Here is a 57,671-nt window from a genome sequence, read left to right on the forward strand (position 1 = left end):
CTCGTCGGAGCCGGTATCGACCCATCTACCGTGCGTGACGTGGCATTGGCAAACCACCAGACCGCACGGGGATGCATGTGGGACTATGCAGGACATGCGCAGGGAGGCGTCGACCAGGCGACAGGCAACAAGCCGACTTTCGAGGAAAATATACTTGACCGAAAGTGGTACTCCCTTTCCTACGATCTGACCATCGCTGGACGCTTGGTCCTGGTCAACTCACGCGACCGCTTCACTTGCATGACGACAGTGAAGTCTGCGCACTCTCCAGTGCACACTGCCGTCACTCGCACTTCACACCCCCCCACCGGTCACCGAACTGTGCCGGAAGGCAATCGCTTTCACCAAACTGACGATCCCCAAGATGCCACCGCCGGCACCGTGAGTAACTATGACTTGTCGAGGTAGGCGACCTTCTGGGGAGCCAGGATGCCGTCAACGAGGTCGGCGAGAGGGCGGTGGTCGGCCAGCGGGAGGTCCATGGACACAACCTCTTCGGCGAGCTCACGGGCGTCGGCGATGACGTCGGCGTCGTCGAGGAGCGACAGGAAGTGCAGGGAGGATTTGCCGCCGGACTGCAGCGAGCCGAGCACGTCGCCCTCGCGGCGTTGCTGGAGGTCGATGCGGGCGAGTTCGAATCCGTCGTTGGATCCCGCGACGGCCTTGAGGCGTTCCATCGATTGCGACACCGGATTGGCCGTGGTCAGCAGCAGACACAGACCGGCGTGCTCTCCGCGGCCGACACGACCGCGGAGCTGATGCAGCTGCGACACACCGAACCGGTCGGCGTCGATGATGACCATCATGGTGGCGTTGGGAACATCGACGCCGACTTCGATGACGGTGGTGGAGACGACGATGTCGACGTCACCGGCGCCGAAGCGGTCCATCACGAAGTTCTTCTCGTCGGGCGGCATCCGCCCGTGCAGCATCTCGATGCTGTGCCCGCCGAGCGGCCCTGACGACAGTTCCTCGAACATGTCGAGCACCGAGGTGGTGCGCAGCGCCGGATCATCCTCGATCTTGCGCAGTTCCTCCTCGGGGCCGTCGTCGCCGATGCGTGAGCAGACAACGTACACCTGTCTGCCGGAGGCGATCTCCTCGGCGGCCCGCTCCCACACCCGGTCCACCCATTTGCTGCTGCCCATCGGCACGACGGTGGTGCTGATGGGTTGCCGACCGCGGGGCAGTTCCCGCAGCGTCGAGGTGTCGAGGTCACCGAACGCGGTCATCGCGACCGTACGCGGGATCGGGGTCGCCGTCATCACCAGAAAGTGCGGGTGCACACCATCTTTGCCGCGGCCCCGCAGTACATCACGCTGTTCCACACCGAACCGGTGCTGTTCGTCGACCACCACCATGCCGAGGTCGAAGAAGCTCACCTTCTCCTCGAGGAGAGCGTGGGTGCCGATGACGATGCCCGCCTCGCCGGTCACCACATCCAGGAGCGTCTGCCGCTTGCCCTTCGTCTTCATCGACCCGGTGAGTAGCGCGATCTTGGTGGCGCCTTCTGCGGCGGTCAGCTCCCCCGCCTCCGCGAGGTCGCCGAGCATCGACCGGATGGTCCGGTAATGCTGTGCGGCAAGCACTTCGGTCGGTGCCATGAGGACGCACTGATGGCCGTTGTCCACCACCCGGAGCATCGTGAGCAGCGAGACCAGAGTCTTACCCGAACCGACCTCGCCCTGCAGCAGCCTGCTCATCGGGGCGGTGCTCGCCAGGTCGTCGCCGATCTCGGCCACCACTTCCTTCTGCCCGTCGGTGAGTTCGAACGGAAGGCGTTGCAGCAGCTTGGCTTCCAGCCCATCGGACACCGGCGGGCAGGCCACGGACTGTTCGCGATGGCCGGCGATCCGTCGCTGTGCCAGCACCGTCTGGATCGCGAGGGCCTCGTCGAACTTCAGCCGTTCCCGCGCGGCGGTGATGTCGTCCTCAGTGTCGGGCAGATGGATCTTGCGCAGCGCCTCGTCGGCGGTGAGCAGGCCACGCGACCGGCGCCAGGCATCGTCGAGCACATCGGGTTGCGGCGGGAGCTGGGCGAGCACACGGCGGACCGCATTCCAGATGGTCCAGGTCTGAATCTCGCTGGAGGCCGGGTACATCGGGATGATCGGCCGGTCGAACGCGGCTGTCTCGTGACCTTCTTCGGCGAGTTCGGTGTCGGCCGTGTACATTTCGGCGGCCATCGCCGACCCGACGACCTTGCCGGCGTCCCCGTCCCCGTCGGGAATGACCGCCCACTGCGGATGCGAGAGCTGCACCTGCTCCCGGAAGTATTTCACCTTGCCCGCCAACATGACCCGCGCTCCGGGCTGCAGGGCGCGGCGGATGGCCCGCGGATTGAAGAACGTGGCCTCGACCCGTTGATGGCCGTCATCGACCACCACCTTGAGGAACTGGCCGTGCTTACGTTTCATCGAGATCATCTGCGAGGCGGTGATCGTGCCGACCACGGTGGTCCACTCACCGGCTTCGAGGCGTTCCCGCTGGTCGAGGTGGCCCTGCTGCATGTAGCGGCGCGGTGGATAGCGCAGCAACTCACCGACGGTGGTGATGTTGAGGGAGGCCAGACCGGCGGTGGTCTTCTTATCGAGAAGGACGCCCGGCGAGTCCTGCAACGACACCACTATTCGACTCCCACCTGGATCAGATCGCCCTGCTGCCCGGTCTGGTACACGAGCAGTTCGACACCAGGGTACGACCGCCGCAGGTGTTCGTCGATCACCGCGACGGTGTCGTCGGCGATCTGCGCACCTGCCAGGGCGGTCACCATCTCACCGCCGGTGGCCAGCATCAGATCGACGAGTGCCGTGGCGGCCTCGGACTGCTGGTTGGCCACGACCAGTACGTCGCTGCCGATGAGGCCGAGGATGTCACCCACCTCGCAGGTTCCGGCGAGCGTCATCATCTTGGTGTCGGCGATGGCCAGTGAACCCCAGCGAGCACCCGCGGCAGCCTCGGCCATCGCATAGGCATCGGCGTCCGGCGACTCGGACGGATCGTGAACAGCAAGCGCCGCAAGGCATTGCGTCATCGACAGCGTCGGCAGCGACACCACCGACCGCTGCGGGGACCGCAGTTCGGCCGTCACCGACACCAGGTCGGGCGAGGACATCGCACCGTTGGCCATCACCACCACATGCGCGCTGTCGGTGGCTCGGATCGCGTCGGCGAGCATGTCCGGGGTCAGGCCGTCGTCGGCACGCACCACCGACGCCCCCGCCTCGGCGAACAGTTCGGCGGCACCCTCACCGTGCACGACCGCCACCACCGCACGCTTGTGCCGGGGCGGTGGGCCGTCGTTGACGGTCTGCTTCTTGATCTCGTCGAGCGCGAAGCAGGAGATCCGGATGTCCGACAGGACGCCCCGGGCAATGCCTGCTTCCACGGCCAGACCGGGTTCGTTGGTGTGCACGTGAACCGAGAAGCGTTCTCCCGCATCGCCGGAGCTGTCTCCGACGATCACCACGGCGTCGCCGATCTCATCGAGCCGGGTCCGCAATGTCGCCACATGTTCACCGGCCGCGCCGTCAAGCAAGAACATCACCTCGTAGTCCATATCCGACGACGCGCACGCCTCGTCGGCGGAATGGCCCGGTTCCCCGCCGCCGGTGAGAATCCCGCGATATCGGCGACGCCGCTGCATCGCCCCGGTCAGCACGCCCACCAGCGCGTCGGTGAGCACTAGGAAACCGCGCGCACCGGCGTCCACCACTCCCGCGGACGCCAGCTCGGGCATCTGCTCGGGTGTCCGTTCAAGGGCCTCGGCCGTCTCGTCGGCGACGATCCGCGCCAGGTCGGCCGGCGAATCGCCGACGTGCTCGGCGGCCGTCTGCGCGGCCACCGCGATCACCGTCAGCACCGTGCCCTCACGAGGGTTGCTGACCGCCCGCATCGCCCCACGCGCGGCGAGCCGTAGCCCCGACGAGTACAGCTGGTTGAACGTCGAATCGGGATCGGCGATCAGCACGTCGGCCGCATCGGCGATACCGACCAGCACCTGCGACAGGATGATGCCCGAGTTCCCACGTGCCGACGACACCGCGCCGTCGGCCATCGCGCGGGTGACCACCGCCAGATTCGCGTCGTCGGGGGTCGTGCGCGCGGCGTCGGCGGCGGCCCGCATCGTGAACAGCATGTTGCTGCCTGTGTCCGAGTCCGGGATCGGGAAGACGTTGAGGTCGTTGATCTCCCCCCGCAGCTCGTCCAGTCCCGCGACGCACGCATCGGCCCAGTCGCGGACCACGTGCGGATTCACCGAGGCGACCGGGGGTCGGTCCGGGGTCGTCATCGGTGCACCTCTCCATCTGCCGGCCGTCGGTCACTGTCGCTGCCGACGGGTGGTCTGAGACTACCTGCGCATGCGCCGCACCCTGCCTGTTGGTGGCGGCGGCGCCGGACCGGTTACGTCGTCGATCTGTAGGCGCCCGGTGCGATCGTCCGCCGATCATGCCGTCGAGATGACTCCCGCGCAGCTCAGGCCCGAAATGTCGTAGGCGGATGCAATGCTCTGCGCAGAGTCGGGAGGCAAGCGGTTGCCCCATCCGACCACCGCCCTGAAAGGAGCGCGAGATGAAGTTCTCCGCAGCACTCGACGTCGACCTGGTGGCCTGCGAAGGCGACGACGAGGTGACGGTCCTGCTCGAGTTGCAGGCACCCGACGCCGCCACCACCGACCGGCCGGCGAGCGCCCTGCAGATCGTTCTCGATCGCAGCGGCTCCATGGGTGGGGCACCTCTCGAAGGGGCCAAGCGAGCGCTGGCCGGCACCGTCGCGCGCCTGGCTCCGTCGGATGTATTCGGCGTGGTGACCTTCGACGACTCGGCACAGGTCGTGGTGCCGGCGGCACCGCTGACCGACAAGCAGGCCGTGATCGACCGGATCATGGGCATCCGGGCCGGTGGTTGCACCGACCTGTCGTCGGGATATCTGCGCGGGCTCCGCGAGCTCAAACGCGCGTCGGTTCCGGCCGGTGGTGCGACGATGCTGGTGGTGTCCGACGGGCACGTCAACGCCGGCATCCGCGATGCCGGCGAGTTCGCCGGAATCGCGTCCAAGGCCGCAGCTGAGCGTGTGGTGACCTCGACACTCGGCTACGGCGAGGGGTACGACGAGACGCTGCTGTCGATTCTGGCGCGGGCGGGCAGCGGCAATCATGTGTTCGCCGCAGACCCCGACACCGCCGGCGCGGCCATCGCCGGTGAGGTGGACGGTCTGCTGTCCAAGGCCGCTCAGGCCGTCACGCTCACGGTCACCTGTGGACCGGAGGTGTCGGAGGTGTCCCTGTACAACGACATCCCCACGCACCAGCTCGATGACGGCAAGTTGATGGCCGAGTTGGGCGACCTGTACGCGGCCGAGGAGCGTCGACTGCTTCTGCGATTGCGGTTCTCGGATGTCGGCACATCCGGCCCGGCGCAGATCGCCACATTCGAACTGACCTACGTCGAGACGGCAACTCTCACCGAACACACCGTCACACTGCCGATTTCGGTGAACGTCGTACCCGGCGACGAGTTGTCCGGGCGGATCCGGGACCCGCGGGTGCAGTCCGAACGCCTCTTCCACGACGCCCAGGCCGGCGTTCTCAAGGCGTCTCAGGCGTTCGAGGAGGGCGACATGCTCACCGGACGCCGGTACCTGGCGATGACCTCACACATACTCGACGAGGCGGTCTCAGCGGCGCCTGCTGCCGAAGCCGACCGATACCGTTCGGAAATCGACAACGTCAAGCAGATGTTCGACGCGTCGATGGATTCGAGTTCGTCGCGAATGTCCAAGCGTACGCGCGACATGTACCACCAGAAGAACCGTAAGACCGGTCGTCGCGACCGCGACTACTGACCGGCCGCGCAGCGCCGACAGGGAGAGTCCGAGATCGGCATCCATCTCCGCCGTGCGCGTCTTCGGTACCAATTCATCTACACCGGAACATGTTCCGCACACCTCACCGCACAGGAGGACTCAGCGATGAGCACGAAAGCACCGCGTATCACCGACTTGGACGAGGACTTCGCAGGCGACCCGCTACGGCACCTGGCACGGTATTGCCTGCCCGACCACCTCGTGAACCTTCAGGGTCTGGCGTTTGTCGCCGGCTACAACGTCGACATCTCCAGCCGACTGCTCGACGACGGCGGTCTCACGTACCAGACTGTCGTTCACCGGGTTACAGCCGACGGCGAACTGCACGGCTCCGAGTACATCATCGGGATGGCCGAGTACCACGGTGCAGGTTGGACGATGATCCCGCAGGGCACCGGCACGCTGCCCGATGCCGCGGTGGGAGTCGAAGTGGCCGTCCGCCGGACGCCGATCACCACTCTCATTCGTCGCATCGGCTCCAACATCAACGACTGGGACTTCGCCGATTCCGGCGATCCACAGCAGGATCGGCGCATCCGTGCCGAACACGACGCGCGCCACGCCGGCGGTACCGTCGACCAGATCATCGAGGCGGAAACCGACCATCTCGTTCACGCCCGGCACTCCGACGAGTTCTATGACGTCCGCCTGGTGGCGGTTCTTTCCGGATTCGATGTCGAGGTGAAGAACCGTCTCGTCGGCGATGACCATGAGTGCACCCTGACGGCCCGCCGCGTCGATCAGGACGGCGACCCGGTCGGTCAGGCGATCGTCGTCGTGTCGGCCTACCGGAACGGCGAATGGACCATCGACCGGTCCCGGACCGGCATTCTCGAAGGAGATGCCGCACTGCGCCCGGCAGACACCGGTGAATTGGTGAACTTCCTCTTCGAGAGGATCAACGACTGGGACCTGGCCGACGAATTTATCGAGGAAGACATGACCGTCGACGACGTCACCGAACTGACCGAAACCCAACGAACGGCCATGCGCCGCAAGCTTGCACAGACCGCGAACCTGCCCGTCGACGATCTCCGGGATCTCATCCTCTCGTTGCCGGCTCGCCAGCCGGTCACCGACGAATATGAAGGCCCCTACTCAAGTTCGGCCCCGTACAGTTCACAGCGCGAGCATATCGCCGGCTGGCTTGAGGAATACTCCGGCCGTGGCTACTACAACCGCCAGAAGCCGACGACCAGTTCGAAGGCGTTCTACGGCCGGTTCAAGTGCGCACCTGGATTGCTGTGGCTGGCCGAGGCACTGGGCGAGAACCCGGACACCTGCCGCACCGCGATCGAACGCTCCGCCGAGTCCGGTTCCAACCCGGCGTCGCAATGCGGGGCGTTCCGCAAGGTGGTCTCGTGGCCCCGCATCGTCGAACTCCTCGACGCACGGTTGGCCGGGTAATACCTTTACGCGCAATCTATTCGGAATGCCGGTGCCAAATACCGGCACCTCCTTCCGAATAGATGTCTGCGCGCCGGTCAGCTCACCTGCGCCCGTCGGCTCGGCAGGATGTAGTGGTCGATGGCGGCGGGGCCGGACTTGACGAAGCCGACGGCGATGAGACCGGCGATGAGGGCGAGCGGGAACTCGTAGCCACCGTTCATGGACCAGAGGCCATGGTCGATGTGGGCGTAGAAGATGGCGCCGATCATGTCGGCGATGAGCAGGATCGCCACGAGCGGGAGGGCGAGCCCGACGATCAGGAGAACGCCGCCGATGAGCTCGACCCAGGTGGCGTAGTACGCGGCCAGGTCGGGAGCCGGCACGCCCATCTGGTCGAACATGCCTTTGGTGGCGTCGATGCCGTTGGTGGACAGCTTCTGCCAGCCGTGCATCACGAAGATGTAGCCGAGGATGACGCGCGCCACCAGGTGGGCGCCGCTGTTGATTCCGAGCACTGTGTTCTCCCAATCTCGTCGACAGTAGTCCCGACCAAACAAACGGACCGTAGTCCGCTTCGAGCCAGCGTAGCGGCTCTCACAAGACGCTGCCAACCGGCCGATTTTGTCCCGGCGAGGCAGTCCGGCTATTCTTGCAGGGTTGCCTTGCGACGTTCACGGTGTCTTCACCGTAGATGCGCCCGAGGCAGGAACACCGACCATTCATCTAACAAAGGGAGTTCGAACATGGCTGCCGTCTGCGATATCTGCGGCAAGGGCCCGGGCTTCGGCAAGTCCGTCTCGCACTCACACCGTCGCACCAACCGTCGGTGGAACCCGAACATCCAGTCCGTTCGCGTCGAGGTCGCCCCGGGCAACCGCAAGCGCAAGAACGTCTGCACCTCATGCCTGAAGGCCGGCAAGACCACCGTCTAGCCTGAGCTGACCGACATCGGCGGTCGCCCACACCTCGTGGGCGGGCCGTCGATGTTTGCGTTTGCCGACAACACGACCCGGCCGCCGACCGAGCATTCGCTCGTGCCCGACGGCCGGGTCGTTGTGTGTCCGGGATAGTGTTCTCGCTATGACCGCAACCACAGACGCCCCGTCGGGCAGCCTCGTCACACAGGACGGTCACGTCCTGATCGTCCCCGTCTCCGATCCCGGGGCCGGTACCGCGATGTCCCGCGACACCGTTCTCGACGGAACAGCCGCCCTGCAGGCCATCGCCCGCGGCGACCGCGACGCCCGGGTCCTGCTGCTCATCGGCCATGGCCCCAATTTCTGCGCCGGCGGCAATGTCCGCGCCTTCGCCGCCGCCGACGACCGTCCCGCTTTCCTGCGCGGCCTCGCAGACGACGCGCACGCCTTCGTCCGCGCCATCTACGAAGCCGACATCCCCGTGGTCGTCGCCGCCAAGAAGTGGGCCGCGGGCGTCGGTATGAGCTTCGTGCTGCACGGCGACATCGTCATCGGGGGACCGTCCACCAAACTCCAGCCCGCGTACGGTGGCATCGGCCTGTCTCCCGACGGCGGCATGAGCTGGACGTTGCCGCGCGCGATCGGTGCTGCCCGCGCCCGCAATGTCATCCTCACCAACCGCACCGTCACCGCCGACGAGGCTCTCGCCTGGGGCATCCTGTCAGAGATCGTCGACGACGACCAGGTAGATGCTGTGGCCCTCGAACGCGCCCACAAACTGGCCGCCGGACCGGCGAAGTCGATCAGGGCCACGCGCAAACTGCTCAGCGCGTCCGTCGGCAATTCGCTCAGCGACCAGCTCAACGCCGAAGCCCGGTCCATCTCTGTCCTGAGCGGACAGCCCGAAGGCATCGAGGGCGTCGACGCGTTCGTCGGCAAGCGCAAGCCCAACTGGGGCTGACGCCTACGGCAGCCGCCAGTCGACGGGATCGGCCCCCAGGTCCTCCAGCGCCTCGTTGGCCTTGCTGAAGGGCCGGGAGCCGAAGAACCCGCGACTGGCGGACAACGGCGACGGGTGCACGGACTTGATCACCGGCACATCCGGCAGCCACTCCTCCAGGCTTTGCGCGTCCCGGCCCCACAGGATCGCCACCAACGGCTCGCCCTCGCGCGCGACGAGGGCTTTGATGGCGCACTCGGTGACCTGCTCCCAGCCCTTCTTGCGGTGCGAACCGGGTTCGCCGGGCTGCACAGTGAGCACCCTGTTGAGGAGCAGCACGCCGTTGCTCGCCCACGGCGTGAGATCGCCGTTTGCGGGCATCGGATAGCCGAGGTCCTGGCAGTATTCGGTGTAGATGTTGGACAGCGACCGCGGGATCGGCGAAACCTCAGGCGCCACAGAGAAGCTCAGGCCCACAGCGTGCCCCGGCGTCGGATACGGGTCCTGCCCGACGATCAGCACCCGCACGTCGTCGAACGGATAGGTGAAGGCGCGCAACACATTCGCACCCGCCGGCAGGTACTTACGACCGGCCGCGACCTCGTCCCGAAGGAACTGGCCCATCTGCGTCACCAGCGGCTCAACGGGGGCCAGCGCCTCCGCCCACCCCGGATCGATCAGCTCCGACAGGGGTTTCGGGCTCAATCAAGTCTCCTGAGCTCGTTGCGGTAGAACTGGGCGTTCTCGTAGTACATATCGGCGTTCAGCGTCAGATGCCCTTCCGGCACCTCGTAGCCCTGCCTGATCTTCGCCGGCACCCCCAGCGCCATCTCGCGCGGGCCGACGGTGAAGCCGAAGGGGATCACCGCACCCGCACCGACGATCGCGCCGTCACCGATCACCGAGCCGTTGAGCACGATCGAGCCGGAGGCGATGAGGACGTCGTCGCCGATCGTCGCCCCTTCGATGTGGGCGTTGTGGCCGACGACGCAGCCCTCACCGATCACGGTGGCGTCGACCATCGTGCAGTGGATGACGGTGCCGTCCTGAATGTTGCTGCGGGCGCCGATGGTGATGTTGCCGTAGTCGCCGCGCAGGACCGCGCCCGGCCACACCGACACGCCGTCGCCGAGGGTCACCGCGCCGATCACGGTCGCGTCGGGGTGAACGTACGCGTCCTTACCCAGAACGGGTTCGCGGTCGCCGAGTGCATAGATCGCCATGTCCACGATCTAACCATCGAGACCGCTCACTCGGTTCCTAGGCTCCCGGCACCTCCTGGGCTCCCGTCACTCCTGGGCTCCCGGCCCGAACGACTGCCAGCCCCGCACCGCCCCCGCGGACACACCGTCGACGACAACTCCGTGGCCGGGAGGGTGGACCTCGCCGATGACGGTCCAGCCGTCAGGTACCTGCCCAGGCTGCGCGAACGCGGCCAGCAATTGGTGGTCCTCACCGCCCGCGAGCACCCAGTCGGTCGCATCGACCCCGAGTGCGGCGGCCGCCTCGGCGAGACCGGCCGGCCTGGGCACGGACCCCGAATCGACGGCCACCGAGACACCCGACTTATCCGCGAGGGTGATCAGTTCCTCGATCAGGCCGTCGGAGATATCTGTCATCGCCCGTGCGCCTGCCCGGGCCGCGACCACCCCCTGTGCCAGGTCCGGGCCGGGGACGCGGAACGCGGACACGAAAGCAGGAAAGGTCTCGCGCGGTCCGGGGCGGCCGGACAGAAGGATCGCCAGCCCCGCCGCCGACGCGCCCAGCGGCCCGCTGACCGCCAGCGTGTCTCCGGGCCGGGCACCGCCGAGGAGCACGGGTGCACGGCCGTCCATCGCGCCGAGCGCGGTCACCGTGATGACAATCTGGCTCGCGGCGACCAGATCACCGCCGAGCACGACCGCACCCAGGTCGCGGGCGGCTCCGGCGATACCGCGGTTGATCTCCGTCACCACCGCCACGTCCGTCGACCCAGGGACCGCGATCGACACCACGACCCCGGTGATCCGCGCACCCATCGCGGCGACGTCGGCGACCGACTGCACCACCGCCCGCGCACCGATCTCCCGGGGCGACGACAGGTCGAGCCGGAAGTGCCGCCCCTCAACGATCGTGTCGGTGCTGATGGCGGTGTCGCCCGACGCGGCGAAGACGGCGGCGTCGTCGCCGGTACCCACGACAGTGATATCGGACGCGCCGGCGCCCCGGGCGGCAGACTCGTCGACGGCACCGATCAGTTCGGCGAGTACGGCCCGTTCGCCCACGTCACCGACAGTCCGGCCGACCGGCCGGGACGTGCTCCGGCCGGGAACGGAAGATTCCACAGCTTCTCCTCGCCGGCGCGCTTGAGTCGCGCACACCTGCGTTGTCAGTGACAATATGGCGACAGTGTAAGGGTCGGTACAGCGCGTACCGGCGTCATGCCATGGCGGCAATGCTGCCGGTGCCGGGTGGTCACCACGGCGCCGTCGGTCGGACACAGCGCCGGTACCCTGGTGCCGGCAGAAGACGGAGGACGCGAGTGGTCCAGGCATACATCCTGATCCAGACCGAGGTGGGGCGGGCCGCACTGGCCGCCGCGGCGATCGCACAGATCAGTGGAGTGTCCTCATCCGAGGAGGTCAGCGGCCCCTACGACGTGATCGTTCGCGTCGAAACCACCGATGCGACCAGGCTCACCGACGACATCGTGCCGCAGATCCAGAAGGTCGACGGCATCACCCGGACCCTGACCTGCCCGGTCGTCGGCGCACGCTGACCCGGTCGATGGTGCGATCGGCAGACCACGGCCGCACCCGCGCCGGAGCAGCCCGCCCGCGGCGCGTTTAGCCTTGACGGTTGTGAACGACTCTGGATCCGAGCAGCCCGACGACGGCCCGGTGAGCGAAGGCGGCCACGCGTCCACATCGGGGCCGGAGAAATCCAGCCCGGCAATCACGTCCCACGACCGGGAACCGCGGCGCCTCAGCCCGGCGCTCGTGGCCACCCTCATCGCCATTCCGGTGATGGTGCTGACGTTCTTCGTCGTGGTGGCGGCCCTCAAACCCGACGGCGAATCGAATCCGGTCGAGTCGCTCGCCGCGCCGCAGTCTGATTCGCCCGACTGCGCGAAGCTGGTCGCCGCCCTGCCCGAACGCTTCGACGGGTTCTCCGACAAGAAGACCGGCGACGGGATCGTCCGCTACACCAGTGACGACGGTGACATCATCGTGCGGTGCGGGGTGGAGCGGCCCAAGGATCTCGCACCCACCAGCGCCCTGCAGGTGGTCAACCCGGTGCAGTGGTTCATGACCGACACCCGGGAGGGCTCCGGTCAGGCGTACGTGGCCGTCGACCGCCGCCCCTATGTGGCGCTGTGGCTCCCGATCACCGCCGGCAACGCGCCCATCACCGACGTCTCCACGGCCATCAGCAAGGCGTTGCCTGTGGCCCCGCTCGAGTTCGGCTGAGTGCGGGGGCGCCCCGGCCGATCAGGCGGTGGGGTGGCCGTAGGTCTCCGGCTTGCGGCTGCGGCCGAGCAGGAAGACACCCGCCTCGCGGGTCGACATCCCCTCGTGGCACACCGCCGCCACCGCGTCGGTCAGCGGCATCTCCACCCCGTACTTCTGGGCGAGCGCCCGCACCGAGACACACGACTTGACCCCCTCGGCAACCTGCCCGTTGGTGGCCGCCTGCGCCTCCTCCATAGTCGCCCCCTCCCCCAGCTTGGCGCCGAAGGTACGGTTGCGCGACAGCGGCGACGAGCAGGTGGCGACGAGATCGCCGATGCCGGCCAGGCCCGCGAAGGTCTCGGGCTGCGCGCCGAGCGCGAGCCCGAGCCGGATGGTCTCGGCCAGACCCCGCGTGATGATGGTGGCGAGCGTGTTCATGCCGAAACCCATGCCGCCGGCCATGCCGCATGCCAGCGCGATCACATTCTTGACGGCACCGCCGATCTCGACGCCCACGACGTCGGTGTTGGTGTACGGCCGGAAGTAGCCTGTGGAGAACGCGACCTGCAGTTGCTTGGCGCGTTCCTCGTCGGAGCAGGCGATCACAGTCGCGGCGGGCTGTTGCTCGGCCACCTCGCGGGCCAGATTGGGGCCGCTGAGGACGGCGATCTGCTCGGCCGGGAAACCGCTGACCTCACCGATCACCTCGGTCATCCGCAGCAGCGTGCTGGTCTCGACGCCTTTGGCCAGCGACACCAGAGACGCGGTGGGCTGCAGGTACTCACGCCAGTGGGCGAGGTTGGCGCGCAGTGACTGCGACGGCACCGCGCACACGACGATCTCGGCGCCCGCAAGCGCCTCAGAGACTGACGACGTCGCGGTCAGCGTCTCGGGCAGCACGATCCCCTGCAGATAGTCGGGGTTGGTGTGCGAGGCGTTGACGGCCTCGGCCAGCTCCGGGCGGCGTGCCCACATCGTGGTGTCGACCCCCGCGTCGACCAGCACTTTCGCGGTCGCCGTCCCCCACGATCCGGATCCCATCACCACGGCACGCACACGATGTCCTCTCGCCGGTCCACACACGTTCGGGCGGAGCCGGATTCCGGCCCCGCCATACCTACCGACACAGTAGCCGCCGGACGCCGGGGACCGGGCGGACATCTGCGCGCGGTCCGTTCGGTCCGGGCGGCGCCGTCGCGGACCCGCGCGGTGTCGGCCATGATGGAGGCCATGACCTTGCCAGCCGGCGCGATCCTGGCCGTGAAATCCCTGGCCGGCGCCAAGTCCCGCCTCACCGGCTGGGATGACGAGCGCAGGCGCGCACTCGTGACCGCGATGCTCGCCGACACCATCGCCGCGATCCACGCGGCCGGCTGCACCCGGGTCCTGGTGATCTCGCCCGACCCTGCGGTCCTCGAGGAGGCGGCGGCCTGCGGCGCGGCGGGAGTGCGCGAAGACGGCGACGGCCCCGGCGGACTCAACCGCGCGATGGCCGACGGGATCGCCGCCGCCCGCCGGCGCTGGCCAGAGGTGCGGCGCGTCGCTCTCGTCCAGGCAGACCTGCCCGCCGCCACCGGCACCCAGCTCCGCGCGGCCCTGGCCGCGGCCGCACCGTACCGCCAGGCCTTCGTCGCCGATCGCCGCGGCGACGGAACCGCACTGCTCGTCCGCGACGCCGACCTGGCCACACCGACCCGCTTCGGTCCTGATTCCGCCGCACTGCACCGCCGTGACGGCCTCACCGAACTCGATCCGGCACATACCCTCTGGGCGGGTCTGCGCAACGATGTCGACACCGCCGACGATCTGGACGCGGCCCTCGAACTCGGGGTGGGTGAGCGCACCGCCGCGGTCGTCGGTGACCTGCCGGGTGACCACAGTGCCGCCGACGCCGGACAAAGTTCACCCACCGCACGCCGCCCCGCGCGCGGATGCGTCATGATTGACAGGTGAGCCCTGCCGACGACACCGCAAGCCCCGACAGCGTCAACACACTTCCCTCCGCACCCGTGGACGGTGCGGTGACCTCGATCCCCGGAGCACCGCCGGCGGCGACGCTCAGTCCCGATGAACTCACCGATCTCCCCGACGATCGTTACCTCAACCGGGAATTGAGTTGGCTGGACTTCAACTCCAGGGTGCTGGCGCTCGCCGAGGACACGTCGCAGCCGCTGCTGGAGCGGGCCAAGTTCCTGGCGATTTTCGCGTCGAATCTCGACGAGTTCTTCATGGTGCGCGTGGCCGGCCTCAAACGTCGCGACGAGACCGGGCTGTCGGTGCGTTCGGCGGACGGCCTGTCACCGCGGGAACAGTTGCAGCGCATCGCCGGACGCACCCAGACCATCGCCGACCGGCATGCGCGCGTGTTCCTCGACATGGTGCAACCGGAGTTGGCGGAGAACAACATTCATGTGGTCGGCTGGAAGGACCTGTCGCCACAGCAGCGCGAACGCCTCGTGGAACACTTCCACGAGGAGGTGTTCCCCGTGCTCACCCCGCTGGCCGTCGACCCTGCCCACCCGTTCCCCTACATCAGCAGCCTGAGCCTGAACCTTGCTGTGACGGTGCGGGATTCACCTGAGGGCCCCGAGCACTTCGCGCGTGTGAAGGTGCCCGACAATGTGAAGCGATTCGTCCGTGTCGACGACCTGATCCCCGATCCCGACGCCTCGGACGAGGTGCCCGCGAAGGCTGTCTTCCTGCCCACCGAACGGTTGATCGCGGCCAACCTCGAGCACCTGTTCCCTGGCATGGAGATCGCCGACTGTCACGCGTTCCGCGTCACCCGCAACGCCGATTTCGAGGTCGACGAGGACCGCGACGAGGATCTGCTGCAGGCCCTCGAACGGGAGCTCGCCCGCAGGCGTTTCGGCTCCCCGGTGCGGCTCGAGGTGGCCGACGACATGAGCGAGCACATGCTCGAACTCCTGCTTCGTGAGCTCGATGTCAACCCCGCCGACGTGATCCAGGTGCCCGGCCTGCTCGATCTGACCGCGCTGTTCGAAATCTACGGCGTCGACCGTCCTCAGTTGAAGGACCGCCCGTTCGTTCCCGCCACCCACCCCGCCTTCGGCGAGCGCGAGACACCGCGCAGTATCTTCGCCACGCTCAATGAGGGCGACGTCCTGGTCCACCACCCGTACGACTCGTTCTCCACCAGCGTCCAGCGGTTCATCGAGCAGGCCGCGGCCGACCCGCAGGTGCTGGCCATCAAGCAAACCCTGTACCGCACGTCCGGCGCATCGGGCGATTCGCCGATCGTCAACGCGCTCATCGACGCCGCGGAGGCCGGCAAACAGGTTGTGGCGCTGGTGGAGCTGAAGGCCCGCTTCGACGAACAGGCCAATATCCGCTGGGCCCGCAAACTCGAACAGGCGGGCGTGCACGTCGTGTACGGTCTCGTCGGACTCAAAACCCACTGCAAGACCTGCCTTGTGGTGCGCCGCGAGGGCTCGACGATCAAACGCTACTGCCACATCGGCACCGGAAACTACAATCCCAAGACAGCCCGCCTGTATGAAGACATGGGCCTGTTCACGGCCGCACCGGATGTGGGCGCCGACCTCACCGACCTGTTCAATACGCTCACCGGCTACTCCCGCAAGACCGAGTACCGCAACATCCTGGTGGCGCCGAACGGGATCCGGTCGGGCATCATCGACCGCATCAATGTCGAGATCGAGCGGGGCCGGGCCGGCGACGAGCGCGCCCGGGTGCAGTTGAAGGCCAACGCCCTGGTCGACGAGCAGATCATCGACGCGCTCTACCGTGCCTCGCAGGCCGGCGTGCCCGTCGAGGTGATGGTCCGGGGCATCTGCGCGCTGCGGCCCGGCATGCCGGGGATCAGCGACAACATCGTCGTGCGCTCCATTCTCGGCCAGTTCCTGGAACATTCGCGCATCCTGCATTTCGGCGCCGCGAACGAATACTGGATCGGGTCGGCCGACATGATGCACCGCAATCTCGACCGCCGCGTCGAGGTGATGGTGCAGGTGCGCGACGCGCACTCGGTCGCCGAGATCCGGGACATGTTCGAGTCCGCCTTCGACGCCCGCACCCGATGCTGGGCGTTGCAGTCGGACGGCAGCTGGGTGGCCTCCCCCGCTGCGGGTGAGGAAGTCCGCGACCATCAGCTGCAGATGATCAAGCGGCACCGGCGCAGGCCCGAACGGTCCGCCTGAGCCGCCATGTCGAAGAACACCACACCCGTGTGGGCCGCCGGGGGCGTGCTGTGGCGCAAGGGTTCCGGGGACCGGCCCGTCGAGGTGGGGCTGGTGCACCGGCCCCGCTACGACGACTGGTCACTGCCCAAGGGCAAGCTCAACCACGGTGAGACGCTCGCCGACACCGCGGTCCGTGAACTCGCCGAGGAAACCGGTTACGTTGTGCACCTCGGACGTTGGCTGCGCGACGTCGGTTACCGACTGCCCAAGGGTGACGACAAACGGGTCCGCTACTGGTCGGCACACGCGATCTCAGGCTCCTTCGAACCCAATCACGAGGTCGACCGGGTGTGCTGGTTCCCGGTCGGCACCGCGCGCGAACGCCTCAGTTACCGGCTCGACCGGGAGGTGCTCGACGAGTTCGCCCGGCTCCCCGCCGATCTGCACACCCTGCTGCTGGTGCGTCATGCGAAGGCCGGCAGCCGGTCGGAGTACACGGGCGACGACCGGATGCGGCCCCTCGACGGCACCGGGCGCGAGCAGGCAGCGGCGATGACGGCACTGCTGGCGGCTTTCGGGGCGCAGCAGCTGCACGCCGCGGATCGGCTGCGCTGCAGGCAAACCCTCGAACCGCTCGCCGAACGCCTGAATGTCCCGGTTCGGGACGAGCCCACGCTGTCGGAGGAAAGCTACCGCACCGGTCCCGATGCGGCGCTCGCCCGCATCACCGAGATCGCCACCGACCGTAAGCATGTCCATGCGGTGTGCAGCCAGGGCAAGGTGGTGCCGCCACTGCTTGCCGAATGGGCACGGCTCAGCGAGATCGCCCTGCCCGATGTCGGCAATCACAAGGGCAGCGTGTGGGTATTGACCCTCGACGGCCGGAATCTGGTGTCGGCCGACTACTTTGACAGCCCCCTGCCAGGTGCCGATCGTGCGCCCGACGGGTTCGCCTCGGGCGCTGTGTCTTCGATGACCCCGACCCCTGCCCCCTGAACACATACCTGCGCTGACGCGGCCCCTACCCTGACATGGTCCTGCCCCCGACGGGGGAAGTCCGTCGGAGGCAGGAAGGGGCTGACGTATTCAGACCAGGGCTGTGATCAGCGGGCGGTGCGGCGAGTGGTCTTGGCCGGCGCCTTCTTGGCCGCGGTGGTCTTCTTGGCCGCGGTCGTCTTCTTCGCCGCTGCGGTGGTCTTCTTGGCCGCGGTGGTGGTCTTCTTCGCGGCGGTGGTCTTCTTGGCCGCTGCCGCCGTAGTGGTCTTCTTCGCCGCCGCGGTGGTCTTCTTCGCCGCTGCCGCAGTGGTCTTCTTGGCCGCGGTGGTGGTCTTCTTCGCCGCGGTGGTCTTCTTCGCCGCGGCGGCCTTCTTCGCTGCCGCGGTGCTGGCCGCACTGCCGCGCTTGACGGCCGGGCCGTTGGCCGAAAGCTTCTGCTTTCCGGCGACGACGGCCTTGAACTGCGCGCCGGGACGGAAGGCCGGGACCGAGGTGGCGCGAACCTTCACGGTCTCGCCGGTGCGCGGGTTACGGGCCACACGCGGTGCGCGCTTGCGCTTCTCGAAGACGCCGAAGCCGGTGATGGTGACGCTCTCGCCGCGATGGACGGCGCGCACGATCGTGTCGACGACCAGTTCCACCGCCTCGGTGGCGGTCTTACGATCCGCGTCGAGCTTCTTGGTCAGCTCGTCAATGAGCTCTGCCTTGTTCATGGGGATACCTCCGCAAGCCGTTGTGAACCATGGGAATATGGTCAGCTAACCACACACGGTAAACGTCAGAACCGAAAAGGTCCATCTTCCACACGAATTAGTGAGGCGTGTCCCGAAAGATCAAGGGGTGTGCGGCTTACCGGAAACCGCGTTCAAGACCCTCGGGTATGGCACCCGAAGGTGCCACACCCGAGGCGCTCAGCTCAGGGCCGCAGCGTCGTCGGCTTCCACGACGGACGCGACTTCTCGTACGCGGAAATCGCTTCTACCTGGCGCAATGTCAGACCGATGTCGTCCAGACCCTCCATCAGACGCCACCGGGTGTAGTCATCAATCGCCAACGGCACCACGAGGTCTCCGGCGGTCACCGTCTTATCCTCAAGGCTCACGGTCAGTTCCAGACCGGGCTCCTGCTCCAGACGCTTCCACAGGAGTTCCACATCGGACTGCTCGACCTGTGCGGCCACCAGACCCGCCTTGCCGGCGTTGCCGCGGAAGATGTCCGCGAAGCGGGAGGAGATGACCACCCGAAAGCCGAAGTCGGACAGCGCCCACACCGCGTGCTCACGGGAGGAGCCGGTGCCGAAGTCGGGGCCGGCGACCAGAACCGAACCGCGGCTCCAAGGTTCGTTGTTCAGGATGAAGTCGGGGTCGGCACGCCAGCCGGCGAACAGTCCGTCCTCGAACCCGGTCCGGGTGACCCGCTTGAGGTACACGGCGGGGATGATCTGGTCGGTGTCGACGTTGCTGCGGCGCAGCGGCACACCGATGCCGGTGTGGGTGATAAAAGGTTGCATGTCAAAGCTTTCGGTTGTCTAACGAGTTCGGGAAAGGCTGCGGTCAGGCCAGATCGGCCGGTGCGGCGAGCGTGCCGCGCACCGCGGTGGCGGCGGCCACCAGCGGTGACACCAGGTGTGTCCGGCCGCCCTTGCCCTGTCGCCCTTCGAAGTTGCGGTTGGAGGTCGACGCGCAGCGCTCCCCCGGTGCGAGCTGGTCGGGGTTCATCCCGAGGCACATCGAGCAGCCCGCCTGACGCCATTCGGCCCCAGCTGCGGTGAAGATCTCACCGAGACCCTCGTCTTCGGCCTGCGCCCGCACCCGCATCGAACCCGGCACGATCAGCATCCGCATGCCGTCGGCGACGTGGCGCCCCTTGAGGATTCCGGCGACCGCGCGCAGATCCTCGATGCGGCCGTTGGTGCACGAACCGACGAACACGGTGTCGATCTTGACCTCGCGCAGCGGAGTCCCCGCTTCCAGGCCCATGTAGTCCAGGGCCTTCGCCGCGGCGAGCGACTCGTTCTCGTCCGGGATGAGCGCGGGGTCGGGCACCCGATCCCCAAGCGGCGCACCCTGACCCGGGTTGGTGCCCCAGGTCACAAACGGGGTCAGCTCGGAGGCGTTGATGTGCACCTCGGCGTCGAACTGTGCGTCGGGATCGGTACGCAGCGAATCCCAGTACGCCACAGCGGCGTCCCAGTCCTCGCCCTGCGGCGCGTGATCGCGGCCCTTGAGGTATTCGTAGGTGGTCTCGTCCGGCGCGATCATGCCGGCACGGGCACCGGCCTCGATCGACATGTTGCAGATGGTCATCCGGGCTTCCATCGACAGCTTCTCGATGGCCGGGCCGCGGTACTCCAGCACATAGCCCTGACCGCCGCCGGTACCGATCTTGGCAATGACGGCCAGGATCAGGTCCTTGCTGGTGACGCCGGGACCGAGTTCGCCCTCGACGTTGATGGCCATGGTGCGGAACGGTTTGAGCGACAACGTCTGGGTCGCCATCACGTGCTCGACCTCGGAGGTGCCGATACCCATGGCGATGGCGCCGAACGCCCCATGCGTGGAGGTGTGGCTGTCACCGCAGACCACCGTCATGCCGGGCTGGGTGAGGCCGAGCTGCGGACCGACGACGTGCACGATGCCCTGTTCCCGGTTTCCCATCGGGTACAGGCGAACACCGAACTCCTCGCAGTTGCGGCGCAACGTGTCGACCTGCAGGCGGGAGACCTCGTCGGCGATCGGTTTGTCGATGTCGACCGTGGGAACGTTGTGATCCTCGGTCGCGATGGTCAGGTCCACGCGCCGCAGCGGCCGGCCGGCCGTCCGTAGACCATCGAACGCCTGGGGACTGGTCACCTCGTGCACGAGGTGCAGGTCGATGTAGATCAGGTCCGGATTGCGGTTGCCCGCGTCGTCGACCTCGCCGCGCACGACAACGTGGTCGTCCCAGACCTTTTCGGCCAGCGTCCGCGGCCGGGTCCCGGAGTCACGCCGCGCTTCTTCGATTCGCTCACTGCTCATGACTTTTCTCGCATCTACTCATTCACCAAGCCGAACGGGGGCTGCTCCGCACGGCGCCTTGCGATACCTGCGCCCATCACCGGGACTTCCGCCCGATTTGGATATCCCACTATATGGACAGCTAGTATCGTCCTATGGGAAAGGATAGCGCACCCGAGGTCACCAGCGGAATCGGTGTCCTTGATAAGGCGGTCACCGTGCTGCGGGCGGTTGCCGACGCCCCGTGCAATCTCGGCGAACTGTGCGAGCGCACCAGCCTGCCCCGCGCCACCGCGCACCGTCTGGCCGTCGGGCTGGAGTCACACAGATTGTTGGCGCGCAACGCATCCGGCAGGTGGTATCCGGGACCGGCCCTGGGCGAACTGGCGTCCTCGGCCCACGACCCCGTCCGCGAAGCCTCGCTGATGGTGCTGCCCCGGCTGCGCGAGATCACCGGCGAATCAGTGCAGATCTATCGGCGCGAGGGCACCGAGCGAGTCTGTATCGCCGCGATGGAACCGCCCACCGGCCTGCGTGACACCGTCCCGGTGGGCACCCGCTTCCCGATGAATGCGGGTTCGGCGGCCAAGGTCCTGGCCGCCTGGACGGAGGGCGCCACGCAGCGAGCGCTGCTGGCCGACAGCGTTTTCGGAGAACGCGCGCTGCATGAGATCCGCCGCCGCGGCTGGGCGCAGAGCGCGGGCGAACGCGCCGCCGGCGTCGCCAGCGTGTCGGCACCGGTGCGCGATGCCGCCGGTGAGGTGATCGCCGCGATCTCGGTGTCGGGACCGATCGACAGGATGGGCCGGCGCCCGGGCGCGCGCTGGGCCGCGGACCTGCTCGCCGCCGCCGACGCGATCCAGAAACGCCTGGCGCACGAGGAATCCTGACAGCCGGAACACTCCGTTCGGCCGCGAGTATCCCCAGTGGCCGGTATCGCCCGCCCTACGCATAGCCGGTGTTGCGCGGCCGCACAATAATTCAGGCGGATGGCGCTTTGTCCGGTCTGCGCCTTCCGGGTGCGCTCCTCGTGCGAGGATCAGTGACAACACTGAATATCTGAGAGGACCTGGGACATTGGGCTACCCATACGACCCGAACCAGCCGGGCGACCCGCAGCAGCAGTATCCGGGCGGTCAGCAGTGGCCGCAGAATCCGCAGCAGAACTGGCAGACCCAGCAGGCCGGCCAGCCGCAGCAGGGGTGGCCCGGCCAGGCCGGTTACGGGACACCGGCAGGAACCCCGCCCGCTCCCCCGTCCGGCGGTTCCAAGAAGGTGTTGTGGCTCGGCCTCGGCGTGGCCGCACTGGTGGTCGTCGCCATCGTCGCGCTGGTTCTCGCGCTCACCACCGGTGGCGGTGACTCCGACGACGGCAAGAAGCCGCCCACGGCCGCTGCCAAAGATCTGGTGCTGCCCGAGTCCGGTTTCCCGAGTTCCGTGGGCGGCGAGTTCTCCACCTCCGAGGGCAACGACGATGATGATGACGACGACAACATCACGGTCGACAACGCGGCCTGCAACAGCATCGTGAACGCCGAGGACAAGAACACCGGCAGCGAGAAGGCGTCCCGGGAGCTCAAGATCTCCAACTCCGGCAGCACCTCGTTCTCCGAGCGCACCTACGAAGCGGAACTGACCAAGCCCGTCGACAAGGCCGATCTCGACTCGTTCGACGACACTGTGTCGAAGTGCTCGAACTTCAACATGACCATCGACAACGACGGCACGCCGGTCACGGCGAAGATGACGATGTCCAAGGCATCGCTACCGGGCATCACCGGCAAGTACAAGGCCGCCAAGGTGACCGGTGCGTTCGAAATGAGCGGGTTCAAGGTCAACTTCGTGATGCACGTGGTGCTCGGCATCGAACGGGAGGTCGGTATCGAGATCAACCACGGTCTGGTCAGCACGAGCAACGAGGCCGCATCGGGCGTCGAGTCCGATCTGACGTCGATGTTCAACCAGCAGCGTGAGCTGATCGCCAAGGCGTCCTGAGCATCGAAACCGAGGAAGGGGTGTCCACCGGGCCGGTGGACACCCCCTTTCTCTTTTGTGTTCATCATGGGCGACAAGCTGGGCGGGACATCCAGCGGCCATCAAGAAAAAGAGTTCGACCCCCACCTGCTCGGTGAGGGTCGAACTCGTTGTAGCCCCGACGGGATTCGAACCCGCGCTACCGCCTTGAGAGGGCGGCGTCCTAGGCCGCTAGACGACGGGGCCCTAGGTGTTTCTCTCGCTGAGAGACTGTAACAGTGTGTAACCGAACAGCGTCAGTGACTATACAGTCTGCGGGAGAAACCGCATATTCAGTTCTGAACTCTCACTCACCGTCGTGAGCGATCGCTCGCTGGGGTACCAGGACTCGAACCTAGAATGGCTGAACCAGAATCAGCTGTGTTGCCAATTACACCATACCCCAAGGGGTTTACCCTCTCGGCCCCGTTCAGGGCCGAGAAGAACAATAGCAAAGGTATACCCCTAAACTACAAATCGCCAGGTCAGGGGCACTATTTCGCGTAATTCGCGCGTGCCGAGCGCAGCCGGGCGAGGGTCTTGTCGCGGCCCAGCAGTTCCATCGACTCGAACAGCGGCGGGCTGACGGCCGAACCGGTGACCCCGACGCGGACCGGGCCGAACGCCTTACGCGGTTTGAGCTCCAGCCCGTCCACCAGTGCCGCCTGGAGTGCCTCCTGGATGGCGTCGGTGGTCCAGTCGGCCGATTCGAGCGCAGCAACCGCAGCGTCGAGCACGGGGGCCGCGTCGGCGCCGAGATTCTTGGCCGCCGACTTCTCGTCGACGGTGAACTCGTCGTCGGACACGTACAGGAACGACATCAGGCCCCAGGCGTCGCCGAGCACCTGGATCCGGGTCTGCACGAGGTCTGCGAGGACGGCGAACTTCTCGTCGTCGGCGCCGGCGGGCAGCAGTCCGTGGCCGGTGAGGTACGCCTTGAGCCGGCCGGCGAAGTCCTCCGGGGTCAGCCGCCGGATGTGTTCGGCGTTGATCGCGTCGGCCTTCTTCTGGTCGAAGCGGGCCGGGTTGGAGTTCACGTCGCGCACATCGAAGGCCTCGATCATCTCGTCGAGGGTGAACACGTCGACGTCGGCCTTGTAGCCCCAGCCCAGGAGCGCGAGGTAGTTGAGCAGGCCCTCGGGCAGAAAGCCGCGGTCGCGGTGGTGCAGCAGGTTCGATTCGGGATCGCGCTTGGAAAGCTTCTTGTTGCCCTCCCCCATCACGAACGGCAGATGCCCGAACTCGGGTACCCGCTCGGCGATCCCGATCCGGATCAGCGCCTCGTACAGCGCGATCTGCCGGGGCGTCGACGAGAGCAGGTCCTCACCGCGCAGCACGTGTGTGATCTTCATCATGGCGTCGTCGACCGGGTTGACGAGCGTATACAGCGGTTTGCCGTTGGCCCGGGTCAGCGCGAAGTCTGGGACTGTGCCCGCTTTGATGGTGGTGGTACCGCGGACCAGATCGTCCCAGGCGATGTCGCGATCGGGCATCCGCAGGCGCACAACCCGATCGCGCCCCTCGGCCCGGTAGGCGGCGCGCTGATCGTCGGTGAGGTCGCGGTCGAAGTTGTCGTAGCCCAGCTTCGGATCGCGTCCGGCCGCACGGTGGCGCGCCTCGACCTCCTCGGGGGTCGAGAATGCCTCGTAGGCCTCGCCCGCGTCGAGGAGCTTGCCGACGACGTCGAGGTGAATGTCGGCCCGCTCGGACTGCCGGTACGGTCCGTACGGTCCGCCCACCTCGGGGCCCTCGTCCCAGTGCAAGCCGAGCCAGCGCAGCGAATCGAGGATCGCCTCATACGACTCTTCGCTGTCGCGGGCGGCGTCGGTGTCTTCGATGCGAAACACGAAGGTGCCCTTGTCGTGGCGCGCCTGCGCGAAGTTGAACAGCGCGGTGCGCACCATCCCCACGTGCGGGGTACCGGTCGGCGACGGACAGAAACGAACACGAACCTGATCAGGACTGGACATGCCGATCAGGGTATCGAATCACCTTTCAGAGGCTTCTTGCGAAGTCGATTAGTAGGGCGTTGACCTTTTCCGGCTGTTCCAGATAGCCGAAGTGGCCTGCCTTCTCGACGACCTCGTAGCGCGAGCCGGGGATGGCGTCGGCGACTTCCTTGGCGAGTTTCACCGGGAGGGTGCGGTCGTCGGCGAAGCCGATCACCATCGACGGCACCGTGATGCCGCGGTAAGCGGCCAGCCGGTTGCCCTCGTGTTCGTGGATGCCGTACTGGGCGCGCACACCGGGGGTGACCTTCTGCGGCGAGAAGCCGATGATGTCGAGCCAGTCCTGCGCGGAACGGTCGTCGTCGAGGGTGTGCGGGGACAGGTTGAGGTGCGCGGTGATGGCGGCCTCGTAGTCGGGTGGCAGAGTGATACCGCTGTCGTAGAGGGCGCGCTCACCTGCCGAGATCGCCCGCTGCAGTGGGGTGTTGCGACCGTAGGTCGCGATCATCACGGCACCGCGCACCACGTCGGGCCGCGCGAGGGCGAGTTCCTGGGTGATGTGGGCGCCGAGCGAGGTGCCGACGACGATGGCCGGGCCTTCACCGAGATGCTCGATGAGGCCGGCGGTGTCGGCGACCATGTCGCCGATGGTGAATCCGCCGGGGCATTCCGAACTCGGGGCGATGCCGCGGTTGTCGAAAAGCGCGACACGGAATCCGGCTTTGACGAGGGCGGGCTGCTGGTTGGCCTTCCAGACCCGGCCGGGGCTGCCGGTGCCCATCACCATCACGATCAGCGGCCCGGTGCCGGAGACCTCGTAGGAGATGTCGATGCCGTTGATGCGTGCGATCTCGGGTTTCTTCATGCTTTGTCCACCACGGGGTTCGAGAGTGTGCCGAGGCCGGAGACCGTGACCGACACCCTCTGGCCCGCGGTCATCGGGCCGATGCCTTCGGGGGTTCCGGTGAGGATGACATCGCCGGGCAGCAGGGTCATCACGCGGGAGATCCATTCGACGATCTCGCCGATGCCGTGGATCATCAACGAGGCCCGCGAACGCTGCTTGATCTCGCCGTCGAGTTCGGTGGTGAGTTCGGCGTCGGACGGGTCGAAGTCGGTTTCGATCCAGGGGCCCAGCGGGCAGAAGGTGTCGTAGCCCTTGCCGCGGGTCCATTGGCCGTCGGACTGCTGATGGTCGCGGGCGGTGACGTCGTTGGCGACGGTGTAGCCGAGAATCACGCTCGCCGCCTTGGCCGCGGGAACGTCTTTGCAAGGCTTGCCGATGACGACGGCGAGCTCGCCTTCGTAGTCGACGCGCTGCGACGACGGGGGACGCACGATGGGCACCTCGGGACCGATGATCGAGGTGTTGGGTTTGATGAAGATGACCGGGTCCTCGGGCGCGTCACCACCCATCTCGGCGACGTGCGCGGCGTAGTTCTTGCCGATGCAGATCACCTTGGAGGCCAGGATCGGTGCCAGCAGCCGCACGTCGGCCAGTGGCCACGAGCGGCCGGTGAATGTCGGTGTGCCGAACGGGTGCTCCGCGATCTCCTTGGCGACGGACACGCCGTCGGCTTCTTCGATGGAGACGAAGGCGACGCCGTCGGGGCTGGCGATTCGACCTAAACGCATGCGAGCAGATTACCGACTCCCCGCTCCGTCCATGCACCCCGGCTCCAGACGCCACCCGTGCCGTACTAGAATATGGAACAGCGTTCCCAAATAATGAGACACTGTGAGATGGTCAGGAGGGCTCCACATGCACGACGACATAAGCGACGCCCGGCGGTGGACGATGCTCGTCTGCTCGATGATCGCCGCGATGACCACCACCTGCGTGGTCAGCGGTGTGCCCTATCTCATCCCGACACTGCACACCGGTGAGGGACTCTCGCTCACCACCGCCTCCGTCATCGCCACCGTGCCGACCATCGGACTGATGATCGGCATCATTCCGTGGGGCGTGCTGCTCGACCGCTACGGCGAACGGCTGGTGCTGACGGTATCGCTGTCGGGAACGCTGGTGGGTGCCGTCGCCTCGGCGGCAGCGGCGCTCGGCGACGCACCGACGGCGGCGCTGGCGGCGTGCCTGTTCGTCGGCGGGCTGTCGTCGGGGGCGGCGAACGGCGCGAGCGGGCGGATCGTGGTCGGCTGGTTCCCGGCGAACCAGCGCGGCACGGCGATGGGTTTCCGGCAGATGGCGCAGCCGCTCGGCATGGGATTGTGCGCGCTGACCATGCCGGTGATCGCCGCGGCCCACGGAGTCGGTGCCGCACTGATCGTTCCGGCCGTCGTGACCGCAATCGGTCTGGCGTGCTGTGTCTTCGGGATCAAGGATCCGCCGATGCGGACAGAACCCGCCGGCGCCACGGGCGCCGCCCAGCCGGTCACCCCGGCGGAGAACCCCTACCGGGCAAGCAGTTTCCTGGCGCGGGTGCACGCCGTCAGCGTGGCACTGGTGATTCCGCAGTCGATGCTGTGGACGTTCGTCCCCACGTGGCTGATCGTGGACCGCGGCTGGGCCCCGGCCACGGCGGGAACCCTCATCACCGCAACGCAGATCGTTGGCGCGCTGGGCCGGATCGGAGCCGGGCGGCTGTCGGATGTGATGGGGTCGCGGATGCGTCCCGTCCGGCTCATCGCGATCACCGCGGGCATCGCGACGGGGGCGCTGGCTCTGCTCGACGCCGTCGGATCGCCTGTCGCCGTGGCGATCATGGTGGTGGCGTCGGTGGCATCCGTCGCCGACAACGGGCTCGCTTTCACGGCTATCGCCGAATACGCCGGCCCCCGCTGGAGTGGCCGCGGCCTCGGAATCCAGAACACCGCACAGCATCTCGCGACAGCCGTCACCACACCGCTCATCGGTGCCACGGTCTCGCACCTCGGTTTCGCCGCCGCCTTCGGCCTGACCGCGCTCGCCCCACTGGTCGCCCTCCCCCTGGTCCCCCGCGACGCCACGTCGGTCTCCGACCTCGAAACCGATAGGAGCCGTGTGTCACCGGACAGATCCACCCCGAACCCCTGAGACGACGATGCCCGCGACCATCGCAACGATGGTCGCGGACATCGTGATCGGGGTCAGACGCGGGCGAGGATCCGGTCGCCGATCTCAGCGGTGCTCAGCGTCTCGTCGCCACGGGCTGCCACATCGGCGGCCACGGCGGCCTCGACGCGGGCGGCGTCGGTGTCGCGGCCGAGATGACGGAACAGCAGCGCCAACGACAGGATGGCGGCCGTCGGATCGGCCTTGCCCTGGCCGGCGATGTCGGGTGCGCTGCCGTGCACCGGCTCGAACATCGACGGGTTGGTGCCGGTGGCGTCGATGTTGCCCGATGCCGCCAGCCCGATACCACCGGTCACCGCGGCGGCGAGGTCGGTGATGATGTCGCCGAACAGATTGTCGGTGACGATCACGTCGAACCGCGACGGGTCGGTGACCAGGTAGATGGTGGCGGCGTCGACGTGGCAGTAGTCGGTGGTGACGTCGGGGAACTCTACGCCCACCTCCGCCACGGTCCGCGCCCACATCGACCCGGCGAAGGTGAGCACATTGTTCTTGTGCACCAGCGTCAGCTTCTTGCCACGCGCCTGCGCCCGCGCGAACGCATCGCGCACCACGCGCTCGATGCCGAAGCGGGTGTTGACGCTGACCTCGGTGGCCACCTCGTGCGGGGTCCCGACGCGGATCGCGCCACCGTTACCGGTGTACGGACCCTCGGTGCCCTCGCGGACGACGACGAAGTCGATCTTCGGGTTACCGGCCAGCGGCGACTGCACACCGTCGAACAGGATCGACGGGCGCAGGTTGACGTGGTGGTCCATCGCGAACCGCAACTTCAGTAGGAAGCCGCGTTCGAGCACACCCGACGGCACCGACGGGTCGCCGATCGCGCCGAGCAGGATCGCGTCGTGCTCGCGCAGCGAGGCCAGGTCGGCGTCGGTGAGCAGCTCGCCGGTGGCATGGTAACGCCGCGCACCGAAATCGTAGTCGGTGGTGGTCAGCTCCGGTTCGAGCTTGCGGGCCACCCGCAGCGCCTGGTCGATGACCTCGGGTCCGATGCCGTCGCCGGCGATCACTGCCAGTTTCATGCCAGATCCACCTGTTCGATCAGGGTGGCGTCCACGGCGTCGCGGATCTCGGCGACCAAGTCGTCGCCGAGTTCACGGTCGACGCGCAGGATCAGGGTGGCGCCGTCGCCCTCGACGTCCTGCGACAGCGCGGCTGCGAGGATGTCGACACCTGCGTTGCCCAGCAGGGTGCCGACCTTGCCCAGCGAGCCGGGCTGATCGGAGTAGCTGACGATCAGGTTCAGGCCCTCGGCCCGCAGGTCGATGTTCCGGCCGTTGATGTTGACGATCTTCTGCACCAGACGCGGCTCGGTGAGCGTGCCCGACACGTTGGCGACCGAGCCGTCGGCGAACACCGCCTTGACGTCGACGACGCTGCGGTGGTTGGGGCTCTCGGTGGCGGTGGTGACCTCGCTGGTCACGCCGCGCGCCTGCGCGACCGCGGGCGCATTGACGAAGGTGATCGGCTCGTCGAGCACCGCGGAGAACAGGCCACGCAGCGCCGACAGGCCCAGCACGTCGACATTGCCGGCGGCCAGTTCGCCGAGCACCTCGACGTTGAGCGACGTCGGCACATCGGTGGTGATGGCGCCGATGAGCACGCCGAGCTTGCGTGCCACCTCCAGCCAGGGGGCGACCTCTTCATCGACGGCACCGCCGGTGATATTGACCGCGTCGGGCACGAAGTGGCCGGCCAGGGCCAGGCGCACGCTCTTGGCGACGTCGGTGCCGGCCCGGTCCTGCGCTTCGCTGGTGGAGGCACCCAGGTGCGGGGTCACCACGACCTGCGGCAGGTCGAACAGCGGCGAATCGGTGCACGGTTCGGTGTTGAACACGTCCAGGCCGGCGCCGCGGACCTGGCCGGAGTTGATGGCGTCGGCCAGAGCCTGCTCGTCGATCAGTCCGCCGCGGGCGGCGTTGACGATGACCACACCCTTCTTCGTGCGGGCCAGCTGCTCGGCACCGATCAGGCCGAGGGTCTCAGGGGTCTTGGGCAGGTGCACGGTGATGAAGTCGGCGCGCTCGAGCAGCTCGTCGAGGCTGACCAGTTCGATGCCGAGTTGTGCGGCGCGGGCGGCCGACACGTAGGGGTCGTAGGCGATGATGTGGGTTTCGAACGCGGCCAGGCGGGCGGCGACGAGCTGGCCGATCCGGCCCAGGCCCACCACGCCGACGGTCTTGTCGAAGATTTCGACGCCGTTGAACGAGGACCGCTTCCAGGTGTGCTCGCGCAGGGTCGCGTCGGCTGCGGGGATCTGCCGCGAGGCGGCCATCAGCAGCGCGATCGCGTGCTCGGCGGCGGTGTGAATGTTGGAGGTGGGCGCGTTGACGACCATGACGCCGCGCTCGGTGGCCGCGGGGACGTCGACGTTGTCCAGGCCGACCCCGGCGCGGGCGATGATCTTGAGGTTCTTGCCTGCCTCAAGCACCTCCGCGTCGACGGTGGTGGCCGACCTGACGAGGATCGCGTCGGCGTCGACGACGGCCTCCAGCAGCTTGGGACGGTCGGGGCCGTCTACCCAGCGGACCTCTACACCGTCGCCGAGAGCCTCGACGGTCGAGGGGGCCAGTTTGTCAGCGATCAAGACGACCGGACGTCCTGCAGAGGTCACAGTTCTCTTCTCCAGTATTTCGGTTTGGGATCCACCCGACACCATGGTGCCGACCGGCGGAAACGGTACGTGCGCACCCGCTAGCTTAGAGGTCGCCGGAATGTACGGGACCAGCGGATCTGCCACACGTAGAGGCTGAACACATCGGTGTGTACATTGTGGTCGGTGTTACATGCCGTATGGTCTGTGCACGATTGGGACTTTTCGGACCCGATCGCGCCGAACGGACCACGACGGAACCAAACGGACCCGATCGGGACCCTATTGGCCCGGTACCGGGCATCATGAACTCCGGGAGAACCACTGCCGACGGTCGGTGGTGCGCACTGAAGACGAAGCGGGAGCGCGAATGGTGCAGAGACTGACGGCACTGGTGGCTGTGCTGGCCACGATGGTGCTGGCAGGTTGGGGGGCAGGCCCGGCGAGCGCGGCACCGGCGAAGATCCCCCTCGGCGGGGGGTCGGGCATCTATGTGATGAAGAGCAAGGACATGGCCTCGTCCTGCACCCTGACCACGATCGGCCGCACCAAGACCAACAAGCTGATCGGATTCACGGCCGGTCACTGCGGTGAACGCGGGCAGTACGTGCTGTCGGAGAAGTACACCGACCGGGGCATCGCCGGCATCGTCACCCGCTCCTTCGATGACCTCGACCTCGCCATCATCGAGTTCGACCAGAAGATGGTCACCCCGCTGCGCAAGGTTGCGGGCGTGACCATCAACGGTGTCGACACCCGGCCGCTGTCGTTCCCGACCATCGCCTGCAAACAGGGCCGGACCACCGGCAACACCTGCGGCATCGCCTGGTTCTCCCAGGGCCACGAGCACTACAGCCAGATGTGCATTGTGGAAGGCGATTCCGGTTCCCCCGTCGTCGTCGGCGACAAGCTCGCAGGAATGGTCAACGCCTACTACACCTTCGGCTGCATCGGCACCGAGACCGGCACCAATATCGGCCCCATCCTCAAGCGGGTCGCATCCATACCCGCATACAAGGGCTTCAAGACCATCTGATGATGCCATCAACCCCATCGATAGCCTGCGGCAGATAGGCACGGCAGGTCTATCGGTGGGGGCTATGGCCTCACACGTGGCGGCGAGTGCTTTCGACGAGTGACCCGTCCCTGATCCGGCGCAGCACTCTCACGTCACCGAGTTCGTCACGCAGTGACGGGTGTCGCGCGTAGAAGTCGAGGAGCCAGAACGCGGTGGGCGACCCGGTCGCCAGGTGGGACACGTCAAACGTCATCGCCGACGGCCCTTTTCCGACAGCCACCTTCGTCGATCCCCGCGTGCGCCGGCACGGCACGATCTCGTTGACCTGACCCCATCTGATGTGGACCGGTTTACCGTCGAGTGACCGCGCCACAACTCCATGCGCCGAAAGCACCAGTACATCGCGGGAACCACGCCCGATAACCAGGACACGTTCAATTATTACGCCGACAGCACAAATAATTCCCGTACTATACCATTTCGATTCATCAGACCCGTAGCCACATAATTGAAGGATCACCACTGCCACCAAGGAGATAATAAACGATATCACCGCTATCACATAAAGGTCCCACAATGGTTGATCCACTGGTATCGACAAGGATCTGTCGATGATACGTACACTGCCTTCTCGTGCCCGACGCTTGACAACCAGCACCTGAGCCCGCCAACTCGTCGCAGCCAAGAACAAGAACGGAAAGAAGAATAGGCTCCCCATAGCCACTTGCGCTATGCCCCCATAAAGACAGCAGACGACGAAAAATGTCAGCAGAATTAGCAAGACAATAATCTGCGTGACCACGAGTCCGCGAAAGTATCTGTCCCAGTTCTCCGGCACAGGAACATCCATCACAACCACCTCTCGACCAGCGCCATTTCGTCGGGAGAAAATTCAGTCACAGTACCTCCGGTTCGATACTCTTGGAGCAGCCGGCTCCTGAACACCTCTAATTCACCTTTGAGTGACTCGCGCACGTCCGCACCAATACTTTCGGTCTCTGACACGGGTATACGCCCGGTGCGCCACCCGCAATGCTGGTCATACCACCGGCTGATCGCCCTTCTGGTTCGCCGTTCCGCTTCCGCCTCAGCGACACGCGGATCAAGCCAGAAAAGCAGGTAGTCGTCCGATCTCCACTGCTTGGGCAGGGGAACAATCTCAGCGGCGAGAGTGCAATCGGCAAGTTCGTTCACTACGGCCAGAACTTGGGCACGAGAGTCCGGCATTTGGGCCATTTGATGTATGACACGAAAATACTCACAAGGCAATCCCTCCGACAATGATCCGCCTTTCAACGGGTACACACCCACGGCGCCATCTTCCCGCCGAGGTAGCTTCCTACCGTTCCACCTACCATTGATTTCGCAAACGCAGTCCAGCCATCCGGCATTACCATATTGGCCAGTACGGATCCGATCCCACCACCTGTTCCCCTGAGTCCGGCTTCACATGCTTCGTAGTAATTATCTGCCGTAGCAACGTAGTATGCGGTCGACAGCACTGTGATTGTGGCACTGGCCATATCAGCACCTAGCGCCAAACGCCCGACCCTCCTGGCATCAAGAAATGGAGTACTTCCTTTTCTCAATGAATCCGCATACTGGTCAATGTGCGGAGTCCCCGACATGAAAGTCGATTTCGCGGAATCCCATAAGTCGTTGACCTCGGAGACGACGAGGTTCTTGCCGTCCACACTGGCGACTGCATCCTTACCCGGCCTCTTCGTGACAGTGATCGGCGATTTCCCTTCCCGCTGCAAGGTCGTGATCACTGTTCCATCGTCCTGTTTGACCGAGTGTGAGACCAACGCGCCCTTCGGATCGTACAGATCAAACGACACTGGACGGTTACCATTGTCCGCAGAGGTGTGTACTTGACGACTACCATCGAGCATTTGTAGCTCGGTGATCACCTTGTCACCGTCATGGGAAATTTTCTTGCCGACAACGGTCCCGAACATATGTTTTTCCAGTGCTTGCTGCTGTTTCTCCCGCTCTCCTTCATCGTATGGTGCACCCGTGACATTCTTCGGACTGCCGGGTTGGTCCATCTCTTCCGAAAGGTTGATACCTAGCCAGGAACTGTTGGTATTCCGACGCACCGCCGCTGCGAACTCATTGTCCGCGTTACCCAAATTGCGCAGATGGGAATTCAACTGGTCCTGAAATCCCTGGGCTGCGAGCGCCATCAGTTTCGCCATATCTGGTGTCATCTTCTCCACCCGGACCAGTACCTGCCACTCGTCGGTGACGTACAGGCTTCCTTTCTCGATCACTCCCACCAGCTGATCGATCTTGGTGCGCTCGGATGCGACAAGAGTGCCGTACACGTCGAAGCTCTGCGCAATGCTTGTCCCGATGCAGCCGAGGCAATCGGCGAAGAAGCCGACGCGATCGGCAGCACTCGCCGCGGCGGGCTGAGAATCACCACCCCAGGCCGACCAGTGCTTCAGGGAGGCGATCTGCTGCCCGACTTTGTCGCCGGCCGTGCAGACCGCATTGCCGTCCGTACGAAACGATTCACCGAGCTCGGCGAGTTCGGTTGTCCGCCAGGTCGCGAGCACGCTGCGTGCGGGGATCACGACTTCGGCTCGATCTTGTCGAGCGCGGCCGACAGTTCCTCGTCGGTTGCCTCGTATTCGCCGGCCGCGTTGCGTACGGCACCGGCCATCGCTTCGTACTGCACGGCAACCTTTTTCGCCACCCGTTGAATCTCGGACATCCCGCCCGAGGCCATGAACGCCGTCCTCGAACCCGGTAACAGCCCGCTCAGTTCCTTCATCCTGTCCGGGATCGTGGTGTTCTTGATCGATGATGCTGTCGCATCCACAGTTTCGGCGTACTGCCGCAGGATGGCCGGATTGACCAGTACCCCCATGAATCCCCCTTGTCCACAACGACTGTGATGTGTCCCCCTGCCTCAGGTGCGAGGCAAGTGGCCGACAGAGTAGGACACACTACGGGGTATGGTCCACCACGTTGTCCACAGGCACACACGAACACACCCCCGCGTCCGGGACGCGGGGGTGTGTCGGGTGGCGAGTATGCCGGAGGTGGTTCGCTATTGGGCGCCGGCCAGCGACAGCCAGGTCTGCACGACGGTGTCGGGGGTCAAGGACATCGACTCGATGCCCTGCTGTACCAACCAGGCCGCGAGGTCCGGGTGGTCGGACGGGCCCTGGCCGCAAATGCCGACGTATTTGCCCCGGCGGACACAGGTTTCGATGACCGAGCCCAGCACCTTGAGGACCGCCGGATTGCGTTCGTCGAAGTCGTGGGCGACCAGGCCCGAGTCGCGGTCGACGCCGAGGATCAGCTGGGTCATGTCGTTGGAGCCGATGGAGAAGCCGTCGACGCGGTCGAGGAATTCGTCGGCGAGCAGGTAGTTCACCGGAACTTCGCACATCATGACGATCTGCAGGCCGTTCTCGCCGCGGCGCAGGCCGTGTGAGGCCATGATCTCCAGCACCTGGTCGAGTTCGTCGACGGTCCGCACGAACGGAATCATGATCTTCACGTTGCGCAGGCCCATGTCGTCCCGGACCCGGCGCAGCGCCTCACATTCGAGGGCGAAACAATCCCGGAAATCCGCGGAGACATAGCGGGCCGCGCCGCGGTAGCCGATCATCGGGTTCTCTTCGTCGGGTTCGTAGATATCGCCGGCGAGGAGGTTGGCGTATTCGTTGGACTTGAAGTCCGACAGCCGTACGATCACCGGTTTCGGGTCGAACGCGGCGGCGATCGTCGACACACCTTCGGCGACGCGCCGGATGAAGAACTCGGTGGGCGACGAGTAGGCGGCGGTGGTCTGGTCGACCTGCGCCTGTAGCTCCGGCGCCAGCTCATCGCGGTGAATAAGCGCCTTCGGGTGCACCCCGATCTGCCGGTTGATGATGAATTCCATCCGCGCCAGACCCACCCCGCTGTTGGGCAGTGCGGCGAACGCGAACGCCTGATCCGGGGTGGCGACGTTCATCATCAGCTTCACCGGGATCTCCGGCATCTCGTCGAGCGACGTGCGCTTCTCCTCGAACGGCACCAGCCCCCGGTACACACGGCCGGTGTCGCCCTCGGCGCACGACACGGTGACATCCTGGCCGTCGGTGAGCGCGGTGGTGGCGTCACCGGTACCGACGATCGCGGGCACACCCAGCTCGCGAGCGATGATCGCCGCGTGGCAAGTGCGTCCACCGCGCTCGGTGATGATCGCGGCGGCACGCTTCATCACCGGCTCCCAGTCCGGGTCGGTGATGGCCGCGACCAGCACGTCGCCGGGCTGCACCCGGTCCATCTCCTTGATCGAGCGCAAAACACGTACCGGGCCGGACCCGATCTTCTGCCCGATGGAGCGGCCTTCGACGAGCACGTCGGTGGCATCGGCGGCGGAGCGGTCGATCTCGAAGCGCGACAACGACTGTCCGTCCTCACCGCGGCGGGAGACCACGGTTTCGGGGCGGGCCTGCAGGATGTAGAGCTTGCCGTCGAGGCCGTCGCGGCCCCATTCGATATCCATCGGCCTGCCGTAGTGCTTCTCGATGGCGATGGCGTGCCGGGCGAGTTCGGTGACCTCGTCGTCGTCGATGGAGAACCGCAGCCGTGCCTGGGCGTCGACGTCCTCCCAGCGGGTGGCCGAGTCGATGCCGGTGCCCTCCGCGTAGCGCATCGCCACCGCCTTCTCGCCGACGGTGCGCGACAGGATGGCGTCACGCCCGCTCTTGCCCTCCTCGATGGCGGGTTTGTACACGTAGAACTCGTCCGGGTTCACCGCACCCTGCACCACGGCCTCACCGAGACCGTATGCGGCGGTGATGAAGACGGCACGTTCGAATCCGGATTCGGTATCGACGGTGAACATGACACCTGAGGCCCCGATGTCGGTGCGGACCATCCGCTGCACACCCGCAGACAGGGCTACCTCGTCGTGGATGAAGCCGTTGTGGACGCGGTAGGCGATGGCGCGATCGTTGTACAGCGAGGCGAACACCGACTTGACCGCTTCGAGGATGTTCTCGATGCCACCGATGTTGAGGTAGGTTTCCTGCTGACCGGCGAACGACGCGTCGGGCAGGTCCTCGGCGGTGGCGCTCGACCGGACCGCCCACGTCACCTCGTCGGGGTGGATGTCGGCGGCCACCAGCTTGTCGTATGCGGCGCGGATTTCGTGCTCGAGTTTCTCGGGGAACGGATGATCGAGGATGAGCCTGCGGATCTGCTCACCGCGTTTGGCCAGTTCGGTGACGTCTTCGACGTCAAGACCGTCGAGGATGCCCCGGATTGTCGCATCCAGGCCACCGTGGGCGAGGAAATCCCGGTACGCGTCGGCCGTGGTGGCGAAACCGCCGGGGACCCGGACACCGGCGTCGGCGAGGTTGACAACCATCTCTCCGAGTGAGGCGTTCTTACCTCCGACCTGCGGAACATCGGACATGCCGATTTCGGTGAACCAGAGAATCGTCGACATCGAAAAGCCTTTCGGGTGGTGTGCGTGACCTGTCAGCGGTGGCGCAGATTCATCGTTGTGAGAATGACACTGGCCATCTCTTCCACGCTCATGGCGTGGGAGTTTATGAACGGAATCCCGTTGTCCCGATAGAGGGTTTCGGCGTCCCGCAGCTCGGTGCGGCAGCGTGCGAGGCTGGCGTAACCGCTGCCCGGCCGGCGTTCACCGCGTACCTGACTGAGTCGTTGCGGTGTGGTGGTCAGCCCGAACAGCCGATCCCGATACGGCTTGATGGCCTCGGGCAGGACACCCGGGCGGTCGTCGTCGGTGAGTGGATAATTGGCCACCCGCAGACCGTACTGCAGGGCCAGATACATCGCGGTGGGCGTCTTGCCACAGCGTGAGGGCGCGACGATGATCAGGTCGGCCCGGTCGACATGCCGCAGGGACTGTGCGTCGTCGTGGGCGAAGGTGTACTCCACCGCGTCGATACGGTCGTGGTAGCGGGCGAGGTCGCCGACGCGGTGATACTCGGTGGCATCCCCGGTGCGGGTGGCGTCCAGGGCTTCCTCGAGGTGCGTGAGGTGCGGACCGAGAAGGTCGATGATCTCCCCCGGTGCGTCCTGGAACTCTTCGGCCACACCGGCGGCACGGACGGTGACGAACACGATCGGCTTCACCGCCGACCCGGCGGCGGCCGCACGGATGATGCCGACGGCGCGCCGGGCCGCCTCCACCGAGTCGGTGAACGGCAGGACGTGCCGTTCGAACTCGAAATCCGGGAACTGCACGAGCAGCGCGTTACCCAGTGTCTCCGCCGTGATACCGGTGCTGTCGGAGACGAAGAACACCGGCCGCTGCTTCGGACTCACCAGGCCCCCTGTCGACGTTGACCGTATCCGTCAAGATATCAACCGGGCCGATCCACACCGCGAGGTGATGCCTGATTCAGGTGCCCATAACGCAGCCGGCCCCGCGTCCGGCGGACGCGGGGCCGACGATGTGCGAGCCGAAAGGCCGCCTGGAATGGATGGCGCGCATGCGCTCCTTGGTGTCGGCGTCGATGACCCGCGGACCCGACAGGTAACCACCGAACTCGGCGGTGTCGGACACCGAGTAGTTCATGCGGGCGATACCACCCTCATACATGAGGTCCACGATCAGCTTCAGCTCGTGCAGCACCTCGAAGTAGGCCATCTCCGGGGCGTAGCCGGCCTCCACCATGACCTCGAAACCGGTCTTGACCAATTCCTCGGTACCACCGCACAGCACGGCCTGCTCACCGAACAGGTCGGTCTCGGTCTCCTCCTTGAAGGTGGTCTTGATGACACCGGCACGGCCACCACCGATCGCGGAGGCGTAGCTCAGCGCCAGCGCCTGACCCTCACCCTTGGGATCCTGATCGACGGCGATCAGACACGGCACACCCTTGCCGTCGACATACTGACGACGCACCAGGTGACCGGGGCCCTTCGGCGCGACCATACCGATGGTCACATTCGCCGGCGGCTTGATCAGGCCGAATTGACCGAAGAACAGTGCATCGCCACCATTGAGATACGAGATCTGCCATAGCATTTCCCATCAGCATCGTTGCATAACCTGACTGAATCAGGTAAATAAGGGCAATGAGTTCCATCACATGGCCCAGGAAAATTGTGCCTTTCGCAGTCGCCACCGCAGTGATCGCCGGGATAATACTTATTGGATGCCAAGCATGGGAGGAGTTCTGGGACCCACCAAGCCAGGTTAACCTCGACGCCGATGCAGCAAGGGAAATGCTGGCTAACACATCCATCCCTCCCGGTTTCCACTTCGTACGCGGCCGAAAATGGCCACCCGCGATGGCCGGAACTGCTCGGTACGCCATTCGTTACAACGGTCCTGCGAGTAGCTACAGGAATCTACAAAGCGGGTCGGTCTCGGACAGTCTGGCAGAATTCAAAGAGACTGATTGCGACAAAGCGACGCTCCCTTGGGAGACGCACGACCTCGACTGGATAGGGCTAGTTTGCCCGCCCGGAACCACGGTGCGCATCGCCCGATGGCCCGGCAGAACTCCCGAAGACTCGCTGGGTATCAGCGAAACAGCATTGGTCCTTGCACGTAACCACGATGAGACCCGACTCATCTTTCTATACGCTGGAACATAGACCCCAGCGATCAGTCGATCAACGAAGACCTTCCCATTTGATTTGGCTACCGTGCCCAAATACCTGGAACCACTTGATGATGCCGAGCTTGAATCCCTCCACCGCAACGGCGGCCGCAACGTCCCCATAGCCATCACCATTGTTGTTTTCGCTGTAGTCGTAGATATCGTAGATGTGCGCTTGCTGCGCAAGCCGGACGGGATGATTCCCCACAGTCCCGGGCTTCACAATCACCGACATCGAATGATGACCCAAGGAGAAATAATAGTCGTCCTTCGCTCCGGTGACAGTTTCCCATGAAAGTTTGTTCTTCCGGTTGACGGACATGAGGATCGCATTGAACGGACGATTCTGCATATCAGCCATCCGGATCGCAACAGCCACCGTGTTGTCCCGATTCTTTGCTCGCACTTCCACTGGGGTAGGAAACTGGGAATCATGCGGACTTGTCTCATTCATCCAGTCATTTACTGTACTGGCATCCAAAGTCACATCAATGCCCGGATGCTGGTACAGCCTCTTCCAAAGATACCGAGCATTATCCAATCCTCCTACGGCAATCATCCCCCCATCAACTGCAGCCGCCGCGTTACGGTTGTCCTCCTTCTGATCCCCAGAAGGATCCTCGATCGTGTTCCATTTTGCCCACAGATCGGCAAAGTCCTCATCCTCACGTCGGGGTCGTGGGTATTCAGGATACTCAGGAAAGACCCAGGTGTCGTCGTCACCGATTTCGTCGTCGGCGTAGTCGACCTGGTGCACACCACCCAACTGGCCATCCCACAGGACAATCTGGCCCTTCTCGAAGTCCTGCGACACATCGTCGCCGTCGTAGGTCGGTTCGTCGATCGGATACCCATAAACACCCGCTTCACGCCCCGCCAATGCCCAGAACCACTCGATCGGCCCGAACACCGCGTGCGCACCGGTGTCGGGCGACCAATAGATTGAACCATTCTGGAATGTGTTGAACCGACCTACACCGTCCGGCGTCCTGGTTTCATCCGAGGTCGGAAAGCCGAGCGTACCCGTCTCACCTCCGAGCGCCAGCCACTTGTCGAGGATCTCACCCCCGATACTGTGCGCCCATGTCACCGGGTTCCAGTAGATTCGGCCACCCTGGAACTCCTGTCGACGACTGACACCGTCATCCAGGACGATCTCGTCCGTCGTCGGATACCGCAAGAACCCCTGCTCATAGCTGTGATCCCCGTACTTGGTGAGGAAGTCGTGAGCCACAGGGTGAGCCCCTGACGCGGCAGACCAGTAGATGCTGCCACCGAAGAAATCGGACCTCTTTCCTGTGTTCCCGGGATTCGCCTTCTCAGCGCTCTTCGGGAACAGCAAGAAGCTCGTCGGCCCCCCCATCTGGTTGTATTTGTCCCGGATGGCACCGCATACCGAGAACGGCGATGGCGGATATGCCTGGCACCCACTCTGTGTGGCCATGTCAGCTCCTTCGTCAGGCGCAAGACCCTACGCTGCGCCACAGAGACGCGCACGCGAATCACCCAAATAGCCCACACCGCCATCCGCACTGTTCACTCCGACGCCACGCAAAAAGGGCTGCCCGGGTCCCCATCCACATGGATGCGAACCCGGGCAGCCCCGAAGAAGCGCTACGGATCAGGCGGTTTCGGTGATCGGGCGATCCACCCAGCTCATCAGGTCACGCAGCTTCTTACCGGTCACCTCGATCGGGTGCTCGGCATTGGCCTTCCGCAGACCCTCCAGCTCCTTGTTGCCACCCTCGACGTTGGCGACCAGACGCTTGACGAAGGTACCGTCCTGGATGTCGGTGAGGATGGCGCGCATGCGCTCCTTGGTGTCGGCGTCGATGACCCGCGGACCCGACAGGTAACCACCGAACTCGGCGGTGTCGGACACCGAGTAGTTCATGCGGGCGATACCACCCTCATACATGAGGTCCACGATCAGCTTCAGCTCGTGCAGCACCTCGAAGTAGGCCATCTCCGGGGCGTAGCCGGCCTCCACCATGACCTCGAAACCGGTCTTGACCAATTCCTCGGTACCACCGCACAGCACGGCCTGCTCACCGAACAGGTCGGTCTCGGTCTCCTCCTTGAAGGTGGTCTTGATGACACCGGCACGGCCACCACCGATCGCAGAGGCGTAGCTCAGCGCCAGCGCCTGACCTTCACCCTTGGGGTCCTGGTCGACGGCGATCAGACACGGCACACCCTTGCCGTCGACGTACTGACGGCGCACCAGGTGACCGGGACCCTTCGGGGCGACCATACCGATGGTGACATTGGCCGGCGGCTTGATCAGGCCGAAGTGGATGTTCAGGCCGTGACCGAAGAACAGCGCGTCGCCGTCCTTGAGGTTGGGCTCGATGTCCTCGGTGAAGATGGTGGCCTGGCTGGTGTCGGGGGCCAGCAGCATGATGACGTCGGCCCAGGCGGCGGCCTCGGCGTTGGTGAGCACCTTCAGGCCCTGCTCCTCCGCCTTCTCCCGCGACTTGCTGCCCTCGCGCAGGCCGATCGCGACCTCCACGCCGGAGTCGCGCAGCGACAGCGAGTGCGCATGTCCCTGGCTGCCGTAGCCGATGACAGCGACCTTGCGGCCCTGGATGATCGACAGATCAGCGTCGTCGTCGTAGAAAAGTTCGATCGCCACAGTGGTTCCCTTCGATATGTGGCCCGCGGAGAAACTCGGCGTTCCTCACGGAGTGGGTATTGCTATCAGTCTTAGCCGATCGGCCCGGAACGAATCCCGGTGGGCCGGTCAGCGGTTGTCAGCGGTTTGTCGACATGCTCTTGGGACCGCGGCCCAGCGCCACGGCACCGGACTGCGCGATCTCCCGGATACCGTACGGGTCGAGCATCCGCAGCAGCGCCTCGAGCTTCTCCGAAGTGCCGGTGGCCTCGATGGTCAGCGACTCGGGCGAGACGTCGATCACCTTGGCGCGGAACAGATTCACCACTTCGAGAACCTCGCTGCGCACCGTCGCATCCGAACGCACCTTGATCAGCATCAGCTCACGCGCCACCGACGACGACGGATCCTGCTCGACGATCTTGATGACGTTGATGAGCTTGTTGAGCTGCTTGGTGACCTGTTCGAGCGGGAAGTCCTCGACGCTGACCATGATGGTCATCCGCGAGACGCCCTTGAGTTCGGTCGGACCCACCGCGAGCGACTCGATGTTGAAGCCGCGCCGCGAGAACAGCGAGGACACACGGGCCAGAACGCCCGGCAGGTCCTCGACCAGCACGCTGAGGGTATGTGTGGTGCTCACTGCTCGTCCTTCTTGCCTGTGGCGGCCGCGTCCGGGCGGGCCATCGTTTCGTGGATGTCGACGGGATCGGACACCGAGTCCTCCTCGTCGAACAGCGGCCGGATGTCGCGGGCGGCCATGATCTCGTCGTTGCTGGTGCCGGCGGCGACCATCGGCCACACCTGGGCGTCCTTGCCGACGATGAAGTCGACGACCACTGGACGGTCGTTGATGGCGCGGGCCTGCGCGATCACCTCGTCGACGTCGGCCTCGTTCTCCACCCGGAACGCCGCGCAGCCCAGGGCCTCGGCGAGCTTGACGAAGTCGGGGATCATCTTCGAATGCGTCGACAGGTCGGTGTTGGAGTACCGCTGGTCGTAGAACAGGGTCTGCCACTGGCGGACCATGCCCAGGTTGCCGTTGTTGATGAGCGCGACCTTGATCGGGATGCCCTCGATGGCGCAGGTGGCCAGTTCCTGATTGGTCATCTGGAAGCAGCCGTCGCCGTCGATCGCCCACACCTCGGTCTCCGGGGAGGCCATCTTGGCGCCCATCGCGGCCGGCACGGCGTAGCCCATGGTGCCCAGACCGCCCGAGTTGAGCCAGCTGCGCGACTTCTCGTACGAGATGAACTGCGCGGCCCACATCTGGTGCTGGCCGACACCCGCGACATACACGGCGTCGGGTCCGGCGGCCTTGCCGATGGACGAGATGACGAACTCCGGCGACATCGAACCATCGGACTGGCGGTCGTAGCTCAGCGGATAGGTGCTGCGCATCTTGTTCAGGTATGCCCACCACTCGCTGATATCGGGGACAGCCGGGTTGGTCGCACGCTCGCTGCGCAGAGTCTCGATCAGGTCGACGATGACAGCCTGGCAGTCACCGACGATCGGCACGTCGACGGCACGGTTCTTGCCGATCTCGGCCGGATCGATGTCGGCGTGGATGACCTTGGCGTCGGGCGCGAACGAATCGAGCTGGCCGGTGACGCGGTCGTCGAAACGGGCACCGAGCGTGATCAGCAGGTCGCTGCGCTGCAGGGCGGCCACCGCGGCGACGGTGCCGTGCATGCCGGGCATACCCAGGTGCTGCTGGTGGCTGTCGGGGAACGCACCGCGCGCCATCAGGGTGGTGACCACCGGAATGCCGGTCAGCTCGGCAAGTTCCAGCAGTTCGGCCGACGCGTTGGCCTTGATGACACCACCGCCGACGTAGAGGACGGGGGCTTTGGCGGCGTTGATCAGCCGCGCGGCCTCACGCACCTGCTTGCCGTGCGGCTTGGTGACCGGCCGATAGCCGGGCAGGTCGATCTGCGGCGGCCACGAGAAGGTGGTCTGCGCCTGCAGGATGTCCTTGGGGATGTCGACGAGAACCGCACCGGGACGGCCACTTTCGGCGATATGGAACGCCTCGGCCATCACCTTCGGGATGTCGGCGGCGGCCTTCACCAGGAAGTTGTGCTTGGTGACCGGCATCGTGATACCCGAGATGTCGGCTTCCTGGAAGCCGTCGGTGCCGATGAGATGGCGGGCCACCTGACCGGTGATCGCGACCACCGGGACCGAGTCCATCTGGGCGTCGGCGAGCGGGGTCACCAGGTTGGTGGCACCCGGACCCGAAGTGGCCATCATGACACCCGCACGGCCCGCGACCTGGGCGTAACCGGTGGCAGCGTGACCCGCGCCCTGCTCGTGCCGGACCAAGACGTGCCGCACCTTGGTGGAATCGAGCAGCGGATCGTAGACCGGGAGGACCGCACCGCCGGGGATACCGAAGACCACGTCGACGCCGAGCTCCTCAAGCGAACGGACCACCGACTGTGCTCCGCTGACCCGCTCGGGGGCCACGACGTTCTGGGAGATGGCACGGAGGTTGCCGGCCGCGGGCGACGGCTGCCGGCCGCGTGCCGCGCCTGCTGCGATATCTGAGACTGGCGCTTCGCCCGCCCCACTGCGTGCTGTTGGTGCGCTCACTGCACGATCCTCATCTGATTTGACTGAACTGCTGCTGACAACAAAAAACCCTCGACAGCTGTGCTGTGCGAGGGTGGCGCGTCGATGCTTTGGGTCTACGAAGTGACCGGTCAGGCGACGACGCGCCGGCCGATTACTACGAGAAACTCAAACTGCATCACGGCAAACACCGTAGAACTGTTGCTACCGCAGAGTCAAACTCCGTCCCAAATGGTCCCATATTCTGAGAATGCGCAGGTTGACTGCCGTCATCGCGACCCGCTACCCGGACGACGTGAACCGATCCCCCACAATGGACGCCGTGGAAAAGAACCCGGCCGACCCCTCGCGCAACACGGCGGAACCGACAGACACCGAGCCCACGGCAGCCGACCCGACGGACACCGCGGCAGCCCCCGAGATCGAGCTGCCGGTCTCCTTCCGCATCAGCAAACTCGCCTACTTCTCCGTGCCACCTACCCTGATCGTCGCGGTGATCCTCGCCGGCGCCTCCATCGCCTGGCTGAGCTGGACCCTGATCATCCCCGTCCTCCTCGCCCTGTGGATCCACCGCCTGCGCACCGACATCACCGAGACCGGCCTGCACGTCGTCCACACCTTCGGCACCCAAAACCTGGCCTGGGACAGCATCGAGGGCCTGCAGTTCCCCAAGTGGTCGGCGGTACGCGCCGTCCTCGAGGACGGATCCCGGGTCCGGCTGCCCGCGATCGCCTTCCGCGACCTGCCACTCCTGTCGGCAGCGAGTGCGGGGCGCATTCCCAACCCGTATGACAAGTGAGCTTTTGTTGAGGTCGGCGGGCTGGGCGTAATCTTGCTGGGTGTGACGCTCACAGCATGGAGCGAATAACAGCCCACCGCCCGGTGTTGAACCAGAACGCCGAGCGCCGGCCGGCCAGCGGGAAACACCTCTGCCCTCGCCCCGACCGGCATCACCCACCGCACCAGAGGCCTTGAGAGTTCCACTCTCTCAAGGAGATTCAGAGGACATTGCAATGCCAGCCCTGAGATCACGAACCACCACCTTCGGTCGCGAAGCCGCCGGCGCACGCTCACTGTGGCGCGCCACCGGCATGACCGACGACGATTTCGGCAAGCCGATCGTGGCCATCGCCAACTCGTTCACCCAGTTCGTGCCCGGGCATGTGCACCTGCGCAATGTCGGTGAGATCGTCGCCGAGGCCGTGCGCGCCGCAGGTGGCGTGGCCAAGGAGTTCAACACCATCGCCGTCGACGACGGCATCGCCATGGGTCACGGCGGCATGCTGTACTCGCTGCCCAGCCGCGAGATCATCGCCGACTCCGTCGAATACATGGTCAACGCGCACACCGCCGACGCCCTGGTCTGCATCTCCAACTGCGACAAGATCACCCCGGGCATGCTGAACGCCGCGATGCGGCTCAACATCCCCACCGTGTTCGTCTCCGGCGGCCCGATGGAGGCCGGCAAGGCGGTCGTCGTCGGTGACATCGCGCACCCGTCGTCGGACCTGATCACCACCATCTCGGCGTCGGCCAACAGCGACGTCGACGATGACGGCCTCGACGAGGTCGAGCGCTCCGCGTGCCCCACCTGCGGTTCGTGTTCGGGCATGTTCACCGCCAACTCGATGAACTGCCTCACCGAAGCCCTCGGCCTCGCCCTGCCCGGCAACGGTTCGACGCTGGCCACCCACGAGGCGCGGCGCGCGCTGTTCGAGAAGGCCGGACGCATCGTCGTCGAAGCCGCCAACCGCTGGTACCGCAGCGACGACGCGTCGGTGCTGCCGCGCAACGTCGCCACCGGCACCGCCTTCCGCAACGCGATGGCGCTCGATGTGGCGATGGGCGGCTCCACCAACACCGTGCTGCACATCCTTGCCGCGGCGCAGGAGGGGGAGGTCGGCGACTTCGACCTGGCCACCATCGATGAGATCAGCCGCCGCGTGCCCTGCCTGTCGAAGGTGTCCCCCAACTCCGACTACCACATGGAGGACGTGCACCGTGCCGGCGGCATCCCCGCGATCCTCGGCGAACTCCGCCGTGCGGGCCTGATCGACGACTCGGCGAGCACCGTCCACAGCCCCAGCCTCGCGCAGGCGCTCGACGACTGGGACATCCGCGGCGGCAAGGCCGTCGACGAGGCGTTCGAGCTGTTCCACGCCGCCCCCGGCGGTGTGCGCACCACCGAACCGTTCTCCACCGCCAACCGGTGGAGCAGCCTCGACACCGACGCCGCGGGCGGCTGCATCCGTGACCTCGCACACGCCTACACCGTCGAAGGCGGCCTGTGCGTGCTGCGCGGCAACGTCGCCCCCGACGGCGCCGTCCTCAAGACCGCCGGCATCGACGAGGACCTGTGGACCTTCGAGGGCCCGGCCCGCGTCGTCGAAAGCCAGGAGGAGGCCGTGCAGGTCATCCTGTCCAAGACCATCCAGGCCGGTGAGGTGCTGGTGGTCCGCTACGAGGGCCCCGCGGGCGGTCCGGGAATGCAGGAGATGCTGCACCCGACCGCGTTCATGAAGGGCACCGGTATGGGCAAGAAGTGCGCGCTCATCACCGACGGCCGCTTCTCCGGCGGATCGTCGGGCCTGTCCGTCGGGCACATCTCCCCCGAGGCCGCCTCCGGCGGCACGATCGGCCTCATCGAAGACGGCGACCGCATCTTCATCGACGTCAAAACCCGGGCCCTGAAGGTGCTCGTCGACGACGAGGTCCTCGCCGAACGGCGCGCCAAGATGGAAGCCTCCGAGCGGCCGTGGCAGCCGAAGGACCGGGTTCGTCCGGTCACCATGGCGCTGCGCGCCTACGCCAAGATGGCCACCTCCGCCGACAAGGGTGCGGTGCGACAGGTCGACTGACACCGCAGTTCCTGTTGGTTGAGGTGCGAGCTCGCGAGCCTCGAAGCCTGACGAGACGACATTGTCGGCTCGCGGGGTTTCGAGGCTCGTCGCTTGCGCTCCCCGCACCTCAACCGGCAGGGTGGAAGGCTTGCGCGATCAGGGAATCGGGTTGCCCGGGGAGTTCAGCGGGTTGGTCCCGTTGAACAGCACCCAGATCGCGGCCGCGGCCGCCACGCTGACCAGGATCAGGCCCAACGAGCCCCATTTGGGGTGAGTGGTCCAGCCCCTGCCGTAGTCCAGCGCGATCCGTCCCGGACCGGTGAGCAGGATCGCCAGCGCCGCGCAGATCAGCAGTAGCTCGTACTCGATGCCCACACCGGCGCCGGTGAAGTACCACAGGCCACCGGCGAGGGTGACCTTGTAGGTGGCGGCGACCAGCATCACGCCGAGTTCCGCCGACGCCGCGATCGGGGTGAGCAGCCCGAGGATCAGCAGCGCGCCGCCCGCGGTTTCGCTGACCGCGCCCAGGATCGACAGCCAGCCCGTCGCCGACCCATCGAAACCGATCGACGGATTGGCCGCGTTGGTGAGGAAGGCCTCGAACCCGTCGAGTCCGGGTCCATTCCACCAGCCGAAAAGTTTCTGCAACCCGTGTGCCAGCGCCGCGGCGCCGACCGCGACGCGCAACACCAGCAGACCGATGTCGGTGGTGCCGCGCCGGGCGGGCGCCGGTTCGGCGAGCGCGGTGTCGTCGGCGGCAGCCGGATCGAATGTGTCGCGCGGATCCGCGCCGTCGACCACGTCCGGAAGGCCGTACGGTTCCGCGGGGCCGGCCGCCGAATACGCCATCGACGGTTCCGGCGTCAGCTCGTCGGTCGGCCGCACCGTGGCCAGATTGTCCTGCTCGTCGACGCCGGGATCGACGGGTGCCGGATTCCGGGAAGCAGCCAACTGAACGGTCGCCGCATCGGAATCGGTTGCGGTGGACTCCTCCAACGCGGGCACCTCGGGGTCCGTGTCGACATCGCCGGACGCGACCGACGGATATGCGGCGGTCGCGTCCGGATCACCCGGATCGGGTTCGGCCGGCTCGCGTTCGGCAGGCTCGTCGCCCCGGACACCGCCACCCGAGCGGAAGCCCGCCCACCGGGACTTCTTCGCCGGTCCGACCCGTTGCGGTACCGCGCGGCCCGTAGGACGCGCGATGACCTCCGTGACCTCCGACCCGTCAGGAACCGCAGGCGTGGGTTCGGGCACCGGAGCCGGTGCGGCCGTCGCAGCAGGTCCCGGGGCCGGCGCCTGCCCCTGCGCCGCGATCCCCGGCGCCTCGGGAGTCTGCCTCGGCGCACGGGCAACGGGAGCAAGCCGTTCCACGGGCGCCGGCGGCGGACCGGGCCGGGCCGGAGCGCTCCACCGCCGGTCCGCGGCCGGCGGGGGTACCGGTGCGCCCGGCGCCGACGGATCCTGTCGCCTGCCACGCACACTGGGTGTGACTCCGTCCACCTCCCCGGGGTCAAGATCATCGAGGTCATCGACCCGGCGCAGGCCCGGCCGCGCATGCCGCTCGTAGAAGTTGTCCCGGTCGCCGCCGGCCCGGGGACCTTGGGAAGGGGCGGCCGGGGGCCGCAGGCCCTCCGGAACCGGAATCGCTCCCGTCGGCTCGTCGTACGGGCTTGCGCCGTTGCCGTCGTCGCTGTCACCGCTCACAGAATTGACTCTAGGCATTTCCGGCCATCGTCTGCCGGATGACGCGGCGGCGAGTCGGCCACAGCTGAACCCGGACCCCGCTCCGGTCAGGTCGGTACTGCTCGGGGCCGTCAGCCCGGGTTGCCCGGCGAACCCAGCGGATTGGTCCCGTTGAACACCACCCAGAGGGCCACCGCAGCACCGATGCCCAGCACCGCCAGTGCCCACGAACCCCACTTCGGGTGCGTCGTCCACCCTCTGCCGTAGTCCAAGGCGAACCGTCCCGGGCCGAGAAGCAGGATCACCAGCGACGCGCCGATCAACAGCACCGAGTACTCGATGCCGCCGTGGCCGTCGGCGAAGTACCACAGGCCACCCGCCAGCGTCACCCTGTAGAGCGCACCGACCACCAGCACGCCCAGCACCGTCGACGCTGCCACCGGCGACACCAACCCGACGATGAGGAGCGCACCACCCGCGGTCTCGGCGATGGCGCCCAACGGCGCCAGCCATCCGGTCGCCGATCCGTCGAACCCGATAGACGGATCGGGCGCATTGGCAAGGATGCTCTCGAATCCGTTCAGGCCGGGACCGTCCCACACGCCGACCAGTTTCTGCAGACCGTGCATGAGGGCCGCCGCACCGACGGCCACCCGGAGGATGAGCAACCCGATATCGAGCGCCCGCCGTGGGGGCGTATGAACGGGATCGGCCTCCTCCTGCGCGGCTGTCTCCTGCTCAGCGTCAGCCTCGTTCTCGGCATCAGCGGAGTCCGCCGGTTCGTTCCCTCCAACCGGTGCAGACTCTTCGGCGGTCTCGGGCGCAGCGGCTACGGGCATCGGACTGGTCACCGCGACCGCGGGAGGCACCTCCGGTTCGGCCGGAAACTCGTATACGACAGGCTCCGCCCACGCCCACTCCCCGGAATAGTCCACAGGCGTGGAGTACTGCGACTGCTCCGCCTGCGCGGGTTGCTCCGCCGACTCACCGGGAACGGACTGCTCGACCTGCTCCGCAGGGACCGATTCCATCACCGGCTCGACCTGCACGAACTGCTCCACCTGATCATCAGACGCGGGCCCCTCCACCTGCTCGACCGGTATGGACCCGGCCGACTCAACCGGCGAACAACAGTCCACTGCGTCGGTCGGGTCAGCCACACCGGCAGGGTCCGACAGGCCGGGTACTTCGGCGGGTTCGGTGGGCCCGGGTGGCATGTCCCGGGTGAGCTGCTCGGCCGAATCGGGTACCTCCACCAACGGCTCGTCGGTATCGGCACGCTCAGGTGTGACGAGGGCCGCCGACGAGGCCCGCGTCGTGAGCGGTGCCGCGACCGGCGGCATCCCCCGGACGGAGCGCCGGTTCATCAATCGCGCCACGACCGGAGCCCAGCGTGACCACCTGCCCTGCGACGCCACCGCTGCCGGCGCGGGCGGTCCGGTCATGGCCGACGGCGGAGCGGCCCCCTCGTCGGTTGCCGAAGGACGCTCCTCTTCCCGGTCTTCCACCCGATCCGGCCCTGCCTCCGGATGCGGTCGCCCGTCATCCACCGAGACGGCTCCGATCCTCTGATCGTTTGCGCTGCACATGATTCCATCCTCGTGATTGCTACCCTGCCTCTCTGAGTACACGGATCCGATACGGTTCTCAGCCGTAGGCGCGATAACCACCCGTTGGGTCTAGGCCCAGATCGGACTCGGGCCCGGGACCGGCAGATCGCTACTGTGGGGGCATGCGAGATCGGTATGCCACCAAGGCCCACGGTGCCGGGGATCGGGCCGCGACGACATCACCGAAACCTCGCCGGGCACTACTCGGCGTCGTGGCGGTGCTCGGCGCGGCGATGCTGACCCTGTCCGGCTGCGTCAGCTTCAGCGATCAGGACCAGACCCGGGAGGCCGGGAAGTTCAGCAACAATCCCGTTCCCGACATCATCGCTCCCAAAACTCCCGACACACCGGCCGAACCCAGCGAGGACCAGCAGGGCCCGCCACCCACCGGGCCGTGCGTCGACCCCGACAACGCGGTGATCGCCACGTGCCTCGCCTCCACCGGTGGCGTGCATCCCGCCGACTCCGAGGGCAAGACCACTTACGTCGCCGAACGCACCACCGGCAAGATCATCGTATCCAAAAGGTATGGGCCGCAACGTGTTCTGGCCACCATCCCGGTCGACGCCAGCGGCGACGGCGGGCTGATCGACTTCGCCTTCTCTCCCACCTACGGCCAGGACGGACTGATCTTCGCGCTGATCACCACCGGCAGCGACAACCGCGTCGTGCGGGTGGCCGCCGGCGACGTCCCCAAACCGATCCTCACCGGAATCCCCAAGGGCGCAGGCGGAAACATGGGATCGATGTACTTCCAGTCGGCCACCGAACTGATCGTCGCCACCGGTGACGCGGGCAGCCGGGCGGCCGCCTCGGACCCGTCGTCGCTCGCGGGCAAGATCCTGAAGGTATCCCCGTTCCGTGACGCCGGCCGCCCCCAAGTCGTCGCGAGCGGATTCGGCGGCAACGTCGCGCTGTGCCCCGACTCCGAAAGCAAGACCCTCTATGTCGCCGACCACGGCGAGGCCGGCGACCGGTTGTTCTCCGTCGACAAGAACGGCCCCAAGAAGCTGTGGCAGTGGGACGACAACCCGCAGATCGGCGGCTGCGCGGCCTCCGGTGGCGTCATCTATGTCGCGATGACCCGCGCGCGGCGCATCGACTCCATCGCCGCCCCCACCGCGCAGAAACCGACCGTCACCAACCCGGCACCCGCCGACGTCGCCAAACGATTCGGCCACGTGGCCCGCCTGGCCCCCATCCCCGGCGGCGTCCAGCTCGCCACCGTCAACAAGTCCGTCCCCCGGGCGGACGTGAAGACCTACGACGACCGCGTCGCCATCTTCAACCCGCCGCAGCCCACCGAAGACCGTATGTAACCCGGTAAGGCCGGATTCAGCGATCCTCGGGCCTCATTGGGTCCGACCGACTTGGGTGGCCAGGATGTTGCGCCCGGCGCCTCAGAGGACCAGACGGTATCCCATTCCCGCTTCGGTGAGCAGGTGCCGCGGGTGGGTGGGATCGGCTTCGAGCTTGCGACGCAGGCCGGCCAGATACACGCGCAGGTAGTTGGTTTGCGTCCTGTAGGACGGTCCCCACACGTGGGTGAGGATGTCACTCTGGCTCACCAGGTTGCCCTGATGTCGGGCCAGCAATTCCAGGATCCCCCATTCGGTCGGGGTCAGGTGTACGTCGGTTCCGGCGCGGGTCACCTTCTTCGCACGCAGGTCGACGGTGAACTCGCTGGTTTCGATCACCGGGTCACCGCCGTCAGCGACGGTACTTCCGCGGCGCACCGCGGCGCGCAGCCGGGCCAGGAACTCCTCCATCCCAAAGGGTTTGGTTACGTAGTCATCGGCGCCCGCGTCCAGGGCCTGGACCTTGTCGGAGGCGTCGGTGCGCGCTGAAAGCACGATCACCGGGACGTTGGTCCAGCCACGCAGACCCGCGAGGACGGTGAAGCCGTCGATGTCGGGTAGCCCGAGGTCGAGCACGATCACATGCGGATTGGTCCGGGCGGCGGCCGCAAGTGCATCCGAACCCGCGGCAACAGTGGTGACGTCGAAGCCGCGGGCATTGAGGTTGATGCGCAGGGTGCGCAGCATCTGGGGTTCATCGTCGACGACCAGGACCCGGACCTTGTCGCTCATGATGACGCGTTGGGTTCGGGGGACGTCGGGAGGTCGATGACCATCGTCAAACCCCCACCTCGGGTGTCGCGGGGCGTTATCGTACCGTGCATAGCGTTGACAAATCCTTGCGCGACCGAGAGTCCCAACCCGACACCGATACCCGCATTCTGATCACCGAGTCGCTGGAACGCGGCAAAGATCCTGTCTCGCTCCTCCGCAGGTATTCCGATGCCGTGATCGGTCACGCAGATCAACGCTCGCGGCGGATCGGCTGCGGTGAGGTGAGCGGTGATCCGGATCGGCGAGGATGTGCGGCTGTGCCGCAGTGCGTTGTCGATCACATTCGCGAGCGCCCGTTCGAGCAGGCCGGGATCTGCGTAGACGAGCAGTTGGTCCACATCGATCTCGAGCCGGCTCACCACGGCCGAGTCGAACCGGGAAATGCCGACGGTAGCCCGGTCAATGATTTCGGTCAGGTACACGACCTGCAGGTCCGGGCGCACGGCGCCGGCGGCGAGCCGCGACGAGTCGAGGAGGTTGCCGACGAGGGCGGTGAGGTGATCGGTGGATTCCTCGATGGTGGCCAGCAGTTCTGCTGTGTCCCCGGGCGAGAATGTCACGTCGGTTCCGCGAAGGCTCGACACCGAGGCCTTGACCGCCGCCAGCGGGGTGCGCAGATCATGGCTCACCGCCGTCAACAACGCTCTTCGGAGGTGATCTGTCTCGGCGAGAACCCTCGCCTCCGCAGCTTCGGCAGCGAGTTGCCGACGCTGAACCACACCGGCGGCCTGGGTTGCGACCGCTGCCAGCGGACGACGGTCCCGGCCTTCGAGGGTCTTGCCGCGTAATAACATCTCGAACTCGCCTCCGGGTACCGGGCACACCGTATCGGCCTCATCGGCCGTGCGGGGTGGCCGGGCCCCGACCGATCCCTCTATGGTGTTCGGCTTGCGATGACCGACCCGCACGAACGACACCGCCTCCTGCTCGTAGGTTTCGCAGACCTGTGCCAGCAGACCGTCGAGGCCTTCGCCGCTCAGTACGGCGCCGGCGAAGGTCGCCATCAGTTCGGCGTCGCGTGCGGCGCGTTGGGCCTGCACCCGCCGGACTGCGGCCGAATCAACCAGCGCAGCAACGGCTATCGCGACCACCAGCAATACGATGATGGTGATGAGATTGTCTACCTCCTTGATCGTGAACGAGTGGCGTGGCGAGGTGAAGAAGTAGTTGAGGAGCAGCCCGGACACAATCGCGGACAACGCCGCCGGACCGATACCGCCCAGCATCGACACCGCGAGCACGACGACGAAGAACAGGGCCGATTCACTCGCGATCCCGAGCCGACTGTCGAGCAGACCGACGAATACTGCCGCTACCGCCGGGACCCCAACCGCACACATCCAGCTCCGCCGACGGTAAAATCGGTTGTGCCTGATGTCAAGCCGACGGGTCTTCTTGGTCTCCTCGTGGGTGACCATGTGCACATCGATCTTGCCCGATTCCCGGACCACGGTGTTGCCCACACCTTCGTCGAACAGCCGCTGCCACCGTGAGCGGCGCGAGGTACCGAGCACGAGTTGAGTGGCGTTCACTCCACGTGCGAACTCAAGCAGCGCGGTGGGCACGTCGTCGCCGGCAATGGTGTGGACCCGCGTACCGAGCCCTTGTGCCAGTTCTGTGATCGCGCTGAGATCCACCGTCGTCGGATCGGCCAGGCCATCGCCACGCACAATGTGCACCACGCTCAGTTCCGCGCTCGACCGAGAGGCGATCCGGCTGGCGCGCCGGAGCAATGTCGCCGACTCCGGTCCCCCGGTGATGGCAACGAGCACCCGTTCGCGTGCCTCCCACGTAGCGGTGATTGCATGTGCTGATCGATAGTCGGCGAGGTTGTCGTCGACCTGGTCGGCCAACCAGAGCAGGGCGAGCTCGCGCAATGCTGTGAGGTTGCCTTGCCGGAAGTAGTTGGCCAGTGCGCCGCCGATCCGGTCGCCGGGGTACACCTTGCCGGCCGAGAGTCGTTGTCGCAGAGCCTCCGGGGCGATGTCGACCAGTTGGATCTGGTCGGCGTCGCGGACGACGTCGTCGGGAACCGTCTCGCGTTGGACGATTCCCGTGATCTGTTGAACAACGTCGTTCAAGCTCTCCAGATGCTGGATGTTGATCGTGGAGAGTACGTCGATTCCGGCGTCGCGCAGCGCCTCGATATCCTGCCAGCGTTTGGCGTTGCGGGATCCGGGCGCGTTGGTGTGGGCCAGCTCGTCCACCAACGCCACCCGCGGTGCACGTGCCAAAACGGCATCGAGGTCCATCTCCTCAAGAATCGTGCCGCCGTGATCGACAGGCCGTCGGGGAACGATTTCGAGGTCGGCAGTCATCGCAGCGGTGTGGACGCGTCCATGTGATTCGACCACCGCGACGACAACATCGACGCCCTCGGCGATCAATGCGTGGGCCTGGGCCAGCATCTCGTACGTCTTGCCCACGCCGGGGGCACACCCGAGGTAGACCTCGAGCGTGCCCCGGTTCTGCGTGGCTTTCACCATGGTGTCGACGTTAATCGCAGTTCGGCGCGGTCAGGCCCAGGCCCACGTTGACCTGGAGAACATTCACTCCCGGTTGACCGAGGAACCCGAGCTGACGCCCGTCCGTGTGGGCCTTGATCAACGCACGGACGCGCTCCTGGCTGATCTGGTTCTCCCGGGCGATCCGTGGCACCTGCAGTTCCGCGTAGGCCTGACTGATATCCGGATCCAGTCCCGACCCCGACCCGGTCACGGCGTCCGGCGGGACCTGGGCCGGAGTGACACCTTCCCGGGTTGCGATGATCAGCCGGCGGGCGTCGATCCAGCCGGCCAGTTTGTCGCTGCCGGGTCCCTGGTTGCTCGCCGCGGACGCGGACGGGTCCCCGGGTGCCATCGGATCGTCTACCGACCCCAGTACCCGGGCGTGCAGGTACTTGTCGGGCTGGCCGGCCTGAACCCGGGGGTCGACACCGATCAGGCTCGAGCCCACCGCGCATCCGCCGGCGTCGGTTACCTGCGATCCTTCGGCGGATGTCGAGCCTACCCGCGACACGGCCCACACAAGAGCCGGATACCCTGCACCCAGGATGAGGGTCATGGCCAACAGGATCGATAGGCCGACGACGCACTGCCTGAGCCACGAACTGACGGTATTCATAATGCTCTACCCCATTCCCGGGAGAAAACGAACGACGAGGTCGATCAGCCAGATCCCGATGAACGGGGTGATCACACCGCCCACTCCGTAGATGAGCAGGTTGCGGCCCAACAACGTCGATGCCGCACCGGGCTGGTACCGCACACCCCGCAATGCCAACGGAATGAGCGCGACGATGACCAGCGCGTTGAAGATGACTGCAGATACGATCGCCGACTGCGGCGAGGACAAACCCAGAACGTTGAGATTGTCGAGTTGCGGGTAGACCCCGGCGAACAGCGCGGGCAACACCGCGAAGTACTTCGCCAGGTCGTTGGCCAGTGAGAAGGTCGTCAGCGCACCACGGGTGATCAGCAATTGCTTGCCGATCGCGACCACGTCGATCAGCTTGGTCGGATCGGAATCCAGGTCGACCATGTTGCCTGCCTCTTTCGCCGCCGACGTGCCGGTGTTCATCGTCAGCCCGACGTCGGCTTGAGCCAGCGCAGGTGCGTCGTTGGTCCCGTCGCCGGTCATCGCGACAAGTCGGCCACCGGACTGCTCTTTGCGGATCAACGCGAGCTTGTCCTCCGGGGTGGCTTCGGCCACGAAATCGTCGACGCCGGCCTCCTCGGCAATCGCCCGGGCGGTGCGCGGGTTGTCGCCGGTCACCATTACGGTCTTGATGCCCATCGCCCGGAGCTGGGCGAAGCGTGCGGCCATACCCGGTTTGACGACATCCGAGAGTGCGATGGTTCCGAGGATCTGTGGTGGTTCCGCGTCGATGCGGACACCGACGACCAGGGGCGTACCGCCGGCGGCGGATATGCGGTCTACCTCATCGGACACCTCAACCCCGGGCCGTCCGCCGGCCTCGTCGGCCCACCGCAGCATGGCGTCGGCGGCACCCTTGCGGATGCACCGCACGCCGGCCGCGGTGGTGATATCCATGCCCGACATGCGGTTCTGCGCGGTGAACGGCACAATCTCGCGCTGCCCCTGCCCTGCGGCCTCGAGTGCGTGCGGGTCCTGCCCGTACTCGTCGCGGCACAGGTCGATGATGCTGCGGCCTTCCGGTGTGTCGTCGGCGAGACTCGACTGGCACGCCTCTCGAGCCAGTTCGCCGATCGTGACTCCCGTTGCCGGAATCAGGTTGGTCGCGCGGCGATTGCCGAAGGTGATCGTGCCGGTCTTGTCCATCAGAAGGGTGTCGATGTCGCCGGCGGCTTCCACCGCACGTCCCGACATCGCCAGTACATTGCGCTGGACCAGTCGGTCCATGCCCGCGATACCGATCGACGACAGAAGTGCGCCGATTGTCGTCGGGATCAAACACACCAGCAGCGCAATGAGTTTCACCGGCTCCGGCGCTTGGCCGGCGTACTGTTGCATCGGTCCGATCGCCACCACGGCGAGCAGGAAGATGACGGTCAGACTTGCCAGCAGGATGTTCAGGGCAATCTCGTTGGGGGTCTTCTTCCGCGATGACCCTTCCACCAGGGCGATCATCCGGTCAACGAACGATTCACCGGGTGATGTGGTGATCCGGACGATGATCCTGTCCGACAACACGACTGTGCCACCGGTCACCGCACTGCGATCACCGCCGGATTCCCGGACGACGGGCGCAGATTCGCCGGTGATGGCCGACTCGTCCACGGTGGCGATTCCCTCGACCACATCGCCGTCGCCGGCGATGACCTCGCCTGCTTCGACAACGATCTTGTCGCCCACGGCCAGGTCGCCGCCCGAGGTCTCGGTGATCGATCCGTCGGCGTCAAGTCGGCGTGCCATGGTGTCTTGCCTGACCGTGCGCAAGCTCGCCGCCTGCGCCCGACCGCGACCCTCTGCGACAGCTTCGGCCAGGTTCGCGAACAACACCGTAAACCACAACCAAAACACCACGGCGAAGGAGAACCAGGACGGTTCGCGGACGGCGAGGACAGTGGTGATGATCGCGCCGAGATAGACGACGAGCATCACCGGATTGCGCGCCTGACCACGGGGATCGAGCTTGCGGAGTGCCTCCGGTAGGGAGGTTATGAGCTGGCGTGGCGCGAAAGCGCCACTGCGGACAATATCGGCGGAGTCGTCGGTCAGGCGATCTTCGCGTGCAACCCCTGTGGTCATGACAGTGCCTCTGCTATCGGTCCCAGCGCCATCGCCGGA

The 57,671-nt window shown here is 66.1% G+C and carries 47 protein-coding genes, 2 tRNA genes and 1 pseudogene (1 of these 50 running past the window's edge); 16 read left to right on the top strand and 34 right to left on the bottom strand.

Annotated elements, in window-relative coordinates; all coding sequences use genetic code 11:
- Nucleotides 1-389: 389 nt before the first annotated feature.
- Both recG and fakA read right to left on the bottom strand, forming a co-directional pair.
- Complete coding sequence (gene recG, locus GOAMR_RS02585) at nucleotides 390-2,627, bottom strand: ATP-dependent DNA helicase RecG (RefSeq protein ID WP_005182420.1); 2,238 nt, start codon at nucleotides 2,625-2,627, stop codon at nucleotides 390-392.
- Nucleotides 2,627-4,291 (bottom strand): DAK2 domain-containing protein, encoded by a 1,665-nt coding sequence (gene fakA / locus GOAMR_RS02590; RefSeq protein ID WP_005182422.1) that lies wholly within the window; start codon nucleotides 4,289-4,291, stop codon nucleotides 2,627-2,629. Before fakA ends, recG begins: the two co-directional genes overlap by 1 nt.
- A 281-nt stretch (nucleotides 4,292-4,572) precedes the next feature.
- Between fakA and GOAMR_RS02595 the strand changes: the two genes are divergently transcribed.
- Nucleotides 4,573-5,844, top strand: a complete 1,272-nt coding sequence (locus GOAMR_RS02595; RefSeq protein WP_005182424.1) for a vWA domain-containing protein — start codon at nucleotides 4,573-4,575, stop codon at nucleotides 5,842-5,844.
- 126 nt (nucleotides 5,845-5,970) lie between these two features.
- Nucleotides 5,971-7,272, top strand: coding sequence for a hypothetical protein (locus GOAMR_RS23445; RefSeq protein WP_005182426.1), 1,302 nt, complete (start codon nucleotides 5,971-5,973; stop codon nucleotides 7,270-7,272).
- Nucleotides 7,273-7,349: 77 nt separating this feature from the next.
- Here GOAMR_RS23445 and GOAMR_RS02605 read toward each other — a convergent pair whose 3' ends face one another.
- Nucleotides 7,350-7,769, bottom strand: a complete 420-nt coding sequence (locus GOAMR_RS02605; protein WP_005182427.1) for a DoxX family protein — start codon at nucleotides 7,767-7,769, stop codon at nucleotides 7,350-7,352.
- Nucleotides 7,770-7,997: 228 nt separating this feature from the next.
- Here GOAMR_RS02605 and rpmB point away from each other — a divergent pair, with 228 nt between their 5' ends.
- Complete coding sequence (rpmB, locus tag GOAMR_RS02610) at nucleotides 7,998-8,186, top strand: 50S ribosomal protein L28 (protein WP_005182428.1); 189 nt, start codon at nucleotides 7,998-8,000, stop codon at nucleotides 8,184-8,186.
- 148 nt (nucleotides 8,187-8,334) lie between these two features.
- Nucleotides 8,335-9,132, top strand: coding sequence for an enoyl-CoA hydratase/isomerase family protein (locus GOAMR_RS02615; RefSeq protein ID WP_005182431.1), 798 nt, complete (start codon nucleotides 8,335-8,337; stop codon nucleotides 9,130-9,132).
- Between the two features lie 3 nt (nucleotides 9,133-9,135).
- On the opposite strand, the gene GOAMR_RS02620 is transcribed toward GOAMR_RS02615, so the two are convergent.
- The 3 genes from GOAMR_RS02620 to GOAMR_RS02630 form a co-directional block, all read right to left on the bottom strand.
- Nucleotides 9,136-9,816 carry a uracil-DNA glycosylase gene (locus tag GOAMR_RS02620; RefSeq protein WP_005182434.1) on the bottom strand — a complete coding sequence of 227 codons (681 nt, stop codon included), beginning with the start codon at nucleotides 9,814-9,816 and terminating at the stop codon, nucleotides 9,136-9,138.
- A complete protein-coding gene (locus tag GOAMR_RS02625) occupies nucleotides 9,813-10,334 on the bottom strand; it encodes a gamma carbonic anhydrase family protein (RefSeq protein WP_005182438.1) in 522 nt (173 codons plus the stop codon). The genes GOAMR_RS02620 and GOAMR_RS02625 overlap by 4 nt, the downstream gene beginning before the upstream one ends.
- A gap of 66 nt (nucleotides 10,335-10,400) precedes the next feature.
- Nucleotides 10,401-11,435, bottom strand: coding sequence for a thiamine-phosphate kinase (locus GOAMR_RS02630; RefSeq protein ID WP_005182441.1), 1,035 nt, complete (start codon nucleotides 11,433-11,435; stop codon nucleotides 10,401-10,403).
- Nucleotides 11,436-11,632: 197 nt separating this feature from the next.
- On the opposite strand from GOAMR_RS02630, the gene GOAMR_RS02635 reads away from it, so the two are divergent.
- Nucleotides 11,633-11,869 carry an Lrp/AsnC ligand binding domain-containing protein gene (locus GOAMR_RS02635; protein ID WP_005182443.1) on the top strand — a complete coding sequence of 79 codons (237 nt, stop codon included), beginning with the start codon at nucleotides 11,633-11,635 and terminating at the stop codon, nucleotides 11,867-11,869.
- Between the two features lie 82 nt (nucleotides 11,870-11,951).
- The gene (locus GOAMR_RS02640; RefSeq protein WP_005182446.1) at nucleotides 11,952-12,560 is read left to right on the top strand and encodes a DUF3515 domain-containing protein; all 609 of its coding nucleotides are present in this window, start codon (nucleotides 11,952-11,954) and stop codon (nucleotides 12,558-12,560) included.
- Nucleotides 12,561-12,581: 21 nt separating this feature from the next.
- Here GOAMR_RS02640 and GOAMR_RS02645 read toward each other — a convergent pair whose 3' ends face one another.
- Nucleotides 12,582-13,598, bottom strand: a complete 1,017-nt coding sequence (locus tag GOAMR_RS02645; RefSeq protein WP_005182449.1) for an NAD(P)H-dependent glycerol-3-phosphate dehydrogenase — start codon at nucleotides 13,596-13,598, stop codon at nucleotides 12,582-12,584.
- 174 nt (nucleotides 13,599-13,772) lie between these two features.
- On the opposite strand from GOAMR_RS02645, the gene cofC reads away from it, so the two are divergent.
- The 3 genes from cofC to GOAMR_RS02660 are packed head-to-tail and all read left to right on the top strand — an operon-like array spanning nucleotide 13,773 to nucleotide 17,701.
- A complete protein-coding gene (gene cofC, locus GOAMR_RS02650; protein ID WP_005182452.1) occupies nucleotides 13,773-14,495 on the top strand; it encodes a 2-phospho-L-lactate guanylyltransferase in 723 nt (240 codons plus the stop codon).
- Nucleotides 14,492-16,723, top strand: coding sequence for an RNA degradosome polyphosphate kinase (locus GOAMR_RS02655; protein ID WP_005182455.1), 2,232 nt, complete (start codon nucleotides 14,492-14,494; stop codon nucleotides 16,721-16,723). The genes cofC and GOAMR_RS02655 overlap by 4 nt, the downstream gene beginning before the upstream one ends.
- Nucleotides 16,724-16,729: 6 nt before the next feature.
- The gene (locus tag GOAMR_RS02660; protein ID WP_050942563.1) at nucleotides 16,730-17,701 is read left to right on the top strand and encodes an NUDIX hydrolase; all 972 of its coding nucleotides are present in this window, start codon (nucleotides 16,730-16,732) and stop codon (nucleotides 17,699-17,701) included.
- Between the two features lie 107 nt (nucleotides 17,702-17,808).
- Here GOAMR_RS02660 and GOAMR_RS02665 read toward each other — a convergent pair whose 3' ends face one another.
- The 3 genes from GOAMR_RS02665 to leuC form a co-directional block, all read right to left on the bottom strand.
- Nucleotides 17,809-18,414: an HU family DNA-binding protein gene (locus GOAMR_RS02665; RefSeq protein ID WP_005182465.1), complete on the bottom strand. Its 606-nt coding sequence runs from the start codon at nucleotides 18,412-18,414 to the stop codon at nucleotides 17,809-17,811.
- 203 nt (nucleotides 18,415-18,617) lie between these two features.
- Nucleotides 18,618-19,211, bottom strand: a complete 594-nt coding sequence (gene leuD, locus GOAMR_RS02670; RefSeq protein WP_005182466.1) for a 3-isopropylmalate dehydratase small subunit — start codon at nucleotides 19,209-19,211, stop codon at nucleotides 18,618-18,620.
- A 43-nt stretch (nucleotides 19,212-19,254) separates the two neighbouring features.
- Nucleotides 19,255-20,718: a 3-isopropylmalate dehydratase large subunit gene (leuC, locus tag GOAMR_RS02675; protein WP_005182468.1), complete on the bottom strand. Its 1,464-nt coding sequence runs from the start codon at nucleotides 20,716-20,718 to the stop codon at nucleotides 19,255-19,257.
- 134 nt (nucleotides 20,719-20,852) lie between these two features.
- On the opposite strand from leuC, the gene GOAMR_RS02680 reads away from it, so the two are divergent.
- Nucleotides 20,853-21,587, top strand: a complete 735-nt coding sequence (locus tag GOAMR_RS02680; protein WP_040514157.1) for an IclR family transcriptional regulator — start codon at nucleotides 20,853-20,855, stop codon at nucleotides 21,585-21,587.
- A 187-nt stretch (nucleotides 21,588-21,774) separates the two neighbouring features.
- Nucleotides 21,775-22,692 carry a hypothetical protein gene (locus GOAMR_RS02690; protein ID WP_005182473.1) on the top strand — a complete coding sequence of 306 codons (918 nt, stop codon included), beginning with the start codon at nucleotides 21,775-21,777 and terminating at the stop codon, nucleotides 22,690-22,692.
- Nucleotides 22,693-22,844: 152 nt separating this feature from the next.
- Here the strand turns inward: GOAMR_RS02690 and GOAMR_RS02695 are convergent.
- The 5 genes from GOAMR_RS02695 to GOAMR_RS02715 form a co-directional block, all read right to left on the bottom strand.
- A tRNA-Glu gene (locus tag GOAMR_RS02695) sits at nucleotides 22,845-22,917 on the bottom strand.
- A gap of 127 nt (nucleotides 22,918-23,044) precedes the next feature.
- A tRNA-Gln gene (locus GOAMR_RS02700) sits at nucleotides 23,045-23,116 on the bottom strand.
- An 88-nt stretch (nucleotides 23,117-23,204) separates the two neighbouring features.
- Nucleotides 23,205-24,680: a glutamate--tRNA ligase gene (gene gltX, locus GOAMR_RS02705; RefSeq protein WP_040514158.1), complete on the bottom strand. Its 1,476-nt coding sequence runs from the start codon at nucleotides 24,678-24,680 to the stop codon at nucleotides 23,205-23,207.
- Nucleotides 24,681-24,705: 25 nt separating this feature from the next.
- On the bottom strand, nucleotides 24,706-25,524 hold the full coding sequence (locus GOAMR_RS02710) for an alpha/beta fold hydrolase (RefSeq protein WP_005182478.1): 819 nt from the start codon (nucleotides 25,522-25,524) through the stop codon (nucleotides 24,706-24,708).
- Nucleotides 25,521-26,294 carry a fumarylacetoacetate hydrolase family protein gene (locus GOAMR_RS02715; RefSeq protein ID WP_005182480.1) on the bottom strand — a complete coding sequence of 258 codons (774 nt, stop codon included), beginning with the start codon at nucleotides 26,292-26,294 and terminating at the stop codon, nucleotides 25,521-25,523. Before GOAMR_RS02715 ends, GOAMR_RS02710 begins: the two co-directional genes overlap by 4 nt.
- 127 nt (nucleotides 26,295-26,421) lie before the next feature.
- Here GOAMR_RS02715 and GOAMR_RS02720 point away from each other — a divergent pair, with 127 nt between their 5' ends.
- Nucleotides 26,422-27,690, top strand: a complete 1,269-nt coding sequence (locus GOAMR_RS02720; RefSeq protein WP_005182482.1) for an MFS transporter — start codon at nucleotides 26,422-26,424, stop codon at nucleotides 27,688-27,690.
- A gap of 53 nt (nucleotides 27,691-27,743) precedes the next feature.
- Here the strand turns inward: GOAMR_RS02720 and GOAMR_RS02725 are convergent, their stop codons facing one another.
- Both GOAMR_RS02725 and serA read right to left on the bottom strand, forming a co-directional pair.
- Entirely contained in the window at nucleotides 27,744-28,754 is a 1,011-nt protein-coding gene (locus GOAMR_RS02725; RefSeq protein ID WP_005182485.1) for a 3-isopropylmalate dehydrogenase, read from the bottom strand.
- Complete coding sequence (gene serA / locus GOAMR_RS02730) at nucleotides 28,751-30,346, bottom strand: phosphoglycerate dehydrogenase (protein WP_040514159.1); 1,596 nt, start codon at nucleotides 30,344-30,346, stop codon at nucleotides 28,751-28,753. Before serA ends, GOAMR_RS02725 begins: the two co-directional genes overlap by 4 nt.
- Before the next feature lie 349 nt (nucleotides 30,347-30,695).
- On the opposite strand from serA, the gene GOAMR_RS02735 reads away from it, so the two are divergent.
- The gene (locus GOAMR_RS02735) at nucleotides 30,696-31,361 is read left to right on the top strand and encodes a chymotrypsin family serine protease (protein WP_005182490.1); all 666 of its coding nucleotides are present in this window, start codon (nucleotides 30,696-30,698) and stop codon (nucleotides 31,359-31,361) included.
- A gap of 70 nt (nucleotides 31,362-31,431) precedes the next feature.
- On the opposite strand, the gene GOAMR_RS24645 is transcribed toward GOAMR_RS02735, so the two are convergent.
- The 10 genes and pseudogenes from GOAMR_RS24645 to GOAMR_RS02790 all read right to left on the bottom strand — a co-directional run bounded on the left by GOAMR_RS24645 (nucleotide 31,432) and on the right by GOAMR_RS02790 (nucleotide 44,153).
- Complete coding sequence (locus GOAMR_RS24645) at nucleotides 31,432-32,193, bottom strand: hypothetical protein (protein WP_005182493.1); 762 nt, start codon at nucleotides 32,191-32,193, stop codon at nucleotides 31,432-31,434.
- Nucleotides 32,194-32,635: 442 nt separating this feature from the next.
- On the bottom strand, nucleotides 32,636-33,925 hold the full coding sequence (locus tag GOAMR_RS02750) for a hypothetical protein (protein ID WP_005182495.1): 1,290 nt from the start codon (nucleotides 33,923-33,925) through the stop codon (nucleotides 32,636-32,638).
- Entirely contained in the window at nucleotides 33,922-34,221 is a 300-nt protein-coding gene (locus tag GOAMR_RS02755) for a WXG100 family type VII secretion target (RefSeq protein WP_005182496.1), read from the bottom strand. The genes GOAMR_RS02750 and GOAMR_RS02755 overlap by 4 nt, the downstream gene beginning before the upstream one ends.
- 183 nt (nucleotides 34,222-34,404) lie before the next feature.
- Nucleotides 34,405-36,804: a phosphoenolpyruvate synthase gene (gene ppsA, locus GOAMR_RS02760; RefSeq protein WP_005182497.1), complete on the bottom strand. Its 2,400-nt coding sequence runs from the start codon at nucleotides 36,802-36,804 to the stop codon at nucleotides 34,405-34,407.
- A gap of 32 nt (nucleotides 36,805-36,836) precedes the next feature.
- Nucleotides 36,837-37,655, bottom strand: coding sequence for a pyruvate, water dikinase regulatory protein (locus tag GOAMR_RS02765; RefSeq protein WP_005182500.1), 819 nt, complete (start codon nucleotides 37,653-37,655; stop codon nucleotides 36,837-36,839).
- Nucleotides 37,656-37,812: 157 nt separating this feature from the next.
- Nucleotides 37,813-38,340: pseudogene (gene ilvC / locus GOAMR_RS02770) on the bottom strand (ketol-acid reductoisomerase); the annotation flags it as partial.
- 614 nt (nucleotides 38,341-38,954) lie between these two features.
- Complete coding sequence (locus tag GOAMR_RS23450) at nucleotides 38,955-40,385, bottom strand: LGFP repeat-containing protein (protein WP_005182508.1); 1,431 nt, start codon at nucleotides 40,383-40,385, stop codon at nucleotides 38,955-38,957.
- A 177-nt stretch (nucleotides 40,386-40,562) separates the two neighbouring features.
- Nucleotides 40,563-41,576: a ketol-acid reductoisomerase gene (gene ilvC / locus GOAMR_RS02780; RefSeq protein WP_005182512.1), complete on the bottom strand. Its 1,014-nt coding sequence runs from the start codon at nucleotides 41,574-41,576 to the stop codon at nucleotides 40,563-40,565.
- Nucleotides 41,577-41,694: 118 nt separating this feature from the next.
- Nucleotides 41,695-42,198, bottom strand: coding sequence for an acetolactate synthase small subunit (gene ilvN / locus GOAMR_RS02785; RefSeq protein WP_005182515.1), 504 nt, complete (start codon nucleotides 42,196-42,198; stop codon nucleotides 41,695-41,697).
- Nucleotides 42,195-44,153: an acetolactate synthase large subunit gene (locus GOAMR_RS02790; RefSeq protein ID WP_005182517.1), complete on the bottom strand. Its 1,959-nt coding sequence runs from the start codon at nucleotides 44,151-44,153 to the stop codon at nucleotides 42,195-42,197. The genes ilvN and GOAMR_RS02790 overlap by 4 nt, the downstream gene beginning before the upstream one ends.
- A gap of 238 nt (nucleotides 44,154-44,391) precedes the next feature.
- Between GOAMR_RS02790 and GOAMR_RS02795 the strand changes: the two genes are divergently transcribed.
- Together GOAMR_RS02795 and ilvD are read left to right on the top strand one after the other, a co-directional pair.
- A complete protein-coding gene (locus GOAMR_RS02795; RefSeq protein ID WP_005182520.1) occupies nucleotides 44,392-44,931 on the top strand; it encodes a PH domain-containing protein in 540 nt (179 codons plus the stop codon).
- A gap of 214 nt (nucleotides 44,932-45,145) precedes the next feature.
- Entirely contained in the window at nucleotides 45,146-46,990 is a 1,845-nt protein-coding gene (ilvD, locus tag GOAMR_RS02800; RefSeq protein WP_005182523.1) for a dihydroxy-acid dehydratase, read from the top strand.
- Nucleotides 46,991-47,128: 138 nt separating this feature from the next.
- Here ilvD and GOAMR_RS25440 read toward each other — a convergent pair whose 3' ends face one another.
- The gene (locus GOAMR_RS25440; RefSeq protein ID WP_005182526.1) at nucleotides 47,129-48,679 is read right to left on the bottom strand and encodes a DoxX family membrane protein; all 1,551 of its coding nucleotides are present in this window, start codon (nucleotides 48,677-48,679) and stop codon (nucleotides 47,129-47,131) included.
- Nucleotides 48,680-48,789: 110 nt separating this feature from the next.
- The gene (locus tag GOAMR_RS02810; RefSeq protein ID WP_050942564.1) at nucleotides 48,790-50,025 is read right to left on the bottom strand and encodes a DoxX family protein; all 1,236 of its coding nucleotides are present in this window, start codon (nucleotides 50,023-50,025) and stop codon (nucleotides 48,790-48,792) included.
- Between the two features lie 476 nt (nucleotides 50,026-50,501).
- On the opposite strand from GOAMR_RS02810, the gene GOAMR_RS02815 reads away from it, so the two are divergent.
- Complete coding sequence (locus GOAMR_RS02815; protein WP_040514177.1) at nucleotides 50,502-51,587, top strand: PQQ-dependent sugar dehydrogenase; 1,086 nt, start codon at nucleotides 50,502-50,504, stop codon at nucleotides 51,585-51,587.
- A gap of 81 nt (nucleotides 51,588-51,668) precedes the next feature.
- Here GOAMR_RS02815 and GOAMR_RS02820 read toward each other — a convergent pair whose 3' ends face one another.
- The 5 genes in view from GOAMR_RS02820 to kdpA are tightly spaced (at most 10 nt apart) and all read right to left on the bottom strand, a layout consistent with a single transcriptional unit that may run on beyond the window.
- Nucleotides 51,669-52,358 carry a response regulator gene (locus tag GOAMR_RS02820; RefSeq protein WP_005182533.1) on the bottom strand — a complete coding sequence of 230 codons (690 nt, stop codon included), beginning with the start codon at nucleotides 52,356-52,358 and terminating at the stop codon, nucleotides 51,669-51,671.
- Complete coding sequence (locus GOAMR_RS02825) at nucleotides 52,355-54,886, bottom strand: DUF4118 domain-containing protein (protein ID WP_005182535.1); 2,532 nt, start codon at nucleotides 54,884-54,886, stop codon at nucleotides 52,355-52,357. Before GOAMR_RS02825 ends, GOAMR_RS02820 begins: the two co-directional genes overlap by 4 nt.
- Nucleotides 54,887-54,896: 10 nt before the next feature.
- Nucleotides 54,897-55,523 (bottom strand): potassium-transporting ATPase subunit C, encoded by a 627-nt coding sequence (locus tag GOAMR_RS02830; RefSeq protein WP_005182538.1) that lies wholly within the window; start codon nucleotides 55,521-55,523, stop codon nucleotides 54,897-54,899.
- A 6-nt stretch (nucleotides 55,524-55,529) separates the two neighbouring features.
- The gene (kdpB, locus tag GOAMR_RS02835; protein WP_005182540.1) at nucleotides 55,530-57,632 is read right to left on the bottom strand and encodes a potassium-transporting ATPase subunit KdpB; all 2,103 of its coding nucleotides are present in this window, start codon (nucleotides 57,630-57,632) and stop codon (nucleotides 55,530-55,532) included.
- A protein-coding gene (gene kdpA / locus GOAMR_RS02840; protein ID WP_005182541.1) for a potassium-transporting ATPase subunit KdpA crosses the window boundary here: on the bottom strand, nucleotides 57,629-57,671 show its 3' portion. 1,643 nt of this gene lie beyond the right edge of the window; only the last 43 of its 1,686 coding nucleotides appear in the window; its start codon lies off the right edge, out of view — the gene reads right to left on this strand; it ends in the stop codon at nucleotides 57,629-57,631. Before kdpA ends, kdpB begins: the two co-directional genes overlap by 4 nt.

Source organism: Gordonia amarae NBRC 15530, assembly GCF_000241345.1.
Taxonomy (GTDB): Bacteria; Actinomycetota; Actinomycetes; order Mycobacteriales; family Mycobacteriaceae; genus Gordonia; species Gordonia amarae.

What these genes read in the sequence shown, in the direction of transcription:
- GOAMR_RS02595 (WP_005182424.1), top strand. Translation starts at nt 4,573, where the DNA reads ATGAAGTTCTCCGCAGCACTCGACGTCGACCTGGTGGCCTGCGAAGGC.
- GOAMR_RS02660 (WP_050942563.1), top strand. Translation starts at nt 16,730, where the DNA reads ATGTCGAAGAACACCACACCCGTGTGGGCCGCCGGGGGCGTGCTGTGG.
- GOAMR_RS02755 (WP_005182496.1), bottom strand. Translation starts at nt 34,221, where the DNA reads ATGGGGGTACTGGTCAATCCGGCCATCCTGCGGCAGTACGCCGAAACT.
- GOAMR_RS23450 (WP_005182508.1), bottom strand. Translation starts at nt 40,385, where the DNA reads ATGGCCACACAGAGTGGGTGCCAGGCATATCCGCCATCGCCGTTCTCG.
- GOAMR_RS02820 (WP_005182533.1), bottom strand. Translation starts at nt 52,358, where the DNA reads ATGAGCGACAAGGTCCGGGTCCTGGTCGTCGACGATGAACCCCAGATG.
- GOAMR_RS02680 (WP_040514157.1), top strand. Translation starts at nt 20,853, where the DNA reads ATGGGAAAGGATAGCGCACCCGAGGTCACCAGCGGAATCGGTGTCCTT.
- GOAMR_RS02720 (WP_005182482.1), top strand. Translation starts at nt 26,422, where the DNA reads ATGCACGACGACATAAGCGACGCCCGGCGGTGGACGATGCTCGTCTGC.
- GOAMR_RS02815 (WP_040514177.1), top strand. Translation starts at nt 50,502, where the DNA reads ATGCTGACCCTGTCCGGCTGCGTCAGCTTCAGCGATCAGGACCAGACC.
- GOAMR_RS02825 (WP_005182535.1), bottom strand. Translation starts at nt 54,886, where the DNA reads ATGGTGAAAGCCACGCAGAACCGGGGCACGCTCGAGGTCTACCTCGGG.
- GOAMR_RS24645 (WP_005182493.1), bottom strand. Translation starts at nt 32,193, where the DNA reads ATGGATGTTCCTGTGCCGGAGAACTGGGACAGATACTTTCGCGGACTC.
- kdpB (WP_005182540.1), bottom strand. Translation starts at nt 57,632, where the DNA reads ATGACCACAGGGGTTGCACGCGAAGATCGCCTGACCGACGACTCCGCC.
- GOAMR_RS02665 (WP_005182465.1), bottom strand. Translation starts at nt 18,414, where the DNA reads ATGAACAAGGCAGAGCTCATTGACGAGCTGACCAAGAAGCTCGACGCG.
- GOAMR_RS02725 (WP_005182485.1), bottom strand. Translation starts at nt 28,754, where the DNA reads ATGAAACTGGCAGTGATCGCCGGCGACGGCATCGGACCCGAGGTCATC.
- gltX (WP_040514158.1), bottom strand. Translation starts at nt 24,680, where the DNA reads ATGTCCAGTCCTGATCAGGTTCGTGTTCGTTTCTGTCCGTCGCCGACC.
- ilvD (WP_005182523.1), top strand. Translation starts at nt 45,146, where the DNA reads ATGCCAGCCCTGAGATCACGAACCACCACCTTCGGTCGCGAAGCCGCC.
- GOAMR_RS02735 (WP_005182490.1), top strand. Translation starts at nt 30,696, where the DNA reads ATGGTGCAGAGACTGACGGCACTGGTGGCTGTGCTGGCCACGATGGTG.
- cofC (WP_005182452.1), top strand. Translation starts at nt 13,773, where the DNA reads ATGACCTTGCCAGCCGGCGCGATCCTGGCCGTGAAATCCCTGGCCGGC.
- GOAMR_RS02810 (WP_050942564.1), bottom strand. Translation starts at nt 50,025, where the DNA reads ATGAACCGGCGCTCCGTCCGGGGGATGCCGCCGGTCGCGGCACCGCTC.
- GOAMR_RS02710 (WP_005182478.1), bottom strand. Translation starts at nt 25,524, where the DNA reads ATGAAGAAACCCGAGATCGCACGCATCAACGGCATCGACATCTCCTAC.
- leuC (WP_005182468.1), bottom strand. Translation starts at nt 20,718, where the DNA reads ATGAGCAGTGAGCGAATCGAAGAAGCGCGGCGTGACTCCGGGACCCGG.
- GOAMR_RS23445 (WP_005182426.1), top strand. Translation starts at nt 5,971, where the DNA reads ATGAGCACGAAAGCACCGCGTATCACCGACTTGGACGAGGACTTCGCA.
- rpmB (WP_005182428.1), top strand. Translation starts at nt 7,998, where the DNA reads ATGGCTGCCGTCTGCGATATCTGCGGCAAGGGCCCGGGCTTCGGCAAG.
- fakA (WP_005182422.1), bottom strand. Translation starts at nt 4,291, where the DNA reads ATGACGACCCCGGACCGACCCCCGGTCGCCTCGGTGAATCCGCACGTG.
- GOAMR_RS02715 (WP_005182480.1), bottom strand. Translation starts at nt 26,294, where the DNA reads ATGCGTTTAGGTCGAATCGCCAGCCCCGACGGCGTCGCCTTCGTCTCC.
- GOAMR_RS02625 (WP_005182438.1), bottom strand. Translation starts at nt 10,334, where the DNA reads ATGGCGATCTATGCACTCGGCGACCGCGAACCCGTTCTGGGTAAGGAC.
- leuD (WP_005182466.1), bottom strand. Translation starts at nt 19,211, where the DNA reads ATGCAACCTTTTATCACCCACACCGGCATCGGTGTGCCGCTGCGCCGC.
- GOAMR_RS02830 (WP_005182538.1), bottom strand. Translation starts at nt 55,523, where the DNA reads ATGAATACCGTCAGTTCGTGGCTCAGGCAGTGCGTCGTCGGCCTATCG.
- GOAMR_RS02615 (WP_005182431.1), top strand. Translation starts at nt 8,335, where the DNA reads ATGACCGCAACCACAGACGCCCCGTCGGGCAGCCTCGTCACACAGGAC.
- ppsA (WP_005182497.1), bottom strand. Translation starts at nt 36,804, where the DNA reads ATGTCGACGATTCTCTGGTTCACCGAAATCGGCATGTCCGATGTTCCG.